Origin of the sequence: Arthrobacter sp. EpRS71, from assembly GCF_001512285.1 — a bacterium.
Taxonomy (GTDB): domain Bacteria; phylum Actinomycetota; class Actinomycetes; order Actinomycetales; family Micrococcaceae; genus Arthrobacter.
This window is the reverse complement of record NZ_LNUV01000006.1, coordinates 917,125-972,699: the sequence shown is the minus strand read 5'-3', so window position 1 is coordinate 972,699 and position 55,575 is coordinate 917,125. Positions and strand designations below refer to the sequence as shown.

The window sequence follows — 55,575 nt, the reverse complement described above, 5'->3', positions numbered from 1 at the left end:
CAGGACCCCAATGCCGTAACCCACCACCAAGGCGCCAATGGCAAAGGCCCGTCCCCGTTCACCGCGCTGCTGAATTTGGTTCAAGGCCACATGGCCTGCCCCAACAACGAATATCGCGATGACTGCCATGCCCGCGAAAAACAGCCCGACGAGGGCAAGCACAGCCATCGCAGCGGCAACGAGGGCCTGCCGGCTGATCGGCTGGGTGGATGCTTCAGTGTGGTTAGCCTGAACGATCTCCGTTGACATGTTCTCTCCCCCGGTTGTTGGTGACCTGAGTTTATCCACGCAGCACTCAAATCCAGGGCTGCCCCGCCTGCGGCGTCTGAAGTCGTTGTTGGCCCGCTATTCCGTGGTTGACCAACAACGGAATAGCGGGTTGGCAACGGATTTGGTGCGAATTACCTGTGTTTGAACTCCGGCTGGCGCTTCTCGCTGAACGCAGCCATTCCTTCCTTCTGGTCCTCCGTGGCAAAGAGCGAGTGGAACACACGGCGCTCAAAGACCACACCCTGTGACAGGCCCATCTCGAAGGCTGCGTTAACGGCCTCCTTGGCTACCATCGCGGCGGGTTTGGATTTGGAGGCAATGACTTCGGCGGCCTTGAGGGCTTCCTCGATCACCTCGGCCGCGGGAACAACGCGGGACACCAGGCCGGAGCGTTCGGCTTCGTCGGCATCCATGAAGCGCCCTGTGAGGACCATGTCCATGGCTTTCGCTTTGCCCACGGCCCGGGTGAGCCGCTGGGAGCCGCCCATTCCGGGGATCACTCCCAGGTTGATCTCGGGCTGGCCGAACTTGGCGTTGTCCCCCGCGATGATGAAGTCCGCCATCATGGCCAGCTCGCAGCCACCGCCCAAAGCGAACCCGGACACAGCAGCAACAACAGGGATGCGCAGGCGGGTAAGGTCCTCCCAACGCCGGAACCAGTCCGCCGCGTACATGTCCATGTAGCTGTTGGAGGACATTTCCTTGATGTCAGCGCCGGCAGCAAACGCCTTGGCCGATCCCGTGATCACCACCGCTCCAACGTCCGGGTCAGTGTCCATCCCAGTCACAGCGTCCACGAGCTCGTTCATGAGTGCAGTGTTCAAGGCATTCAGCGCCTCCGGCCGGTTCAGTGTCACCAAACCAACCCGGCCCCGACGCTCCACCACAATGTTCTGGTACTGCTCCGTCATGCTCTCCCTCTCAACGAACCCGCCAAACCTACCTACTCAAACCTCTCACACAGACTTGTCGCGGATCTCCGTGATGATCCCCGAGAAGTCCCTTCCGGCCCCGTCCCCGGCGGCAAAGGCGTCGTAGATTCGCGAAGCCAAGGGACCCATTTCCGCAGCAACCCCCGTGCTTTCCAGCGCGTTCAGGGCCAGACGCAGATCCTTGGCCATCAACGCACCGGCAAAGCCCGGCTGATAGTCGCGGTTAGCGGGGCTGGTGGGCACCGGTCCCGGTACGGGACAGTTGGTGGTCAGCGCCCAGCACTGGCCGGATGCGTTGGAGGCGACGTCGAACAGAGCCTGGTGCGTGAGGCCAAGCTTCTCGCCGAGCACGAAAGCTTCAGCAACGGCAATCATGGACACACCCAGGATCATGTTGTTGCAGACCTTCGCGGCCTGCCCTGCGCCATGGTCGCCGCAGTGGACAATCCGTTTGCCCATGAGCTCCAAAACGGGCTTCACCGTCTCGAAGTCCTCCGGCATAGCACCCACCATGAAGGTCAAGGTGCCTGCCTCGGCCCCCACCACTCCGCCGGACACGGGAGCGTCCACGGATCGGTGACCCGCCGCCACGGCCAGAGCTGCCGCCTCCCGGGCCTCGTCCACATTGATGGTTGAACAGTCCAGGAACAGCGTGTCCGGCTTCGCGATGGACAGCAGCCCCGGCCCATCCACGCCTTGGTAAGCGTCCAGAACATGCTTGCCGCTGGGCAGCATGGTCAGCACAACGGCCGCTTCCGCTGCAGCTTCGTGTGCCGTGGAAGCCATGGGAATGCCGTGAGCCACTGCGGCTTCAACTGCTGCGGGCACGGGGTCGTAGCCGATAACATCATGCCCGGCTTTGATCAGGTTGGCCGCCATGGGCCCACCCATATGGCCCAGGCCAAGGAAAGCGATGAGGCCGGTTGCTGCTGCGTTCTCTGTCATGATCGTCTCCTTGAGTTCGACTGGACTGGAGTGGCTGAAAGTCCAAGCTCCCGCTCGCCGAGCGGCGCAAAGTAGCCCTCGACGTCGGCCTCCCGTACTTCGGCGAGACTCGGCGGCTTCCAGTGCGGGTTGCGGTCCTTGTCCACCACTTGCGCGCGGATGCCCTCCCGGAAATCGGGCCCGGCCAGGCACCGCAGGCCCACGCGGTATTCCTGGTCCAGCGCCTCCTCCAAGGAGAGCCCGCGGACGCGTCGCAACGATTCCAACGTGACTTTGACCGACGTCGGTGATTTGGCCTCGATGGTGTCGGCCGCAGCAGCTGCGTCATCGCCCAAGACGCGAAGGCTCCGGACGATCTCCTCCGCGTCCTGCCGCGCATACGCGGCATCGATCCACGCGAGTTGCGCCGCCAGGGCCGAGTCCGGCGCGGCTTGGGCGAAGCGTTCGACGGCGGCCTCCGCCGTCGAACTCTCCAGCGCTTCCGCCAGCGCGGGGAGGCTTTCGGACGGAACGAAGTGGTCCGCGAGCCCCAGGAACAGGGCGTCCGCACCGGATAGGTGAGCCCCGGTCAGGGCTGCGTGCGTTCCTGCCTCCCCCGGTGAGCGGGACAACAGGAGCGTCCCGCCGACGTCGGGAACAAAACCGATGGTGGTTTCCGGCATTCCGGTCCGTGTCCGCTCGGTCACTATGCGGACGGAGCCGTGCGCCGAAACGCCCACGCCGCCACCCAGGACCAGCCCGTCCATGAACGCGACGTAAGGCTTGGGATAGTGCGAGATCAGCGCGTTAAGCCGGTATTCGTCGGCCCAGAATTCGGCTGTCTCGGTGCCGCCGTGAAGCATGTCCTTGTAGATGGCCACAATGTCGCCGCCTGCGCACAGCCCACGGTCGCCCGCGCCGCGCACCAAAACCGTGGCAACGGCGTCGTCGTCGGCCCAAGCGGCCAGCTGCCGGATCATGGCTTGAACCATTGCGTGATTCAGCGCATTGACTGCTTTCGGCCGGTTGAGCGTCACGATGCCGAGATGGCCGCGACGCTCGAAGAGAACGTCGTCTTCTGTTTCCGGAGCCCCCATCAGCTGCCTGCCGGCATGATGAAGCTGGCGCCCTGGCGAATACCGGAGGGCCACCGGGACGTCACGGTCTTGGTCTTGGTGTAGAAACGGAAGGCGTCGGCGCCGTGTTGGTTGAGGTCGCCGAAGCCGGACGCCTTCCAGCCGCCGAACGTGTAGTAGGCGATCGGCACGGGAATGGGCACGTTAATGCCCACCATGCCCACTTCGACACGGCTGGCGAAGTCGCGGGCGGAGTCGCCGTCGCGGGTGAAAATTGCGACGCCGTTGCCGAACTCGTGCTCGCTGCAGAGCCTGAGCGCTTCGTCATAGTCAGCCGCGCGCAGCACGCTGAGGACCGGCCCGAAGATCTCTTCCTTATAGATCTTCATGTCCTTGGTGACATGGTCGAAGAGGGTGGGGCCCACCCAGAAGCCGCCGTCGTAACCGTCCACGGTGAGGCCACGACCATCGGTGACCAGCGTCGCGCCCTCGTCCACGCCGGACTGGATGTAACCCTCGATCCTCTCCTTGGCAGAAGCAGCCACCACGGGGCCGAAGTCCGAATCCTTGTCCAGGCTGTGGCCCACCTTCAGGTCCTTGACGCGTTCGGTCAGTTTGGCCACCAGCGCGTCAGCAGTTTCCTGTCCCACCGGCACGGCAACGGAAATCGCCATGCAGCGTTCGCCGGCGGAACCGTACCCGGCACCTATCAGGGCGTCGGCTGCCATGTCCAGATCGGCGTCGGGCATGATCACCATGTGGTTCTTCGCGCCGCCGAAGCACTGCGCACGTTTGCCGTGCGCCGCGGCCGTTGCGTAGATGTACTGGGCGATGGGCGTGGAGCCCACGAATCCGATGGCCTTCACCCGCGGATCTTCGAGCAGCACATCCACGGCTTCCTTGTCCCCGTTGATCACATTGAACACGCCGTTGGGCACGCCCGCTTCGCTGTACAGCTCGGCCAGGCGCAGCGGAACGGAAGGGTCCCGCTCGGAGGGCTTGAGGATGAACGCGTTGCCGGCTGCGAGCGCCGGGCCGGACTTCCAGAGCGGAATCATGGCCGGGAAGTTGAAGGGCGTGATGCCTGCGACGACGCCCAGCGGCTGGCGGAGCGAATGGACATCGATCCCCTGGCCGGCGTTGTCCGAGAATTCGCCCTTGAGCAGGTGCGGCGCCCCGGCCGAGAATTCCACGACCTCGATGCCGCGCTGGATATCGCCCTTGGCATCGGCGAAGGTCTTGCCGTGTTCGGAGGACAGGAGCTTGGCGAGTTCATCCATGTTCTCGTTGACCAGATCCACGAACTTCAGCAGGATCCGTCCCCGGCGTTGCGGGTTCATGGCCGCCCATTCGAGCTGGCCCTTCTCCGCATTCGCGACGGCGTTGCGGACCTCGTCCGCGCTGGCCAGCGGAAGCCGGGCCTGGACTTCGCCGGTGCAGGGATCGTAGACATCGCTGAACCGGCCGGAGGTGCCGTCGATCCTCTGGCCGTCTACGTAGTGGGAAAGCTCGCGCACCATGGTGGAATGCTCCTTTGCATCGTGAATGACTGCCGTGCCGCCGGGTGCTGGGACCACTGCGGGGAACACGTGACCAACTGTGATCCAGGTCATCTCTGAATCCGAATATACTCGGACTTCCTACTAATTTCCAGAGGGGTACTTTCCTGCCCCCGGACCCCCGGCCGTCATGTCAGTCCGGGCCGGCCAGTGGCCGGTAACCTTGTGGAAATCAATGGCCCGCAGGAGCGGTGTCATGTCATAAGCCCTGATATTCAGGCTGAGCTTGGCGCCGTCCCCCGACTTCACCGTCAGGTACGGCTGCCCCTTCATGGTGTGGAAGCTGTAGTGGGTGATGTCGCTGTAGGGCACAAGGTGCTCTTTGCCGAACACGCTGCGGAAGGCCACCTCGTGGGCGCGCGGCGCCACGTAAAAGTTCCGATACATGAGCACGAAACCCAGGCCGCCCAGGAAGATGGCCACCGCAGCGATCCGGGCACCCACAGGGGAACGGTCGTAGGTGAACGAGACCAGGCTCATGAGAAGACCCACCACCAGGAAAAGCCAGCCCACTATCGGAACAACCTTGGGCATGCGGACCTGCTCCGGGTACTCCTTGGACCTGTTGGGGTGCTTCCGCGCCCACCAGGCAACCCCTCCAAGGAACACTGCGATGAACGCGGCGATGACGATCTTCAGGATGATCTCGGTTGACATGCCCTCAGCCTATAGTCGGCCCCGGCAGACTCTTGGGAAGCCCTTAGTGGACCTCTCGCATCTCCTTGTACGCCTCCAGCGCCTCCGCCCGGGTGGTCTTGAGGTCCACGATCTCCGCCGCGTACTCCGGTGTCCCGAACTCGGGAATCCAATGCGCGATGTACTTCCCCTGAGGATCGAACTTAACGCGCTGAGCCTCCGGATTAAAGATCCTGAAGAACGGCGAAGCATCCGCACCGGAGCCGGCCACCCACTGCCAGTTAGCGGGGTTCGATGCAGGATCCGCATCCACCAAGGTGTCCCAGAACCACTGCTCCCCCAGCTGCCAATGGATGCCGAGGTTCTTCACCAGGAAACTCGCGGCAACCATGCGGACACGGTTGTGCATCCACCCCGTGTGCCACAGCTGCCGCTGCCCGGCATCCACCATGGGGAACCCGGTGCGGCCCTGCTGCCAGGCCCGGAACTCCTCCGGCGCCGACTCGTGGCCGGAATGCTTGCCGTTGCCGCTGCTGCCAGGCCATGCCCAGGGGAAGCGATCAAACTCAGGGCGGAGGTTGGCCGTGGCTAACTCCGGGTTGTGGAAATACTGGTGCCAACAGAATTCACGCCATCCCAGCTCAGAAGCGTAGATCGAAGCGCTCTCAGATCGTTTGGAACCCAAAGCGTGCCACACCTCGAACGGGCTGAGCTCGCCCCAGCGAAGGTACGGCGAAAGGCAACTGCTTCCATCCGTATCCGGACGATTGCGGCCCTCGCTGTAATTGGACAGTCCGTCCGCCACGAACCCGGCCAGCCGCTTGTGCCCGGCGGCAGAGCCCGGCGTCCACATCTCGTCCAGTCCCCCGGACCAGTCCGGTTTAGTGGGCAGCAGGTGCCACGATTCCAGGTGGTCATACTCGGGCAGTTTCCCCGTGAAGCCGTGGCCGGCTTCCGGTACGGCCAGCGGCTCGCGGAAGTCCTGCGCAGAAACTGTCCGCCAGAAAGGGGTAAAAACTTTGTACTGGCCGCCCGTTTTGGTGGTGACTTCCCACGGCTCATGGAGAAGGGAGGCCTGAAAACTTGAGACATGAAGTCCGGCCTCGCCCGCCCAAGCCTTAATGCCGGCGTCGACCGTCCGCTCAGCGGAACCGTACCGCCGGTTCCAGTACAACCCGGCGGCGCCAATCGCCGTCGTGGTCTTCTGGACGACGTCAGCTGCCGGGCCCCGGCGGAGGAGCAACGGAACGCCGAGTTTGTCCAGGTCCTCACGGAGACGGGTCAGCGAATGGTGGAGCCACCACCGCGCGGCGCCGCCGTGCGGGCGGATGCCCGGCGACTCTTCGTCAAGGACGTAGAGGGCAACGGCCGCGCCGTCGTCGACGGCGGCACGCAGGGCCGGGTTATCGGCCACCCGCAGATCATCACGAAACCAAACGATGGACGGCTTCATCAATTCCTTTCACCAATACCTCCGGAAAAACTCCCGGAAACAGGAACAGCCCATGCCCCCTAAGAATCCTAGGGGCATGGGCTGAAAACTCGCTGGTATAAATCAGGCGATGGAAGCGACGGCTTGCTGACGGATCTCAGCCACGGGAAGATCAACGGCTGTTTCACTCCACATGGGAACACTGTTGACCACGTAGTCCCTCGCGGCCGGGCCAACCATGCTCATGCCGGAGTAAATTCTCCGGCCATTTTCCTTGATGGGTTTCAGGCCTTCGAGTTCCAGAGCGGTTTTGAAGGCGGAGTCGGGAATGGGGATTTTGCGTCCGAGAACGCACCAGCTGATGTACAGGCCGTAGAAAGTGTCAAAATCCAAGCCGTCCTCAGTGTCGTCCTCAAACACCACACAGTCGCGAATAAAGCTGCCAATTTGGGTGTCGGTCATTTCGGGGCCTCCGGCGTCGGAAGAAATATCGGGCCGCCGGTCTGCATCAGCGAATGTCCTGTTCCCTCACTATAGACCTGTTCCGGGTGCGCGGACGAGGAATCGAGATTAACTCCTGAAGAACTAGGCGTCAATCACCATGTCGGTCTTTGCGGTGGAACAGCAGGGAAGGAACTTACCGGCGTCAATCTCACGTGCACGGATGCCACCTTGATGGTTCATCTCAATGTCGCCGGACAGTTTGACCACTTTGCAGGAGCCACACATGCCCTCTTTGCAGTTGGCGCCGATCCTGACGCCGGCACGCTGGGCCGGGCCCAGGATGTGCTCGGACGGGTCCACGCGCACATTGATGCCTGTGCGCAGGAAGGACAGGGTGAGGCTGCCGGTTCCCACAGTCTCAAAGCTCGAGGCGTCAGGTATGGCAGCTTCCTGCTTCACGTCTGAACCGGCGTCGGACGCTTCGGCGGCCGGATCCGGCTCGGCGGATTCCAGTTCCAGGCCGGTCGCTTTCAGGGTTCCCTCGGCGTCGTAACCTGGCTCGTAGAGCCCAAACGCTGCGGGCTGGCTTTCGTAGTAGTCCTCGGCCGATTCCGCGATTTCCTCGGCAATCTCCTCCGCGATGTCCGCTGCGTGCGCCAGCTCCTCCTGGTATTCAAGGATGGTCTGGCGATCACCGGTGAAGAACTCCATATGGATGGAGGTATCGTCGACGCCCACCTTCCCCAGGAGCTCCGTGGCGGTGTTCAAGTAACCCTCGGGACCACACGCATAGACTTGGCGGCCGTTGGCATCCGGGGCCACCTGATCCAGCATTGCTGCCGTGAGCCTTCCGCTCAGTCCCTCCCAATCCGCGGGTTTGGCGCGGTCACCCAGGGAGTAGAAAACCTTGATGCGCGAGTCCACCGAGGCGATGTAGGCGAGCTCCTTGTTAAAGGCAAAACCCTCGTCCGCCGCCCCGTGATACAGCACCACCACATCGGCCTGCCCAGGGAGGGAATGGATGGTCCGCACCATGGACATGATGGGGGTGATGCCCGCCCCGGCAGCCAGCAGGAGGTACCGTGCCCGCCGGTCGGCGTCGGGCAGGTGGAAAGCACCTACGGGCCCCAGCATCTCCAGGACGGTGCCGGGCTTGATGTTCTCGTGCACCCACGGTGAAACCAGGCCCGTCGCATCGCGTTTGACGGTGATGTCGAATGTCCACGGCTTGGTGGGGGCGCTGGACAGCGAGTAGCTTCGGTCCGCCGGATCCTGGTCTTCCCCGTTCACAGGGAAGGCCACGTTCACGTACTGGCCGGCCCTGAACGCCAGGGGTGCACCATCGGAGCGACGGAACACGAAGGTCATCATGCCGCCCACTTCGGGAACAATTTCCACGCATTCGGCCATGAACTCCTGCGGGTGCCAGGGACCCAACGCACGGGCTGCGCTGGCGGGTCCCTCGCTGCTTCCCATTACCCTGTTCCACGGCATTTCAAGGCCGCGAATGCGATGTGGCTCCTGGACCAGCGTCTCAGTGAGGAGTTCGGTCATGCCAGGTGCTCCTGGACACGCTGTACGTACCAGTTGATGAAGGCCTCCACCTGGTACTCGCTCTTCATGTACGGGCCGGGCTCGTAGGCAGGGCTGCCGGCACCGGTCTGGCACAGCTCCACGAATGCTTTGTCCTGCAGGTTGGTCTGCTTCCAGGTGTAGGTGAGCTTCTCCAGGTCGTAGTCCACGCCTTCCACGGCGTCGTCAGCCACCAGCCAGGTGGTGCGCACCAGGGACTGGTGTTCGTTGATGGGGAACACTCCGAAAGTGATGACGTGGTCGCTCTGGAAGTGGAACCAGCTGTTGGGCTGCAGGTGCATGGAGCAGCGGCCCAACCGGAAGTCCCGCAGATCGCCGAGCAGCTTCTTGGAAAGCCGGCGTCCATCGGCCGAGAAGGATTCGCCTTCGCCGTCGAGCGATTCGCGGGAGATGCGGATTCCGGCGATCCGGGTGTCAAGCTCCTCCACCACTTCATAGGGCAGGCCGTAGCGGCGGCAGCGCTCCTCAAGAGAGGCCTGTGCTTCCTTGTTGCGGTCCCATACTTCCTCAAGATGGGCCGGGATGAGCCCTTCCGTCAGGCCCCAGGTGGGAAAGAGCGAACAGGCAAGTTCAGGGTGGCCGTCGCAGTGGTAGCACTCACGGTTGTTCTCCATGACGAGCTTCCAGTTGCCCTCTTCGATGATGTTCTGCTGGTAGGCAATCTTCGTCTTGGACAGGTCGTGGGGTGCCAGGTACGGCTCGAAGATCTTGGACGTTTCGTCAAAGTCTGCCGGCGGCTCGTCTGCGACGCACACGAAGATGAGCCCGGCCACCACGCGGCTGTTGGCGCGCTTGAGGCCGAAGCAGCTCTTGTCGAACTTCGTCTCGCCCGGCGCGGAGGCGTGGATCAGGTTTCCTTCCGGAGAGTACGTCCACGAGTGGTAGCCGCACACGAGGTTTCCTGTGGATCCGGCCGCTTCGGTCAGAACGCGTGCACCGCGGTGGCGGCAGACGTTGTGGAGGACGTTCACGCCGCCGTCGTCATTGCGCAGCACGATCAGGGAGTAGGGGCCGTAGTCAACAGTGATGTAGTCGCCCGGCTCCGGCAATTCGGCGATGCTTCCGGCAAAGATCCAGTGCTGGCCGAAGATGGCTTCCATGTCGATCTTGAAGATCGTGGCGTCGGTGTAGAAGGGGGCATCGAGGGAGAATCCCTTGCGCCGGAACTCGAACAACCTGCTGATTTCCTCCAGCTGCTCTGCAGGCAAGGATGAAGCGAGTTTTCCGCGTGAGTTGAGGGGCAAGACTGGAGCAGACATGTATTTCCTCCCAGGAGGCGTGGGTGTAAGTGTGTGTTTCATTGGGGAGCGCGGTGCATCATCGCAACCGGCGTTATCGAAGTCTTCGTAGTACGAGATTAGGGATGAATGACCTGCAACAAAAGCGCAATATTTTGGAGATAACCCTGCACATTCAGTGCATGATGGGTGCATGATCGATGCGAGGCTCATCACACTCCGGGTATTTGCCCGCTGCGGCACCATTGGCGCCACGGCGGAACTCACCGGATACTCCCCTTCCGCCGTCTCCGCACAGCTGCGGGAGCTCCAGAGAATGCTGGGAATGCAGCTGCTGACGAAGGACGGGCGCGGCGTGCGGCTGACCGCCACCGGCCGCTTTCTGGTGTCCGGCTCGGATGCCCTCATTGCCGAATGGGAGAGCCTGCGCGCAGCAGCCATGGAGGCCGGCGATCAGGTGCAGTCACGGTTTGGGCTCGGTGGATTCTCGACGGCGGCCGCCCAGTTGCTGGCGCCACTCGCCGCTACCCTGCGGTCCACCCGCCCCCTGCTGGAGGTGCAGGTGCTCGAGGCCAACCCGGCCCGTTGCTTTGACCTGCTGGTTGCCGAGAGAATTGACCTTGCGGTGATCGTTGCCATGCAGTCCGACACCCACGTTGAGGACGATCCCCGCTTCGAACAGACTGTTCTGCTGGACGACCCCCTGGACGTGATCATTCCCGGCACCCACAGACTGGCCTCGCAGGAAACGGTGACACTGGAAGAGCTCGCGGGAGAACCGTGGATCACCGAGGCCGCCGGGTCCACCTACCATTCCCTGTTCACAGCGGCATTCACGGCCGTAGGAGTGACACCGCGCATCGCCCACGAGGCCGTTGAATGGGAAACCCAAATCGCTTTCGTGGGCGCAGGGCTGGGCGTCGGACTGTTGCCGCGGTTAGCACCACTGCATAATGCCGAGAACGTGGTTCGCCTACGCATTACCGGCAAAGGGAGGCCGGCACGCCGTATTGTGGCGGCCGCGCGCAGGGGCAGCATCGCTTCGCCCTTGATCCAGGAGTCGCTCGCTATCCTGCAGGAGAGCGCACACCGGATCCTCACGGCCCGGCCGGAAGACGACCGCTGACAACGCAACCGACGTCGGCTGTTCAGGCCCAGACGTGGTAGCCCGTTGGCTTGTCGAACAGCTTCCTGGTGGAGAGTCCTTCCGCCGCTATCCAGAGCACGGAATCGTCGTCGGAGGCCTGCTCCACCACCCCGGTGACGACGTGGCGGTCCAACAACCACACCTCCACCGTATGGCCCACAAGTTGGGCCCAATCGTTCCGCAGGCCACGGCCGTTAACGGTTTTGACGAGAGCGAGATCGGTCATTGGCTGATGCCCACCATCGCTTCGCCCAGGCCACGGGAGACCTTCGCGATCACATCGGGGTCGTCGTAATAGGCAGTGGCCTTCACGACGGCGGCAGCGCGCTCTGCCGGGTTGCCGGACGTGAAGATCCCGGAACCGACGAACACGCCGTCCGCGCCGAGCTGCATCATCATCGCAGCATCAGCCGGGGTAGCAATACCGCCGGCGGTGAACAACACCACCGGGAGCTTACCCGTGGCGGCAACTTCCTTGACCAGCTCGTACGGGGTCTGCAACTCCTTGGCCGCAACATACAGCTCGTCCTCCGGAAGGGCGGACAGCTTGGCGATCTCCGAACGGATCTTGCGCATGTGGCCGGTGGCGTTGGAAACATCGCCGGTGCCGGCCTCGCCCTTGGAACGGATCATCGCCGCGCCCTCATTGATACGGCGCAGAGCCTCACCAAGGTTAGTGGCACCACACACGAACGGCACAGTGAAGTTCCACTTATCGATGTGGTTGATGTAGTCCGCCGGGGTCAGGACCTCGGACTCGTCAATGTAGTCCACACCGAGGGACTGCAGGACCTGGGCTTCGACAAAGTGGCCGATCCTAGCCTTGGCCATCACCGGGATGGACACGGCAGCGATGATCGCATCGATCATGTCCGGATCCGACATGCGGGACACGCCACCCTGGGCGCGGATATCGGCCGGGACACGCTCGAGCGCCATGACAGCGACGGCACCGGCATCCTCAGCGATGCGGGCCTGCTCGACGTTAACGACGTCCATGATGACGCCGCCCTTGAGCATCTCCGCCATGCCCCGCTTAACACGGCTGCTGCCGGTCAACGGTATGTGTTCAAAAAGGAGGGGTCTTGTAGGCACGTGATACTCCAGTGGCTGAAGGCTGTGATGGCATCACCTGGGACCGGAGCCAGACTCACAGAAGAGTCTGATATCCGAGTGATATATTAGTTGAAGTCTTCAGTATGCAATCACGGAAGCATGGAGTCAACAGCGGGACGGCCGCGCATCCTAGGCCGCGAAAAGCGCCTGACGCACAGCCTGCTCGAAGCCACTGACGTGCACGCGGGCCAGCTCGGCTGCCTTTTCCTCTTCGCCATCGATGACAGCCCTCAGCAAGTCAAGGTGCTCACGCACATGGTGCTCGAGGTCCGGCAATCGATCCAGGACCATGCACCAGATCCGGGTGGCCAGGTTGTCGTAGCGAATCAGAATGTCTTCGAGGTGCGGATTGGCGGCCGCCGCGTAGATTCCGCGGTGAACGCTGGCGTCGAGCCGCAGGGTCTCAACCACCGACGCCGCGTCAACGTCAAAGTCTTCCACCGCGCGCATCACTTCGCGCAGATGCTCCTTGGTGGCGGCGGAAGCAACCCGCGCCGCCCGGGCCGCGGCGAGGGGTTCCAGCTGCGCCCGAATTTCGGAGATAAAGGCCAGGTCGGTGACTTCAACGCGGGTGGCGAACGTTCCCCGCCTCGAGTAGGTAATGACCAGCCGATCCAGCTCCAGGCGTTTCAGTGCTTCACGCACCGGCGTGCGGCCGATCTGCAGGTCCTTGGCGAGTTGATCGTCGTTCAGGAGGTCGCCGGGCTTGATCTCCAGCATCAGGAGCCGGTCCCGGAGGCGCTCGTAAGCGAGATCGGCCAACGACTTCTTCGTGTCTTCGCCGGCGATTGCCAGAGTTCCAAAAGCCACAGCGCTCATCCCCTTCTTCACAACCAAAAAATCTATTGACCTGCCTGAGCCACCAGTATACGCTGAATCCCAATCCTAATATATCAGTTCAGGACCCAGGAATATATCTAAAGGAGGAGACATGACCCTCGTGGCAACAGACTCAACGGTAAGCACACTGCCGAAGCCCGACTTGCTCAAAGAAGAGCAAGCACAGAAGTTCGTACTCACATTGTCGTGCGTCGAACGCGCCGGGATTGTTCAGGCAGTCACCACCTTCCTTTACGAGCGCGGTTTCAATATTGAAGAGCACCAGCAGTTCGACGACGGCCTCCGCCAGACACTGCACCTGCGGACAGCTTTCTCCGGCCCGCTGTCCTACTCACCGGAGCGGCTCGAAGAGGAGTTCGGCGCGATTGCCGAACGCTTCGAGATGAAGTTCAGCTTCCATGACAAAACCAAGAAGCGGGTCCTGGTGATGGTGTCCAAGTTCGGGCACTGCCTCAACGACCTCATCTTCCGCTGGCGGGGCGGCAGCCTCGGCGGCGACCTCGTGGTGGTTGCCTCCAACCATGAGACGCACCGCGCCATGGCAGAAGCCGCCGGCCTGCCTTTCGTCTACATTCCCGTCACCCCGGACACCAAGGCAGATGCCGAGCAGCAGCTCTTGGACCTGGTGGAGGAGTACAACGTGGACCTCGTAGTGCTGGCACGCTACATGCAGGTACTCTCGGACGACTTGTGCCGGGCACTCGAAGGACGCGCCATCAACATCCACCACTCCTTCCTGCCGGGATTCAAGGGCGCCCGCCCCTACCACCAGGCCTATGACCGTGGCGTGAAACTGGTGGGTGCCACCGCCCACTACGTCACCGCGGACCTGGACGAGGGACCGATCATCGAGCAGGAAGTCATTCGCGTGGATCACAGCTACGGCCCCACCACCCTCTCAACCGTGGGCCAGGATGCCGAAGCCCTGGCGTTATCCCGCGCTGTCAGGTGGCACTGCGAGCACCGCGTGCTGCTGGACCAGACCAGCACAGTGGTTTTCCGCTAAACCCCGCACCAGAACACCAGCAGACTCACCCCCTTAACTTCAGCAGGAGAATTCCCCATGGCATCCACGCCTCGCATTGTCATCATCGGAGCTGGGATTGTTGGCACCAACCTCGCCGACGAACTGGTTACCCGCGGTTGGAACAACATCACCGTCCTGGACCAGGGCCCCCTGAACATGCCCGGTGGCTCAACGTCCCACGCACCGGGACTGGTTTTCCAGACCAACCCTTCCAAGTCCATGGCACTGTTTGCCAAGTACACGGTGGAAAAGCTCCTGTCCCTCACTGAGGATGGCCAGAGCTGCTTCAACCAGGTGGGTGGACTGGAGGTTGCCACCACGGAGACCCGCCTGGCTGACCTGAAGCGCAAGCTCGGCTACGCACAAGCGTGGGGCATCGACGGCAAGATCCTCTCCCGGGAGGAATGCAAGGAGCTCTACCCGCTGATCAATGAGGAAGACATCCTGGGTGGCCTGCACGTCCCCACCGATGGCCTGGCGCTTGCAGCCCGCGCCGTGCAGTTGCTGATCAAGCGCACCGAAGCCGCCGGCGTGAAGTACATCGGCAACACCGAGGTGACCGGCATTGAGCAGTCAAACCACCACGTGACCGGCGTCGAAACCGCCGACGGCGTGATCCCTGCAGACATTGTGGTTTCCTGTGCCGGATTCTGGGGCGCCAAGGTGGGCGAGCTGATCGGGATGTCCGTTCCGCTGCTCCCGCTGGCACACCAGTACGTCAAGACCACTCCGGTTCCCGCCCAGAAGGGCAAGAACGAGCTGCCCAACGGTGCCCAGCTGCCCATCCTGCGCCACCAGGACCAGGACCTCTACTACCGCGAGCACGGTGACCGTTACGGCATTGGCTCCTACGCTCACCGTCCCATGCCGGTGGACCTTGACGAACTGGGCAGCTACGAGCCCAGCAGCATCACCGAACACAACATGCCCTCACGCCTGGACTTCACGTTGGAAGACTTCCTCCCCGCGTGGGAAGCCACCAAGCAGATCCTGCCCGCCCTCCGCGAAAGCGAAATCGAGGATGGCTTCAACGGCATCTTCTCCTTCACCCCGGACGGCGGCTCACTGGTGGGCGAATCCAAGGAAGTGGACGGCTTCTTCGTGGCCGAGGCCGTGTGGGTTACCCACTCCGCCGGTATTGCCCGCGCCGTGGCCGAACTGCTGACCACCGGCAAGTCCCAGATTGATCTTGGCGACTGCGACATCCACCGCTTCGAAGAGGTCCAGCTGACCCCCGAATACGTCAGCGAAACCTCCCAGCAGAACTTCGTGGAAATCTACGACGTGATGCACCCGCTCCAGCCCAAGCTCTCTCCCCGTAACCTCCGGGTCAGCCCCTTCCATGCCCGCCACAAGCAGCTGGGCGGCTACTTCCTGGAAGGCGCCGGCTGGGAACGCCCCTACTGGTTCGAAGCCAACGCTGAACTCCTCAAGGAAATGCCGGATGACTGGCAGCCGCCGGCCCGTGACGCCTGGTCCGGAATGTTCAGCTCCCCCATCGCCGCAGCCGAGGCCTGGAAGACCCGTACGGCTGTTGCCATGTACGACATGACGCCGCTGAAGCGCCTCGAAGTCTCGGGCCCGGGTGCACTGAAGTTGCTGCAGGAACTGACCACCGGTGACATGTCCAAGAAGCCCGGCGCGGTGACCTACACGCTCCTCCTGGACGAGGCCGGTGGCATCCGAAGCGACATCACCGTGGCACGCCTCAGCGAAGACACCTTCCAGCTGGGCGCCAACGGCAACATTGATACCGCCTACTTTGAACGTGCCGCCCGGCAGCAAACCGCCAACGGCGACGCCGGCGACTGGGTCCAGGTCCGCGACACCACCGGCGGCACCTGCTGCATCGGTCTGTGGGGTCCGCTGGCCCGTGACCTCATCAGCACGGTCAGCAGCGACGACTTCAGCAATGACGGCCTGAAGTACTTCCGTTCCAAAAAGGTCACCATCGGAGGCGTCACCGTCACCGCCATGCGCTTGTCCTACGTGGGCGAACTCGGCTGGGAACTCTACACCAGCGCTGACAACGGCCAGCGCCTCTGGGACTCCCTGTGGAAGGCCGGCCAGCCTTTCGGCGTCATCGCCGCAGGCCGTGCTGCGTTCAGCTCGCTGCGACTCGAAAAGGGCTACCGTTCCTGGGGCACGGACATGACCACCGAGCACGATCCTTACGAGGCCGGCGTCGGGTTTGCCGTGAAAATGACCAAGGAGAACTTCGTCGGTAAGGCCGCTTTGGAAGGCCGGACCGAAGAAGGCTCCGCACGTCGCCTGCGCTGCTTGACGGTGGACGACGGCAGGAGCCTCGTGCTGGGCAAGGAACCGGTGTTCTACAAGGACCAGGCGGTTGGTTATGTCACCAGCGCCGCCTACGGCTATTCGGTCCGCAAACCGATCGCCTACGCTTACCTGCCCTCCGCCGTGTCACTGGGCGACTCCGTGGACATCGAGTACTTCGGACGCCGCATCCAGGCGACCGTCACCGAAGATCCGCTGTACGACCCCACCATGAGCCGGCTCCGGGGCTAATCCATGATCAGTTCAGAAACCATCAGTGATTACCTCTCCAGGCTTGCGTCACGTCAGCCCACTCCAGGTGGAGGCGCGGCCGCAGCCCTTCACGCCGCCCAGGGTGCCGCCTTGGTGGGCATGGTGGCCAGGTACACCACCGGCGCAAAATATGAGGAACATGCCGCATTGGTTACCCGGATCACCAGCGCCGCCGATCACCTGATCGTTGAGTCCTTGCGTCTCGCGGACGCCGATGAGCACGCGTTCCAGTCCGTCATTGACTCCTACAAGCTCCCGTCAGACTCCGACGAACTCAAGGCGACCAAAACAGCAGCCATCCAGGACGCCCTGGTCCAGGCAGCCCATACTCCCGCGCAGCTCATCAAGGTTGCCGGCGACGTGGTGGACCTTGCCACCGAGCTTTTTGAGGTGGCAAACCCCAACGTCATCAGCGACGTCGCCGCTGCCGCCGATGCAGCCCGCGCAGCGGCCACCACGGCCCGGGTCAACATCGACATCAACGTGGTCGCCCTCAAGCAGGGCGAAGCCCGTTCCCGCCTGGCGGAACAGACGGACGGGATTGAGGACAAAACGGTTCTCGCCGCCGATGCCTTGGTGAAGCGCGTCCGCGAAAGGATCCTGTCATGACCACCGAAATCCTTTCCGGCAAGCCCCTCGCCTCCCTCATCCAGCAGCGGGCTCATGAGGAGGCCGCCCGGCTGGATGAGGAGGGCATCCAGCCGGTCCTGGCTGTTGTTGTGGCAACGGACGATCAATCCACTCACTGGTATGTCCGGTCCATTGGGCGTGCCGCCGGGCGTGCAGGCATCGGCTGCAGGATCATCGATCTTGGCCACGACGCCACCGAGCAGGTCCTGGCCAGTGTGCTGGCGGATCTCAGCGCGGAACCAGCGGTTCACGGCATCATCCTGCAGACTCCCCTGCCGGCTGCCGTCCGCGCTGACCGGCTGGTTGGCCTCATCGCTCCGGAAAAGGACATCGACGGCGCCAATCCCCTCAGCCTCGGCCGCTTGGCTGTGGGGCAGCCCGCCTTCGCCCCCGCCACTGCGCAGGCCGTGGTGGAACTGTTGGACCACTTCCAGATCCCGGTCGCAGGACGCAACGTGGCCGTCGTCGGGCGTTCCGCCGTGGTGGGCAAGCCGCTGTCCCTGCTCCTCCTCGCGAGGGATGCCACTGTTACTGTCTGCCATTCCAAATCCGGACCGCTGGAACGCTACACCCGGCCGGCCGACGTCGTGGTGGTTGCCGCCGGGCGGACCGGGCTGCTGAAAGGCAGCCACGTCTCGCCGGAGGCGGTAGTGATCGACGTCGGCACGAACGTCCTGCCCGACGGCTCCCTGGTGGGTGACGTGGACGAAGCCAGCGTCACCGGCGTAGCGGCGGGGTTGAGTCCTGTCCCGGGAGGCGTAGGATCAGTGACCACTGCGCTCCTGCTGCTGCACACCGTGGAAGCCGCCCGGCAGCAATCCCGAACCACGCTGCTCGCTGCTTCCACTTCCCGGATCTGAAGGGGTTCCCATGCATGCCAAAGCTCCACGCGAGAACATTGACGAGTCAAAGCTGACCGTTACCAAACCCAAGACCAAGGCCGTAGGCATCCCCGCTGTTGCCAATGCCCTGAAAATATCGCTGGAACAGATGGGACCGCTGCGAAGCGTCCAAACCCTTTTGGCCGTGAATCAGCTGGACGGGTTCGACTGCATGGGATGCGCCTGGCCCGAGCATGAAAAGCGTAATGCGGCAGAGTTCTGCGAGAACGGCGCCAAGGCAGTGGCTGAGGAAGGCACGCGTCGCCGCGTCACGCCGGAGTTCTTCGCCCACCACTCCATTGCCGAACTCAAGACCCGCGATGACTTCTGGCTGGGCCAGCAAGGCCGCATCACGCACCCGATGTTCCTCGATGAAGGCGCTTCCCACTACAGGGCTATTGACTGGGACGAGGCCTACGACCTCATGGCCGAGGAACTGCGGGGCATGGAACACCCCGATCAAGCGGTTTTCTACACCTCCGGCCGCACCTCCAATGAAGCAGCGTTCGTCTACCAGCTCTTGGTTCGCGGCCTGGGTACCAACAACCTCCCGGACTGTTCCAACATGTGCCACGAATCCTCCGGCTCAGCGCTGGTGGAAACCATTGGCATCGGCAAAGGTTCCGTGAGCCTGACCGACCTGGAAACGGCATCGCTGATTTTCGTGGCCGGCCAGAACCCCGGCACCAACCACCCGCGCATGCTCAGCGCCCTGGAAAAGGCGAAGAAGAACGGCGCGATCATCGTGTCCGTCAACCCTCTCCCCGAGGCCGGGCTCCTGCACTTCGAAAACCCGCAGCATGTGGCGGGCATGATCCAAGGGACCCAACTGACGGACGATTTCCTGCAGATCCGTGCCGGCGGGGACCAGGCTCTCTTCCAAGGCCTGGGCAAATACCTGTTGGAAGCCGAAGCAGCCGGGCGGAACACCCCGGGCCTGCAAACTGTGCTGGACCATGACTTCATCAACAACCACACCGTGGGTATTGATGACTACCTGCGCTACCTGGAGAAGGTGGAGTGGGATGACATTGTGGAGGCAACGGGTCTGACCTTGGAGCAGATCCACTCGACGGGTGAGCGGCTGCTCGCCTCCAGTGCCACCATCGTGTGCTGGGCCATGGGACTGACCCAACACAAGCATTCCGTACCCACCCTCCGCGACGTGGTCAATGTTCTGCTGCTGCAAGGCAACATTGGCAAGCCCGGCGCCGGCGTCTGCCCTGTGCGTGGTCACTCGAACGTCCAGGGCGACCGCACCATGGGTATCTTCGAAAAGATGCCGGAGACGTTCCATGACCGGTTGGACCAGGAATTCGAGTTCCGTTCTCCCCGCGAGCACGGCTATGACACCGTGGCCGCCATCCGCGCCATGCGGGACGGGAAAGTCCGGTTCTTCATGGGCATGGGCGGCAACTTCGTCCGGGCCGCCCCTGACTCCGACGTGACCGAACAGGCCCTGGCCAACACCCGGTTGAGCGTCCAGATCTCCACCAAACTGAACCACTCGCACCTGTCCACTGGGCGCCGGGCGCTGATCCTGCCCACCCTCGGACGCACCGAGAAGGACACCCAGCGCACAGGCGACCAACGGGTCACCGTGGAAGACTCCATGAGCGCCGTCCACGCATCACGGGGACGCCTCAAACCCGCCAGCGAACACCTCCACTCCGAAGTGGCGATCGTCTGCAACCTCGCAGACAGGCTGTTCAAGGAGGGCCACCAACGCCTGCCCAACACGCCCCAGGCTGCCTGGCTCGCCATGAGGGACGACTACACCCTGATCCGGAAACATATTGAGGCCGTCTTCGATGGTTTTGAGGACTTCGAAGCACGCATCCAGCATCCGGGCGGGTTCGTGCTGCCCCACCCGCCGCGCGATGCCAGGAAGTTCCACACGGCGTCCGGGAAAGCACACTTCACGGGCAACGAACTCGAGTTCATCAAGATCCCGCCCGGCCGCCTGGTCCTGCAAACCCTCCGCTCACACGACCAGTACAACACCACCATCTACGGCAAGGACGACCGCTACCGCGGCATCCATGGTGGCCGGCGCGTGGTGCTCATCAACGCTGACGACATCACCGAGCTGGGATTTTCCGACGGCGACATGGTCCACCTGATTTCCGAGTTCCAAGGCGTTGATCGCAAGGCTGAGAACTTCCGCATCGTCTCATATTCGACCCCCAAGGGGTGCGCCGCCGCGTACTACCCGGAAACCAACGTCCTGGTGCCGTTGGACTCCGTGGCCGATACCAGTGGAACGCCCACCTCGAAGTCGGTGATCATCCGGCTGGAGAAAGCCTAAGCCAAACAACAGAATTCCATGTGTCCCGTTTTTCACCCGTCAGTTTTTTACCCGTCAGTTTTTTACCCGTCAGTTTTTTACAAGTCCAGTGGTTCGTAATTGGTGCTTCGGTGCCTGAAACCTGGGGAGGTATTTCCTCATCGAAGCACCGCTTTCGGATCATTGGGCAGCATTTTCAGTAACAGCCAAAGAATAGGGAGTGACCATGTCAGGAAACAAAGCAGTCGCCTACAAGGAACCCGGTGTCGTTGAGATCATCGACACTGACTACCCAACGTTTGAGCTCAAAGACGGACCGGGCGTCAACCCTGCCAACGTCGGACGGAAGGTGCCGCATGGCGCGATCCTCCGGACGGTGACCACCAACATCTGCGGTTCGGACCAGCACATGGTCCGCGGCCGCACCACAGCCCCGAAGGACCTTGTCCTCGGCCACGAAATCACTGGCGAAGTGGTGGAGGTGGGACCCGACGTCGAGTTCATCAAAGTAGGTGACATCGTCTCGGTCCCGTTCAACATCTCCTGCGGACGCTGCCGGAATTGTAAAGAGCAGAAGACCGGTATTTGCCTCAACGTCAACCCGGACCGTCCCGGCAGCGCCTACGGCTACGTTGACATGGGTGGCTGGGTGGGCGGCCAGGCCGAGTTCGTGCTGGTCCCCTACGCTGACTGGAACCTGCTGCGCTTCCCGGACCGCGATCAGGCACTGGAAAAGATCATGGACTTGACCATGCTCTCGGACATTTTCCCCACCGGCTTCCACGGCGCCGTCACTGCCGGCGTGGGCGTGGGTTCCACGGTTTACGTCGCAGGTGCCGGGCCCGTGGGTCTCGCCGCCGCCGTGGGCGCACAGCTGCTTGGCGCCGCCGTCGTGATTGTGGGCGACATGAACGAGGACCGGCTGGCGCAGGCGCGTTCCTTCGGCTGCGAAACCGTCAACGTGTCCAACGGTGATCCCAAGGAACAGATCGCACAGATCCTGGGAGTTCCGGAAGTGGATTGCGGCGTGGACGCTGTTGGCTTCGAAGCCCGCGGTCACGGCAAGGATGCCTCCCACGAAGCACCTGCCACCGTGCTGAACTCCCTCATGGACATCACTGCCGCCGGCGGCTCCCTGGGTATCCCGGGTCTCTACGTCACCGGCGATCCGGGTGGAATCGACGAGGCCGCCAAGCACGGCTCCCTCTCGCTGTCCCTTGGCACCGGGTGGGCCAAGTCCCTGTCCTTCACCACCGGACAGTGCCCTGTGATGAAATACAACCGTCAGCTGATGATGGCCATCCTCCACGACAAGGTACAGATCGCCAAGGCCGTCAACGCCAAGGCCATCCCCCTCGAGGATGCTCCGCGCGGCTACGCCGAATTCGACGCCGGATCGGCAACAAAGTTCGTACTGAACCCCAACGGCTACGTTAAGGCCTAGTTCATTACACATAACTGATACCGGGGACTGCGCGGCAAGTAGTACGGGAAGGCCGTGCAGTCCCCGGTGTCTGCATCACACCTCACTTCAGGAAGCGGGCATCAATGCTTGCACAAGCAACGTGTACCGAGGCCCTCACCTGGGCCGATGCGCGGCAACTGGCTTACCACTGTGCCGCGCCGCTCCCGTCCTTGTCGGTCAGCCTCCGCGACGCAATCGGCGGCACCTTGACCAGCCCCGTCGTCGCGCAGCAGGATCTCCCCCACTATGCGTCATCAGCCATGGACGGCTGGGCTGTTAACACTTCTGGCGACGGACCATGGATCCTGACGGCGTCCGGCATGCCGCTCGCTGCGGGTCAAGCGAGCGTGATCGCCACCGGCGGGCTCGTTCCCAGCGGTGCCACGGCAGTCGTGCGCAAGGAAAGCGGGTTCGTCTCCGACGACGGGCACCTCTCGCTCAGGCACGATTCAAGGCCGGGCGAGACACTCCCCGGCCGCCACATTCGCCCGGCCGGAGAAGAAGCCACAGCCGGCGATGTCCTCATACCCGCCGGCACCCTCCTCAATCCGGCCCACATTGCCTTGGCCGCTGTGGCGGGCCACGACCACGTGCGGATACAGCGGAAGCCGCGGGTCGCCGTCGTACTTACCGGTTCGGAAGTAGTCACCTCGGGTGAGCCTGCGCCCGGACAGGTCCGCGACGCCTTCGGTCCCCAACTGGATACCGTCGTGTCGCAACTCGGCGGGGCGCCCGGCGGACAACTCAGGATCGGCGACTCGTATGACGAGTGGATGGCGGCGTTAGGCGGCGCTCCTGGAGGCTCACTTCCCGACGCCGACCGGCCCGACGTCATCGTTACCACCGGCGGAACCGGGAAATCCGGCACGGACCACTTCCGCGATGCCGTTGCCGCTCTGGGCGGCAGGCTCCTCCTCGACGGGGTGGCCATGCGCCCGGGCCATCCGGCAGTGCTGGCAGAACTTCCTGATGGCCGTTTCATCGTGGGACTGCCAGGGAATCCGCTGGCCGCCATGATGGCGCTCATGACCCTGGGAGAGCCCCTCCTGGCCGCCCTGGGAAACAGGCCGCTCCAAGAGGCCCGCCTCCTGACGTCCGGGGCCGACATTGATCCCGACCCCGGGCGTACACGGCTCATGCCCTGTGCCTTGATCCACGACCTCGTGTTTCCGGCGTCCCACACGGGTCCGGGCATGATGCGCGGGCTTGCTTGGGCAAATGGTTACATGGCTGTGCCTCCTGAAGGTGTGGCAGCCGGCGCGCCCGTTCCCGTGCTGCCGCTGCCGTGGGGGTAAACCATGCCAGTCCGCCTGAGGTGAAAGGGGCCGCGCGAAAGTCCGTCTAGGATGAGGGGCAGACGAGCGTGCAGGCCGGACTCGCTACCCAGTCAGGGCGGCCTGCCTGGACAACGACACGAGGCATCATGGCCGCACGGAATAACCCGGACATCGATAAGGACGCGGACGCCCAAGGCGGCGGCGTCCAATCAGTGGACCGTGCGCTCCAGATCCTTGAGATCCTTGCCCGCGAAGGCGACGCCGGAGTGAGTGAAATCGCCGAAGAAATGGGCATCCACAAATCCACCGTGTCCAGGCTGGTGGGCTCCTTGGTCAACCGCGACATCGTCCGGCAAAACAGTGAGCGCGGCAAGTACCAGCTGGGCTTTGGGATCCTCCGCCTCGCATCGTCCATACCTGGCAGGCTCAGTGTGGTGCATGAGGCTCGTGAAGTTCTTGAAACATTGGCAGCCGAGTACAAAGAAACCGTCAACCTGGCCGTCCTGCGGTCCAACTACGCCGTCAACGTGGACCAGGCGATGGGGCCCTCAACGCTGGCCACCTACGACTGGGTGGGGAGTTTGACGCCGCTGCACGCCACCTCCAGCGGCAAGGTCCTCCTTGCCGCTTTGACCGCCGATGAAAGAACCCAGGTCTTCAAGGCAGTGGGTTTGCCTGCCCGCACGCCACGGACAGTGACAAACCGCGGGGAGCTGGAAAAGCAACTGCTTGACGTGGCCCGCAACGGCTACGCCACCGTCCACGAAGAGTTTGAAATCGGCCTCACAGCCGTTGCTGTGCCCATCTACAACCACGCGGGCAGCGTTATTGCCGCCGTCAGCATTTCCGGCCCGGCGTTCCGCTTTTCACCCGAGGAACAGCCAGGGCTCATCGATGGCCTACGGGAGGCCGGGCTGAGCATCAGTGCCCGCATGGGTTACAGGCAGCGGTAGCTACCGCTCCCTCACCATCGGGAGGGCATTCGCTGTCTTCTGCCGCCTCTTCATGGACGCGCTATGCGCAACCCGCTCCATGATACGCAACGTTTCACTTTCAGCCAATTGATATATCAATCTGCTGTTAAAGAGCATAAATCCCTTGACTTTGGATGTGACGGAGCGCACTCTGTTGCATAGCGCGGATGTTGTTGATTCCTGCGGAACACGCCTTCAGAGCACACACCGACGATTCGACCACCCCGTCCAACGAACCAGAAGAGGTGCATCATCCCTACCGCCTGCCCGCTCCGTGACCGCGCACCATTCACCAAGGCCTCGTAGAAATGCAGGCTCATGACACGCCGAGCAAAGGACCCGCTCATGGCTACACACAGTGACACAAAACCGCTGACACCCGAGGAGTTACCTGCCAACGATCCCGCGGCAGGCACCCCGGCTGCAGCCAGCCCAACCAACCCCGCCCGCGCGGAGAACCCTGAAGCAGTCATCAGGGTCTCCCCCGACGACACCAACCTGGCAGCCCTCAACGCCGAGGGTGGAGGCGCAGAGCCCCTTTCCGATTCTGTAGAACACGAACAGATCATGGAAGAACTGCGCCACGCCAAGACCGAGCAGGCCGTATCGGCCCGCCGGAACCGCAAACTTACCCTCGACAAAGTCACCTTCGGGATCACGGGCGCCATCGCCGTCGCCTTCGTGGTCTGGGGCTTTGTGGGACGCGACAGCCTCTCCGATACTTCCAAAGGTGCCCTGAACTGGGTCATGGAGTACACCGGCTGGCTCTTCATGGTCCTCGCCTCATTGTTCGTCGTTTTCGTCCTGTGGCTTGCCCTCGGCAAATTCGGCAACATCCCACTGGGCAAGGACGGCGAGAAGCCAGAGTTCCGGACTGTCTCCTGGGTGGCCATGATGTTCGCCGCCGGCATGGGCATTGGCCTCATGTTCTACGGCGTGGCCGAACCTCTTTACCACTACATCTCGCCGCCGCCGGGAACAGTGGATGGCCGCACACCGGCAGCCATCCAGACTGCCATGGCCACGTCCATCTTCCACTGGACCCTGCACCCCTGGGCCATGTACGCAGTAGTCGGCATCGCCATGGCCTACGGCACCTACCGTCTGGGCCGGAAGCAACTGGTTTCCGCGGCCTTCACCTCACTCTTTGGCATCCGCATGGTGGAAGGGCCGCTGGGCAAGTTCATCAACATCCTGGCCATCTTCGCCACGCTCTTCGGAACCGCCGCCTCGCTGGGCCTCGGTGCCCTGCAGATCGGCAGCGGCATGACGTCCAACGGGTGGCTGGGTGAGATCGGCACTCCCGTGCTGGTGGTCATCGTAGCGATCCTGACCTTCTGCTTCGTGGCATCAGCTGTTTCCGGCATCAGCCGCGGCATCCAGTGGCTGTCCAACATCAACATGGTGTTGGCAGTTGTCCTGGCCCTCATTGTGTTCGTAGCTGGCCCCACCCTGTTCATCCTCAACCTGATCCCCTCGGCCGTGGGTGACTACGCCCGTGATGTGGCGGAAATGGCCTCACGAACCGAAGCCGTGGGAGATGACTCCCTGCGCAGCTGGATGACCAGCTGGACGATCTTCTACTGGGCTTGGTGGATCTCCTGGACGCCCTTCGTAGGAATGTTCATCGCCCGCATCAGCCGTGGCCGCACCATCCGCCAGTTCGTCACCGGCGTGCTTCTGGTGCCCAGCGTGGTCAGCGTGATCTGGTTCGGCATCTTCGGCGGCGCTGCATTCCACGTTCAGCAAGAAGCGGACAAAGCCGGAACTCCAGGGCTTGTGACCATGGTGGACGGCGCACCCTCCATCAACTTCGATGGCGCCCTCTTCGACCTCATAAAGAACCTGGGCATGCCTGGCTGGGCTACCGCAGCCGTCATTGTGCTTGCCATGGTCCTGGTGGCGATCTTCTTCGTCACCGGTGCCGACGCAGCCTCCATCGTGATGGGATCCCTCAGCTCCAACGGCGCGGAGCACCCGCGTCGAGGAGTGGTCATTTTCTGGGGAAGCCTCACCGGCGCAGTGGCAGCTGTCATGCTGCTTGCCGGCGGCGACAAACCATCGGAAGCGTTGTCCGGCCTGCAACGAGTGACAATCGTGGCTGCCCTGCCCTTTGTGATCGTCATGCTGCTGCTCTGTTTCGCCTTGGTCAAGGACCTTCGCCGGGATCCCCTGCAATTGCACAAACGCTTGGCCACCTCAGTGGTGGAACGGGCCATTCGCACAGGCGTTGAGCAACACGGCGGCGTTCAGTTCGACCTCGTCACCCGGCACGACTGCGCTGAAAAGTGCACGGATTCCGATTGCGCCGGGGCAACACCCACCGGAACCATCCCTCTGGTGGGCAAACCCCAGCTGGAATCCGACGACAAATAGCCCGGCTTTCGCCAACACCCGTTTACTCATCAGGAAGGTCCACCATGCCCACTTCGTCTGCCCAAGATGTGACCCTTACCTTGGACTCATCCAAGCCCGTGACCGTCCGGATTGAGGTTGACCACTGCCCCTGCGGATCGGACCACAACAGGGCCGGTTCCTACGTCGACAGCGACTTCGGCCGCTAACAGCACCACACAACACAGCAGGCGCCGGATTCCGGCGCCTGCTGTGTTGTGTCTACTGCTGTGTTGTTGCTACTGCCAAAGCCGAGGGCTTATTTGGGCATCAGCACCGAGTCGATCAGGTAAACCGTGGCGTTGGCGGTCTTTACGCCACCGCAGATCACGTTGGAAGCTCCGTCAACCGTGAGGGCATCCTTGGTGCCGGCAACCGTCACTTCGCCACCCTGGACAGTCTTGTGGGTGCCGACGATCTGGTCCGGGGTCAGCTGACCGGGGACTACGTGGTAGGTGAGAATTTTGCTCAGCAGGGCATCGTCCGTCTTGAGCGTCTCGATTGTTGCGGGGTCGATCTTCGCGAAAGCGTCGTCAACCGGTGCGAAGACCGTGAATTCGCTGCCGTTCAGGGTGGAAACAAGGTCAACCTTGGGGTTGAGCTTGCCGGAAACAGCGGCGGTCAGGGTCTTGAGCAGCGGGTTGTTCGATGCTGCCACGGCTACCGGATCCAGCGCCATGCCGGCTACCGAACCGGCACCGTCAGGAACCTGTGCGGCGTAACCGGCGCAGCCGGGGCCCACGAGGTTAGCGGCCGGATCCATGGCTGCGCTGCTCATGGGGGAGGAGGACGGCGACGGTGCCGCCATGGAGGTTTCCGGAGCAGCTGAGGAAGCTGCCGGGGTGCTGGTGGTGCTTGAACCACCACAGGCCGTAAGTCCGAGAAGGGCGGCTGCAGTGAGGCCAACGAAGGCGAGGGCGGGGCGCTTTGTGGACAACATGTCATTCTCCTTGTTTTTGGAACCAGGGCGTTGGATCCATTGGGTGGCGGGACACGGGCTGCGGGTGCTGCTTTTGCTTCACCTGCGGTTTGTGTCTCACCAGCTATTCGGAGGCTGGGACGGGGTGGATGGGTCCGGATTGAAAAAGTTTTTTAAACCCGGGAATCCCTGGCAGTACGCTCCGAACCGTTGCCTGCGTCCAGCCCCGATGACAGGATGGCCGCATGGCTATCGAGGTCCGCCCCGCAACGGTGTTCGATGACGTGAAGACCATGGTGGGGCCCAAGAATCCCGATTCCAACGTGTGCTGGTGCCTGAGTTACAGGATTCCGTCCAAGCTGAACCAGGAGCTCCAACAACAGGAACGCGGAAAGTTCGTGAAGAAGCTGGTGGCCGAGGACCCTCCGCCGGGCGTTTTAGCCTACGATGGCGACGACGTGGTGGGGTGGGCAGCGGTTCACCCTCGCGCGGACACCACGTTCGCAAAGAACCGCAAGATTCCTCAGGTGGATGAGAGCAACGTCTGGTCGGTCTGGTGCATCCGGGTGCGGCCCGGGCATCGCGGGAAGGGTATCTCCCACGAACTCCTGCGCGGGGCCATCGACTTCGCGAAGAGCCACGGAGCGCCCGCCATTGAGGGGTATCCCGTGGACAATAAGGGCGCCAAAGTGGACCTGACCATGGCGTACGTTGGCACCCGCAGATTGTTCGAGAAGGCGGGCTTCACGAAGGTGACCGGGACGACGTCGGTCCTCAATGGTTTCCCGAGAGTGCTGATGCGCCTGGACCTCCGCTCCCCCAACTAGGTAGCAGCTCAGGTCGTTCTCAGCGCTGGGAACGACCTGATCTGCGACTCAGTTGGGTTGGGGGCCTTGTAACCGCGCCGTCATTCGGTGCGCTTCCTCGAGCAGCATCTTGCCGAGGAACTCCTGGCGGTCCGGGCGGAATCTGGGTTCAATTCCCGTCAGGGAGAGAGCCCACGCGGGCCGTCCCTGTTGGTCGAAGACGGCGGCGCCCATCCCCCAGCTGCCCTCAAGGATCAGCCCGGGATTGACGGAGTATCCAGTGAGCCGGGTCTGTTCCAGATTTCCCCGCACCACCTCTGCGGGATGACCCACGGCGAACTCCCCGGCATGCGCTGGCCAGTCCTCCAACAGGAGTTCCCGTTCTTCGGGAGGCAGGAAAGCCATGATGGCTGTTCCGGCAGATGCCACTCCCAACGGGAAACGCACGCCTTCATGCAGCACGAAGGACCGCACCGGAAACGAGCCTTCCTCGCGCAGAACGCACACTGTCTCGTTGCCACGGCGGATGGAGAAGAATGCACTCTCCCCCGTTTCGGCTGCCAACCTGCGCAGCGAAGGCCTGGCGATGTCCTCCATGGGGAACCGTGCAGCAGCCACCGAGCCCAGCAGGAAGATTTCCGGTCCCAAGACCCACTTCCCGGAGGCGGAGTCATGTTCCAGCAAACCCTCCGCAGCCAGAGACGTCAGCAGCCGGTGCACCGTGGGCCGGGTCAGGCCGGACTCCCGCACCAAACCCGCCAGAGAGGTTCCTTCGGGCTTGCGTCCCACCAGCCGAAGCAGCAGGGCCACCCGGCCTACCACTTGCGCTCCCTGAACAACCACAGCATCCTCCAGCAAAGATTTCATCCACAATATGGACAGCTCTCATCCTACCGTCCACACCCTGAGTAGCTAGACCTCCCGGCCGTTGACTGCCTCACCAGACGAAACCTAGGCTCGACCTCAAGAGACAACGCAGTCCACAAAGTGGATACAGACTCAAAGAGGAGCACAGCATGGCCAAGATCCAACACAGCGCAGCCCAAGCGCTCCATGACCTGATGGCCGACGGCCTCACCATCGCCGTCGGCGGTTTTGGCCTGAGCGGCATCCCCGCAGACCTCATAGACGCCGTCCGGGAATCGGGCGCCAAGGACCTCACCATCGTGTCCAACAACATGGGCGTGGACGGCAAGGGTCTTGGCGTCCTGATTGAGGCGGGTCAGGTTCGCAAGGTCATCGCTTCCTACGTGGGCGAGAACAAGCTCTTCGCCGAGCAGTACCTCGCCGGCCAGTTGGAGGTCGAGTTCACGCCGCAGGGCACGCTCGCCGAACGTCTCCGGGCCGGCGGCGCCGGCATCCCCGCGTTCTACACCCGCACGGGGGTGGGCACGTTGGTTGCCGAAGGCAAGCCGCTGGAAGAGTTCGACGGCGTGACGTACGTCCGCGAGCGCGCCATCACCGCCGACGTCGCCCTGGTCCATGCCCACACCGCCGATACCGACGGCAACCTGATCTACCGCTACACGGCCCGGAACTTCAACCCGGTGGTGGCTACTGCAGGCGCAGTAACCATCGCCGAGGCCGAGGTCATTGTGCAGCCGGGCGAGCTGGATCCCAACCACATCGTCACCCCTGGCGTGTACGTGCAGCGGCTGGTTCAGGCGACGGACCGGGTCAAGGATATCGAACAGCGCACAGTCCGGCAGCGCGCTGAAGCACGGCGCCCCGAAGCACTCACGGTCTAACGAACAAGGAGCACATCACCATGGCATGGACACGTGACACCATGGCCGCCATCGCGGCCGAAGAACTCAACGACGGCGACTACGTCAACCTCGGCATCGGCATCCCCACGCTGGTGGCCAACAACCTGCCCGACGGCGTGCGGGTGGTCCTCCAGAGCGAGAATGGCCTGCTCGGAATGGGCCCGTTCCCCTATGAGGGCGAGGAAGACGCGGACCTTATCAACGCAGGCAAGCAGACCGTTACCATCACTCCCGGCGGGAGCATTTTCGACTCCGCTACCTCATTCGGCATGATCCGCGGCGGGCATGTGAAAGTGGCCATCCTGGGTGCCATGCAGGTGTCCGGCTCCGGGGACCTGGCCAATTGGACCATCCCCGGCAAGATGGTCAAGGGCATGGGTGGGGCCATGGATTTGGTGGCCGGGACACCGCGGGTGGTGGTCCTCACCGAGCACAACGCCAAGGATGGTTCGGCGAAGATCGTCACCGAATGCACGCTCCCGCTCACGGGGCTCAAGTGCGTTGACCGGATCATCACGGACCTGGCGGTTTTCGACATCGAAGAAACGCACGACGGCGGCACGCGGCTGCTACTGACCCGCCTCGCCCCGGGCGCCACGGTGGAAGAGATCCGCAGCAAGACCGAGGCTGAGTTTGCGGTGGCGCTTGCCTCTGAAGAACCCACCGAGGAACACACGTTTGAAGGAGCACACGCATGAGCCTGAAGGATCAGTTCGGCAAAGACATCCTGCTCACGGGGTGGGGCCACAGCAAGTTCGGGAAGCTCACTGATGACACCCTGGAGTCGTTGATCGTCCAGGTGGCCGGCGAAGCCATCAAGAACTCCGGGCTGGACCCCAAGGACATTGACGAGATTTACCTGGGGCAGTTCAACTCCGGCATGCAGCCGCTGGGCTTCACGTCGTCCTTGGCGCTCCAGCTCTCCGCGGACCTTGCCAACGTTCCCGCAACGCGCACTGAGAATGCCTGCGCTTCGGGGTCTGCGGCTTTCCAGCAGGGCGTCAAAGCCGTCCTCGCCGGAACCGCCCGGAATGTCCTGGTGATCGGGGCGGAGAAAATGACCGACGCCGGCGCGGACGTCGTGGGCGCGGCCCTCCTCGGTGCTTCGTACGAGATGGCCGGCAAGGCGTCCTCCACCGGGTTCACCGGCCTGTTCGCAGAGGTAGCCAAGCACTACGGGAAGCGATATGGCGCGGCAATCAGCGGCCCGGGTTTTGAGGGCGGCCTCGGCGATGTCTTGGGTTCCATCGCTGCCAAGAACCACCGCAACGGCATGGACAACCCGTACGCCCAGATGCATCGGGATTTCGGCGTGGAGTTCTGCCGCACCATCTCTGAGAAGAATCCCATGGTGGCCGATCCCCTGCGCCGCACTGACTGTTCGCCGGTCTCCGACGGTGCTGCCGCCGTCGTGCTTTCCACGTCCGCTACCGGAGGCGCAACCGCGCCCGTGCGCCTGGCTGGTTTCGGACACGCCAACGATTTCTTCCCGGCGGAGAAACGCGACCCCACAGAGTTTGCGGCCACCCGGGCATCGTGGGAGCGCGCCCTGGGCATGGCGGGCGTCGGCATCGAGGGCCTGGACTTCGCCGAGGTGCACGACTGCTTCACCATCGCCGAGCTCATCATGTACGAAGCCATGGGCCTCACTCCCCGCGGCGAAGGTGCGCGAGCCATCCAGGAGGGGTGGGTCTATAAGGACGGCAAGCTTCCCGTCAACGTCTCCGGCGGACTCAAGGCGAAGGGCCACCCCGTGGGCGCCACTGGTGTGTCTCAGCACGTCATCGCCGCGATGCAGCTCAGCGGGACCGCGGGCGACATGCAGTTGCCCGCGGCCCGCCGTGGCGCGGTTCAGAACATGGGCGGCGTGGGCATCGCCAACTACGTGAGCGTGCTGGAAGCGCTGTAGCACCCAAGTAGGTAGCAGATCAGGTCGTTCCCAGCGCTGAGAACGACCTGAACTGCGACCTAGTTGGGATTAGCGGGACCGGATCAGGGCCGCGATCTCCGTGAATCCGAGCCGCTCCGCGTTCTGCAGGGCGGTTCGGCCTTGGGGGTCGCGGATGTCCGGGTTGGCTCCGGCCGCGAGCAGTTGCCGGACCACGTCCTGCTGCTTGGGTCCGCCGTTATTGAGCAGGATGGCTTCCTGCATGGCGGTCCAGCCCAGGTTGTTGACGTGGTCCACGGGCACACCAGCTGCGATCAGAATCCGAACAGTTTCCGTATGCCCATGCTCGCTCGCCGGGATCAGGGCCGTGCCGCCGTACCGGTTGATGCTGCGCACGTCCGCCCCGGCCGCCAACGTCAACTGCAGGACCTCGTTGAAGCCCTCGGCGCCGGCGTAAAGGAATGCCGAGTCCTGGATGTCGTCCTTGGCGTTCACGTTGCCTCCCGCCGCGATCAGCTCACGTACCTTCGCAGCGTCGTTGGCCTTCGCGGCGAGGATCAGGAGTCGGTCGGTTTCGATTTGGGCCTCCGGTGAGAGTTTGGGCGGCGCTGTGACTGTGGGCGGCGCTGTGACTTTGGACGGTACAGCCGACGACGACGGGACGGGACTGGCGGTCGACGCTGCGCCTGAGGTGGGGGCTGATTGAGTCGAAGCCGGGCTGGAAGGCGCGCAGCCGGCCACGAACCCGGCGATAAGAATTGCCGATCCCAGGGCCAAACCGCGCGCGTTCCGCATGTTCACAGGCTACTTCGCTGCCACGGCCAAGGCATCGGCACCGGCGGTTGCGCAGGCCTCATCAAGTGCGCCGTCGGGTGCACCGCCCACGCCGATCCCGGCAACGGAAACGCCGTTGACCTTCAGCGGGACGCCGCCGGCCAGGAACAAGGTGCCCGGGAGGTCGGCGATGGAGGGACCGTTGCCGTTGATGCGCTTGGCGAGCTCGCTGGTGGGGGCGCCGAATGCAGCTGCCGTGTAGGCCTTCTGCTTGGCGGCTTCGATGGTGTGCTCTGCGGCGTTGTCCCCGCGGAGGAGTGCCTGGACGGTGCCGAAACGGTCAACCAGTGCCACGGTGACGAACGGCAGCTTGTCCGCTTGGCATTTGGCGAGCGCAGCGTTGACGGCTGCGCTGGAGGCGCCCACGGAGATGCGGTTCTGCGCTACAACGTTCTCCGGTGCCGGCTGAACTTCTGCGGCGACTTTCACGGGTGCGGCCGGCGCGGCTGCGGGCGACACTGCGTTTGCCACGGCAGTTACACCGCCGGTGAGCAACAATGCTCCGGCAGCGGCGGCGGCGATCATCTTGTTGGACTTCTTCACAGGGTTCTCCTCGTAGTTAGCTTCGGGTACGTCTCCATGCTTTCGCGAACCGTCCCATGCCACATCGGCCGGGCGCCGTTCCCAGGCTCAGCCTTTCCGTCACCGGTATCAGCCAAAAGGTGGAGAGACCAATGACTGCGCGGGATCTAGCATGGAAAGAACGCCTTCCACCGATACCCGGAACGGGAACCACCCATGGCAACTGCTCAACTACGGCAAAAACCCAGCAACCAGCCCAGCACCCGGCTCGATGGCCGTATTGATGCCGTGGTGCACGCAGGCTTTGCCGTCCTCATGGTGTCCTCCGCAGTCCGGTACGTCATGCGCCACTCCCCCGCGGACAACGTGTGGACCGTTGCTTTGGCCGGGGCCGTGTGCGCGCTGTATGCGGTGACAGCGGTGCTGGCTCACCGCCAACCACCGGGCCAGCGCGCACACCAGCTCTGGATTCCGTGGATGGTGGCTTTGGTGGCAGCGTGGGCCGCGTTGGTGGTGGTCGCCCCGAGCTTCGCTTGGTGTTCCTTCGCCATTTTCTTCCTCACGCGCACGGCGTTCCGCGGGTGGGCCGGTTACGTGGCGGGAGGCGCGACGGCGGCCGCTACCGCCGTCGGGCTCTTCCGGATGAGCGGCTGGACGGACGTCGCCATGCTGCTGGGCCCGCTGGCTGCGGGCGCGCTTCTGACCCTGATTTACGACAAGATTGAGCGCGACGCGGCACTGCAGCGCAAACTTTTCGACGACGTCACTCAAGCCCAGGAGCAACTCGCGGCGAAGCAACGTGAGGCGGGAATTGCCACCGAACGCGAGCGCGTCTCACGCGAAATCCACGACACCGTCACCCAGGGCCTTGCCAGCAGCTTGCTCCTCCTCGAGGCGGCCCAGCGCTCCTGGCCAGCCGACACCGCCCACAACGACGTACGCAAGGCAACAGATTTGCTCCGGCGAAACCTTGCCGACACCCGCAGCCTGGTGCACGAACTCTCCGCGCCAGGCCTTGAGACGGGGCCGCTCCCCGAGGCACTGGAACACGCGGCGCGGCAGTACTTTGAGACCGTCAGCGTCCACGTCACGGGCGAGCCTCAGGTCCTTCCTTCCGAGGTGCGGCACGCCCTGCTCCGCGTCACCCAGAGCGCCGTGGCCAACATCAAACTGCATGCCCGCGCGGACCACGCCAGCGTGACACTGGGGTTCCTCCCGGACGCGGTCACCTTGGACGTGTTCGACGACGGCCGCGGCTTTGATCCTGCAGCGGTACCTCCGGCGTCGGCTCACGGAGGATACGGCCTCCGCGCCATGCGGCAGCGGGTTGAACAGTTGGGCGGAGAATTGTCTGTGGAGAGCTCGCCCGGTGAAGGAACCATCATCGCGGCGCAGTTCCCGCTGGCCGGGATTGCCGATCCGGGAAACGCCCTGAAGGAGGCCCTGTGAACACCATCTCCGTGGTCCTCGTCGATGACCATACCGTGGTCCGGAGCGGACTCAAGGCACTGTTGGGCACCCAAGCTGACATCGCCGTCGTCGGGGAAGCGTCCTCCGGTGAGGAAGCCCTGAAAGCTGTTCAGGAGCATTCGCCCGCTGTAGTCCTCATGGATTTGGCGATGGGCGCCGGAATGGATGGGATCGAAGCCATCAAGCAACTCCGTCAGCGGAACCCGAAGCAAGCCGTCATCGTCTTCACCACCTACGATTCCGACGCCGACATTGTGCGCGCCGTGGACGCCGGAGCCATGGGTTATCTACTCAAGGACGCCGCCCCGGAAGAGATCTTCGCAGCAGTTCGGGGCGCGGTGCAGGGGAAAAGCGTGATGAGCGCGCCAGTGGCGTCGCGGCTGTTCCAACAACTGCGGAATCCGGACGAGATCCTCACCCCCCGCGAAGCCGAACTGCTCAGCCTCCTGACCGAGGGCCTCAGCAACCGGGACCTTGGAAAACGGCTCTTCATTTCCGAAGCTACCGTCAAAACACACCTCGCCCACATCTACGCGAAACTCGGCGTCGAAACCCGTGCCGCAGCAATTGCCACAGCTATCCGGCGCGAGGGGATGCGGTAAAGGCACGTGGTTGGTTACGCTGAGCCGTATGCACGACGCCGCGGATCGCAAAATGTTCAAAAGCCCGGGAACTGCTTTGCTGGTCCGGGGAGCCCTATCCATAGTTTTTGGCCTGTTGATCTTTGTTCTGCCAAGCGCCACCGCTTTAGTGGTGGTTGTCATGTTCGGTGTTTTCGCGATCATTGACGGCATTACCAGCGTGGCCCACTATTTCTACGACCCCGCCGGCCGTTCCCGCTGGACCATAGCGGGTGGGCTCATCTCCATCGCGGCAGGCATTGTTGCAATTGCTTTGCCGGGAATTATGGCGGCCGCAATCGGTGTGCTGATCGGATTGTGGGCCTTGGTCCTGGGCCTTTCCCAAATCATCCTGTCACTTGCTGCGAGGACCTTCGTCCGGAGCTGGGGCATCTGGCTCCTGACAGGCCTGATCACCACGGTGTTCGGGATTGTGGTGCTGGTGAACCCGGGCCTGGGCCTCCTGGGCCTGGTATGGATGCTGGCCGGATTCGCGATAGTGACCGGTTTGCTCCTCATCGCCTCGGGCATCGGGCTCCGCAAGCTGGCATCGTCCTCAGCGCTGTACGTCCGCTAGTTCGTCAAGGTAAAAACCCGTCATGGGATGCGCTCAGCCCCAAGTTCGGTAAGTTAGAGGCTGTGAAGATAGCTACCTGGAATGTGAACTCCCTCCGCGCCCGTGCCGACCGCGTTGAAGCCTGGCTTGAGCGCAGCGACTGTGATGTCCTGGCCATCCAGGAGACCAAGTGCAAGGACGAGAACTTCCCGTGGGAGCTCTTTGAGCGCATGGGTTACGAGGTTGCGCACTTCGGTGTGAGCCAGTGGAACGGCGTAGCCATCGCTTCGCGCGTGGGCTTGGAGGATGTGCAGCGCACCTTCCTGGACCAGCCGGCATTCGGCAAGGCCGGCAAGGACCCTGCCCAGGAAGCCCGCGCCATTGCCGCCACCTGCGGCGGCATCCGCATCTGGAGCCTCTACGTTCCCAACGGCCGCTCGCTGGACGACGAGCACATGCCGTACAAGATCAAATGGCTGGACGTCCTGCAGGGCCACGCAGCCGAGTGGGTCAAGGCTGATCCGAAGGCCCAGATCGCCCTCATGGGTGACTGGAACATCGCCCCGTTCGACGACGACGTCTGGGACATCGAACTGTTCCGCACCAACAACTACACCCACGTCAGCGAACCCGAGCGCGCCGCCTTCCATGCGTTTGAGGCCGCCGGGTTCACCGACGTCGTCCGTCCCTACACCCCGGGCCCCGGCGTCTACACCTACTGGGACTACACACAACTGCGCTTCCCCAAGAAAGAAGGAATGCGCATCGACTTCTGCCTGGCATCCCCGGAACTTGCCTCACGGGTCACGGGTGCCTCCATTGACCGCGAGGAACGCAAAGGCAAAGGCGCTTCGGACCATGCTCCGGTCATTGTGGAGCTCGCAGACTAAGTAAAGGCTCACTGACGAAAGGGCGGTTGATATGACTGGAAACCTGTACCGGGGCCAGGCAGGTCTGCCGTTCTCTTCGTCGCTGCGCATTTACGAGCCCCTTGAGGCGTTCCCGCCCGAGCAGCAGCGCCAGCTCGTGGCGGAGGGCACCAGGAACGGTTCCCGGGCCGCCGTCGAAAATGCGGAGCTCCAAGCATCCCTGGGACGCATTACGCGTTCCGGCGGCGACCCTTTTCCCACCGGCCACACGGACCTGGTCCGCATGACGCGCGTGCCCACCGGACGGCACGCTGCGGCGTCGGAAACAGAAGACCACGACGCCGGACGGCTGCTTTACTGCCCCAGCCAACTGGTGATCAGGGCCGGCTTGGCCGCCAATGCGCTCATGGACGGCGTGCACAGCCCGCTGGCAGATCTCCTCATTCCGGTCTCGCAGCGGGACAAGCACCAGGCCAGGATTGATCGCATCAACGCCGGGGAGGCCGCAAAACGGGTACACACCCGCGCCTCGACGTGGGGCATACCGTTCAGCTGGTTCTCGCTCTTCAGTGAGTCGGACCGAAAGGACGTGGTGGAGGCCGAGGGGCGCATTCTGACCGTCCGGGTGTGGACACCGCTCACGGAAGCCTTGGACCGGGCCCGGTTTGCCGTGGCCCATTTGGCGTTGGCTGCGCCGGATTTGGACATGCTGGATGACCTGACACAGCTCACGGAATGGTTGGAACTTTTCCACGTCCAGTCCATGGTGGAGCTGGACTATGGGGCTGTGGCTGACAAGGTGTACCCGGACGAGTCCCCCATGGATGTCCGGCTCGGCATTGAATGCCTGGCTGAAGGTGACATGACCGGAGCGGCCGCTGCCTACCGCAGGCTCGCATCGCGGTGGATCCCCATCCGGCAGCTGGCCCGCGCTTCCTAGTTTCGGGTGGGCGGGGCCGTTGTCTCGCGCACAATCAGTTTGTGGGGGGCCACTTCTGAATGGACCGCCCCCGGGTTGCCGTCCAACTCATCCAGCAGCATCTTGGTGGCTAGCTCTGCCTGGTTGTCGGGTCTCTGCCCCACGGTGGTGAGCCCCAGCGAGGACGAGAAGTCGTGATCGTCGATCCCGATGACTGAAAGGTCCTGCGGCACTCTGACGCCATGCCGTCCGGCCTCGAAAATGACGCCCATCGCCATCTCGTCCGAAGAGCAGAAGATGGCGGTCGGTTTGCGGCCGGGCTGGCTCCAGAGCCGGTTGAACGCCTGCTGACCGCTGGCCACCGTGAAATCGCCCCACTGGTCCCATTCGGGCCGGACTTCCAGGCCGGCGTCGGTCATGACTTCCTGGAACGCGCGGATACGCACGCGAGGGACGTCGAAGTTCAGGTCCGTTTCGTCGTCACCATGGAGCAGCGCAATGTCTTGGTGGCCCAGGTCCAGCAGATGCCGCACTGCGGTGGACGCGGCGTCGTAATCATTGATGCCGATATACGCGCAATCCTCAACGTGACCGCCCACCACCACCAGCGGGATGTCGATCTTGTGGAGGTGTTCCAGCTCTTCCTCGGTCAAAGACATACAGAGAACCAGGAGTGCATCGATCTGCTTGTAGACCATGGTTGAACTGAAAAGGCGTTCACGGTTACTGCCATGACCGCCCAGGTTGAACAGGGAGAGGTTGTACTTGCGTGAGTGGAGCTCCCGGTCCGCGCCCTCAATGGCCTTTGAGAAGAACCAGCGGCTGACGAACGGGGCCAGCACGCCGATGGTGCGTGTACGGCCGGTCGCCAAGCCGGACGCCGACGACGACGCAACGTAGCCCAGGGAACTGGCCACCTCGAGGATCTTTTCCCGGGTGGCGGGAGACACCCGGGGCAATCCCCGGACGGCTCGTGAGACGGTGGCCGTGGAGACTCCAGCGGCTGCCGCAACGTCCTCAATGCTGACGCCGGTATGGCCACCGCGTTGGGATCTACCCGTTGTTTTTGACACAGGCTCCCCTCTCCGGCCGCCGTTGCTCCGCCTTCACCTTAAGTGTGGAGCCTTGGTTTGATGCCCTCGGTTACGCAGCCACGTAATGCGCTGCGCAACCGAGGGCGCCTCTTTAGCCCTTAAGACCGCCGGACAGCAAGCCGCGCACAAAGTAGCGCTGCAATCCGAAGAACACCAGAAGCGGAACAATGATGGACACGAATGCCGCCGCCGGGTTCAGGTAGTCCCTTGCACCGCGGGTACCGGAAATCTCCGCCAAACGCTGCGTAATCGGGGCTACGTCCGCCGTTCCACCGGAGAACACCAAGGCCACCAACAGGTCATTCCAAACCCACAGGAACTGGAAGATCGCCAGCGAGGCGAGTGCCGGAACCGAGAGCGGCAGGATGATCCGCCAGAAGATGGTGCTGTGCCCGGCGCCATCCACTCGTGCCGCCTCAATGACTTCACCGGGTATCTCGGAGATGAAGTTGTGGAGCAGGAAGATGCCCAGCGGAAGGCCGAACATGGTGTGGGCAATCCACAGCTGGGCGTACGAACCCGCCGGGAGCTGAAGCGTCTGCGTGAAGAACTGCAGCAACGGGATGAGTGCCATCTGGAGCGGAATGATCTGCAGGGCAAAGACGAAAATGAAGAGTCCGTCGCGGCCCTTGAACTTCCCCCACGCAAAAACGTACGCAGCCATGGACGCCAGGACCAGCACGAAGATGGTGACCGGAATGACGATCGCAATGGAGTTGACGAAGTACTGCGAGAGGTTAGCGGACTGCGACCCCGCGGGGGTGAGGACATCCGCGTAGTTCTTGAACGTGAACTGCCAGTCGGTGAATGCATTCCACCAACCGTCGGAGCGAGGGCCCACTTGCTTCGCCGCGGGCCGGAACGAGGTAACAAAGAGGCCGAACGTCGGGACGGACCATACGACGGCGATGATGATCGCTGCCGCTGTTGCCCACTTGGACGTGAGCTTGGTCTTCACCCGCCGCATCATCGGCTGGGCGTCCTCGGTGGGATCGGATCCAGGACGCGGCCGGGCGGCGCCCTTCGAGGCCTCTTTCGGGGCTGGCGTGGCTGTCAATGGATCTCCCTTTGCTTACGAAGGACTCGTGCGTTGTACACAACGATCGGCAGCACCATCAGGAACAGGATCAAGGCCAAAGCCGCACCGCGCCCCGGCTCACCGGCCCGGAAGGCCTGCGTGTACATTTCGTTGGCAACTACCGAAGTGTCGTAGTTTCCAGCGGTCATGGTTCTCACGATGTCGAACACCTTCAGCGTGGCGATGGTGATGGTGGTCAGCACCACCACCAGCGCCCCACGGATCCCGGGAACAGTGACGTTGCGGAACTGCTGCCATGCGTTGGCACCATCCAGGCGGGCGGCTTCAATGAGTTCCACCGGCACGCCCTTGATGGCCGCCGACAGGATCACCATGGCAAAGCCCGTCTGGATCCAGACCATCACAATGATGAGGAAGATCGTGTTTTCCGGGGCATCCAGCAGGAACTGCTTGGGATCCATTCCGAGGGCGACCCTGAAGAAGTTGATGACGCCGGTCTGCTCGATGTTGGGACCGCGGTAGTCGTAGACGAGCTTCCAAATGATGCCGGCGCCCACAAACGAGATGGCCATCGGCATGAAGACGAGCGACTTGAGTACTTTCTCGCCCCGGGCCTTATCGATGAACACCGCGTAGGCAAGACCGAAGCTGGTGGACAGCAAGGGCACCAGGACTGTCCAGATGACGGTGTTCCGCAGCGTGGTCAGGGCCTCGGGCTGCGTGAACATCCAGACGAAGTTATCGAACCCATTGGCATTTCCACCTGCATCGGTGAAAGCGAGCATTGACGTGCGGATGGCCGGATAGACCAGACCCACGAGCATGAGGATCGCGGCAGGAGCAAGGAAGCCTGCCACAGTGACTTTGTCTTTGACTGATTTAGGTGCCCTGTCCACCAGCAACATGATGAGGCCGATGACCGCGGCAAAAATTGCCAGGGCTATCACTACTTGTAGGAGTTTTTCTCCAATAAATTCCATACCCAACCTCCGGGGCGTGAGTGAATCACTAAGTTCCGGGAAAAGCACTGCCTCCCCGGCTGGGGGTTCCAGTCAGGGGAGGCAGCACTTTGGGAGTTAGCTCTTAGGCCAGCTGGATTCGATGCTGTTGGCAACATCCTGGGAGGACGTGCCGTTGATCCACTGCACGATTCCCTTCCAGAAGGAGTTGGAGCCAACCGCACTCGGCATGAGGTCCGAACCGTCGAAGCGGAACACTGTTTCCTTGTCCTGGAGGATCTGGACGGTCAGCTTGTCCAGGTCAGACTGTGCGTTGTTGGGGTCCAGGCCCTTGTTGGCACTGACCACGCCGCCAAGCTTCACGCGGTTGTTGGCGAAGTCGGCGCTGGCCAGGTATGCCAGGAACGACTGAACTTCAGCGGTGTCCTTGTAAGCACCAACCATCTCGCCGCCACCGGTGACTGCCTTGCCCTTGCTTTCGTCGATCGGCGGGGTGATGAAGGCCCAGACGTCGCCGTCTTCAGCCACGTTGGTTCCTGCAGGCCAGTTGGCTGCCTGGAAGTTGGCCTGGTGGTGCATGGCGCAGGTGCCGTCGAGGACGGGCTGGCCGGCCTGGGCGAAACCGGTGCTGAGGATCGAGCGAACGTCACCGAAGCCGCCGTTCACCATGTCCGGGTTGAGCAGGATGTCGCCGGCCTTGTTGAAGGAGTCAACGATCTTGGGGTCGTTGAACGGAATCTCATGGGCCACCCACTGGTCATAGACCTCGGGGCCGTGGGCGCGGAGGACAACGTCTTCGATCCAGTCAGTGCCCGGCCAGCCGGTAGCTTCACCGGATTCGAAGCCGGCACACCAAGGCTTCATGTTCTTGTCATCCGCGGCGATCTTCTTGGACAGATCGATCATTTCGTCCCACGTCTTGGGGACTTCCCAGCCCTTGTCCTTGAAGGTCTTGGGCGCGTACCAAACAAAGCCCTTGACGTTGGCGAGCATCGGAGCGGCGTAGAACTTACCGTCCACTGTGCCGTACTTCTTCCAGTCCGGGGACCAGTTCTTGTCCACCAGATCGGAAACGGTTTGCGGTGCGGGCTTCAGGTAACCGGCCCGTGCCTGGGTGGCCAGAAGGCCGGGCTGCGGGAAGATGCCAACGTCCGGGGCGGTGCCGGACTGGGCACGCACGCCGATCTGGGTTTCGAATTCCTTGCTGCCCTCGTACTTGATGGTGATGCCGGTGCAGGATTCGAACTGCTTCCAGGATTCCTCGAGGTTGGTGGCCTCGATGTCTACGATCGTGGAGTAGACGGATACGGTTTTGCCGTCGTGCTTGCCATAGCTTTCGTAGGCGGAGCAATCATCCGAGCCGGCGGTGGATCCCCCGCCGCCGCTATCTCCGCTACAGGCGGAAAGGGTAAGTGCCAGAACACCGGCGGCTGCGACCGGTAGCAGGTACTTGGTTTTCTTCATGCTAAAGACTCCTCGCTGAGTACAAAGATTCGGCGGCGCAATTGATGTGGTGACGCTCACACTAACCACTCAGCTTGCCTAAGTGCAAGCGCTTACACCGAACGTAACCGCATCGATACCAAGCAGTCTGAGCTTCTTAGTGATGGGCGGGCCTCAGGACACCGCGCGATCGCTTGAGCCCCGGCTCAACAAGGCGCCATTTGTCGCGCTGATTTGATTGCCTACTATTGCCTATGGAAAAGTAGGAATCGTGGATGAACTTGAAGCACTGCAAACTATCGGCCGCCTGATCAAAGAAGAACGCTTGGCTCAAGGACTGAGCCAGGTTCAGTTGGCCAAGCAGGCTGGCACCGCCATCAAAACAGTCCGCACACTGGAATCCGGGACCCGCCGAACGCAGGAAATCAACCAGCGCAAGCTTGAGCACGCTTTGGGTTGGAGGGCAGGTTCGGTGTCGGAGGTCCTGAAAGGTAAGTCGAACTTCGCCCCGGAAATGATCACCCCTGACGACATGCGCTCCGGGGACGAATCACGGCAAGGACCTCCCCGCGTGACGGTTCCCATCGCCCCTATCGCCAGGGCCTCGCATCTGTCCGACGAAGAGCTCCTGGCCGAGCTCACTTACCGGATGATGCACCGCAACCGAGGCTGACCGGTCTCACTTCACTGACTGACGCCGCACCATTTCATTGATCCAGTCGGGTGCGAAGGGCGAGGTGCAGTTGGGCGGAGTGGGATAGTCCTTCAGCACTTCCAAGCGCTCCCCAATCTCCAAGGCCCTGGCCCGATGCTCCGGGAATTCGATCCCGATCTGCGCCAAACAGTGGTTCATGGCCCACTGAAGCCGGTCCGGGGCGTCCTTCATGTGGTTTTCAATAACGTCCAGCAAGTGCACGAGATCCAGGCCTTCGGGCTTCTTGACGACACGCTCGGAGGTCAGCGCCCAGCCGGCACTCGCCACCACGGGATCAGGATCGGAGAACCAAGCCAGCCGCAGGTCTTCGGAGTGCGGGCTCTTCTTGACGACGTAATTCACCAGCCAGTCCTGCACTTTGGGGGTCCGCGCCCCGCGCAACATGCCGTCCAGCTCATCCCGCCCAAACGCCTTGGGCCGGCAGATCAAGAGAGCCAACAACCTGGCCGCAGTATCGCCGGTGTCCCACAGCCCACGGGAGAGATCCTGCTGGGTCTTCAACCGCTTCGCGATGGCACGCAGCTTGCCGAGGTTTACCCCGTGGTCATCACCGTGTCTCTGGTTCACTTCGCGGGCACGGGGTTCTTCCAATGCAGCCAGTTCTGCCATGAGACCGGACACCGTCGCCTCAAGCGCAAGGTGTTCAGCCGCCGTCGTTTTAGCCAGTGTGGTTCCAGCCACCGCGGCCTCCTGTCCTTCGTTATGGGATTCAGGCTACCCGCTACAGAGAACGGAATGGCAGCCCCGGTGGCGCGGTAGTCCGCACTGCCGTGAGCTGCCATCCCGTTGTTTGCGGTAAAGGACGACTACTTCTCGCCCTTGAACATCCCTGCGATCTTCGAGCCCAGGCCCTTGACGTTCTCAGCTACGTCGCCGGCGATTTCTTTCGATTTCTCCGCGACGTCGCCCGCCAACTCCTTGGCATTTTCTCCGACGTCTCCCGAGAAGAATTCTTTGACGTTTTCGGCAGCCTCGCCAGCGAATTCCTTGACGTTCTCAGCGGCATCCCCAGCGAATTCCTTGACGTTCTCAACTGCCTCGCCTGCGAATTCCTTGGCATTCTCCAAGGCTTCGCCTGCGCCGTCCTTCGCGTTCCCTGCCGCGTCGTTTACCGCTTCGGCTCCTGTGGTCTCTTCACTCATAGTGCTCTCCTCTGTGACGGTGGATCTGGTTATCGGGTGGACGTGTCAGCGGACCCTCTCAGCCTTGGTAAATCTTGCCCGGGCGCCGGAAACCATATGCACCAACACTGGAGTCTTCTGCCCGATCACAAGGTCCAACGCTTCAACCAACTGAGAAACTTCTGCAGCAAGGACGTGCGGCGCCACACCATGCCGTGGCTGGATGCGAATACGCAACCCCGGCTGGCCTTTCACTTCAAGGGTGGCAACAGAAGCGCCGGCGAGGTCTGTCCTCTCGGACAAGGCGGCCCTGAGCGCCTGCTCGGCCACCCCACCGCCGATCCGGACTTCGCCGTCCACGGCGCTGTCGTCGTCGCTCGCCACCAGAAGGTTGGCCCGGCCTTTGCCCTGTTGGGACAACCAAGCGATCATCGCAATGATGACGGCCACCAAAACAACGCCGGCCACAATCCACAGCCAGCTCTCTTCGCGCCCGGGAAGGTGCGTCTGCCGGAAGGCATTTTCAGCGCCAGCCCACACCGAAGCCGACCAACCATGCCACCAGGTGGCCACTGCCGGCACGGTGGCCAACAGCACCAGAAGCAGTCCGACGGCCAGCAGTTTCGCACCAATAATGAAGAGCAGTATTCGGTTGAGGGCCCGTGGTGTTCCGTTCACGCTCCGATCACCCCCGACGACGCCACGTTGATCCTGACAGCGGGCATCGGCACCGGCGACATGTCCTCAAGTTCGGCCTGCACCGCCGCCAGGACGGATTCTTCACTGACACGGCTGCCTGAGGTGGGCCGCACATTAACCACCACCAATTGCCGCGAGACAACAACCATCACCTGTTCCTGGGTGACGTTCGCGGCCGTTCGCGCACGACGTGCCAGCGCCGAGGCCAGGACCTCGTCATCAACCACGACGGCGGTGCGCGGGTCCCGTAGCAAGTGGCGGGCACGCCTGCCCGGCAGGACAGCGTGCAGCAGGAAGAAAAGTCCCACCATGGCGATGACGGCGCCACTCGCGCCAAGCAACAGTGGTGAGATGCCCTCCGGAAGGGCGATGATGCGCTCCGCGGCCGTGGTGGGATCAATAATCCACGGCGGCTGCCCGATGGCGCGGACTCCTGCTTCGAGCAAGGCGTAGGCGCAAAGAACTATCACCAGGACGGCCGCGATCACGGACGCACCCGCGCGGGACGAATGCGTCTCACGGCGCAGGATACGGCTCATGCTCGGGTCTTCCCCGGCCACCGGGCTGCTTCCGGCGTTCGAGGTCACTGCGTTCACTTGCTGTGTTTCCTGATCCTGGGTCACTGGACGCGGCCTCCCTCAGTGACGTGCGCTCCGCTGATCCTGATGTCCACCCTGCTGAGCTGGGATCCACTGAGCTGGGTCACGGTTTCAAGAACGAAGGCCTTGGCCGCCACTGCGCGATCCCAGATGGAGCCCCCGAAGCCTTGCACCCGCTGCGGATCACGCAGCACCTCGGTCAAAGACGGGACGCTGATAGGTGCCACGATGGACAAAGCCAACAGGCCGTCGTCGTCCGCCCAATCAGCGCGGATGTCGCTGGCGTCAACACCGAGCGCCTGCGATGCGGCGGCCCGGGCCAACGATGTCAATGCCTGGGTACTGATCCGGTTATGGCCGGCCAGGCTGGTGGTGTACTCCACAGCCTCAGCCACGCTCATGACGAAGAGCGCCGGCCCGTAATGGCGTCCAGCACACTGCGAAGATCCAGCTTGCCCTCAGCAGCGCGGCCAAGCAGTGCGCCTATGCCCATGAACAGCAGGGATATCAGGAAGCCCCAGAGGCCAAACGAGAAGGACATGAAAGCCACGAAAGCGCCGATAGCGATTCCCACCACGGTCATGCTCATTGAAGTGCCTCCCTTTCCACTACTACTGCCTTGCTTCCGGCGGGTTTGGCCGGCGGTGCAATGAAGACATCCGTAATTTCGATATTGACCTCAATCACTTGAAGACCAACCAGTTCCTCCACGGCGCGGTAAACAGCAGCCCGGACCTGGTTGGCGACCCCGTGCAGGGGATGCCCGTAGAGCGCAACCAAGGTGATGTCCACTGCCACTTGGGTCTCCCCGACCTCGGCACGGACGCCTGCTGCATGGTCCGAGCTGCCGACGGCGTCGCGGATAGCACCCAGCGCACGGGACGGAGCGGAACCCAAGGAGTAGACGCCGGGCACTGTGCGGGCAGCGATGCCCGCAACTTTGGCGACGGCCGCCTCGGAGATGATGGTGCGTCCGATACCAGGGATTTCGTCCCCGGGCACGGGATCAAGCTGCACATTCTGGTCTTCCATGGAGCACTCCCCTTCTCTTGAGTACCACCCTAGCGTCTAGCTCCGACGCTTTGGGCGAAGCGTCGGAGGGAAGGGAACGCGCCCGGCGTCGGCTACTTGCAGTTCTTCTCGGTCCAGTCCTGGATGGGCTTCATAAGTTCCTCGAACTGCCCGTCGCCGTATTTGCTGAAGTCCGAGCCGGCGGACTCCGTGAAGGTGCGGAGTTTCTCGAACGCAGGCTTCAGTTCTGCGGGCACTTTGCCCTCCATCTGGGACAACTCCTGCTTTGCCTTGTCGATGTCTTCAGCTTTTCCGCCCGCCATTGCCGCCAGCGGAAGGATGGTGACGCTCAGCATGGTGGCGCTCACCGAAAGACACGCCTCGGACATGGAGGTGAACTCGCCGTAGACACCGCCGGTTCCCGTGGATGCAGCGGGGTCTGCGCTTGAGCCGGCGCTTGCGGACACCTGCGCGGCGGGCGCCTCAGAGGCCTGCGCCGCAGTGGGCGTCGTCTCCGCGACAGGCGCCGGAGAAGAGCAGGCACTAAGGGTCACCATGCCCGTGAGCATTGCCGCCACAAGCAGACGCCCGGATGTGGACAAGCGTTGGCGTTCGAACGTAAACATATTTCCCCCAATAAGATGCGTGCGATGACAAGCCGGCGAGGCAAGAATACGTCGGAGACGTTGCGGAGGCCATAGGCAAGTTATCCACAAGCGCGAATTTCCGGCTGGGAGGCGCCTGTCCGCCCCGCCTAGGCTGGCGCACACATCACCCAAAACCGCTGCTGGGGAGCCCCGTCATGCCACGCCAAACGTTCTTGTCCTTACCTGTTGTTCGCGCCCGGCTGGCGGTGGCGGCTCTTGCAGTCGCGATGCTTCTCAGCGGCTGCCAAGGCGGCTCGGCACCGAGCAGCCCCGCCTCCCAAACAGGCTCGACGACGGCGACACCCACCTTGAGCGCTGCCACTCCCCTTGCTCCGTCAGGGAGCACGGCCACTGCGTCAGTGCCTGCCGTGTACAAACCCGCCGATGCACAAGGGAAGGCGCAGAACGTGCCCGTTCCCGTGATGCCGGAGCTGGCGAAGGAGAACTCAAAGGCCGGGCTGGAGGCGTTTATTGGGTACTGGTACGCGACATACTCTTACGCCATAGAGACAGGCGATCTAGCCCTGTGGAAGCTACTTACCAACGCAGAGATACCAGTTGCCATTGCGCATGAAGAGTCCGTGAACCTCAATTACATTGACGGTAGATGGATAGCCGGCGGTAAACTCACGACCCCAGTAATAGAAGTCATATGGAACAGCCCTGCGACTGGCACCTATTCAGCTAAGGTGCAAGTGATTCAGGAAGCAATCCAATACTTCGATGCTGGCGGCACCAAGGGCCAGAAAGACTCCGCCGCAACGAATACCGCCGACGCCGTCTTCGCTAAGTACACGGATGGCGCTTGGCGGGTCACCGACTATGGATCGATCGTAGGTTAGCCATGCGGATATTCGTTTCCCGTGTCGGCCTCTTGATTCTCGTCGTGTTGCTGTTCATGTCCTCGCCCGTTGCCGCCCACGCCGACGAGTCACGCGTGACCGCGGACAGGCGTGAACGGCAGATAGAAGTCGGGGCCACGTTCATATTCAATCCCCTGACCGGTAAGGCTGAGCCAACAACTGGGTCCTTAGCAACAGCAGCTGACGACCCGAATCAGTACATGGCCGATACCCACTGCCGGGCCGACGGACCCGACACCAAGGACCCCGGCTGCGACGCCCTCGAATGCCCCGCCACCACAACCGGCGGCGACGAAGGCACACCAGTCATTTGGAAAGAAGCCCCCAAAGCAATCACCAACCCCGGCTGGACAGACTGGATCCCAGTCAGCGGACCCACCTGCCTCTACGACCCCCAACCCGAAAACGTCCTGGCCAACATCGCCGCCCGAATCCTCAACGACTTCCGACAACTACCCATCAACCCCGGAACCCTCGAAGCCCAACCCTTCCCCCACACCCTCAAAGGCGGACCCACCAACTTCTACACCACCACCAACGAACAAACCTTCGACCTCACCATCCTCGGCCAAAAAGTCCACCTCACCGCCACACCCACCAACTACAGCTACAGCTTCGGAGACGGCACCACCCTCGGCCCAACACCCGCCGCCGGCTACCCCATCCCCGAAACCGAATGGCTCACCAACCAAACCCGCACCAGCCACATCTACACCAACACCGGCAACTACCCAGCAACCATCACCACCAGCTTCACCGGCACCTACTCCGTCAACAACGGCCCACCACTACCCATCAACGGCACCCTCGACATCACCACACCCACCAAAACCATCCACGTCTGGAAAACAGAAAAAGCACTCGTCGCCGACACCTGCCAAGAAAACCCCAACTCCTGGGGCTGCCCCGGCACGGATCCCGGCTAGGCCCAGTCCTCACACGTCTACATGCCAACTCCATCAGCCAGACACGGATGAAGCCCTTGAACAGACCATCTCCAGTGGCTGTGACCCCCAGGTAAGGCAGCCGCCCCTCGGAATTTGCTGGCCCCACACATCAGCGGTGATCTGTCATCGGGGTAGTTCACCCCATCGCGAATGCCTCAGCCGTGCGCGAGGATACGCAAACAAGGTTCGGCGAAACCGGACGGTCAACTACATCCCCGATAAAGGAGCAAAACCATGAAACTCGCCTCAAAGATCGCAAGTGCCGGCGCTCTGCTTGGCTTCGCAGCAACGTCACTGCTGGCGGGGGCACCTGCGGCTACCGCCTCGGGTACGGGCAAAGCCTGCCCGGCAAACCGTGTGTGCCTCTACTTCAACAGCAACTTTGAAGGGGCACGGGCCGACTTCGTCTACAGTGATGCCAGCCTGAGCAACGAACTCTTCACCGATGGCCCAGTTGGCGCGAACGGCTGGGGAGTTCAAGTCAACAACAATGCCGCGTCACTCATCAACAACACCCCAGGCGGAGCCAACATCTACGACGGAGCCAACTGCACTGGCGAGGCATGGGCTACTTACGGGGGAGAACGCGTCAATTTGGCTTCAATGGGTATGAAGAACCGGGTGACCTCAATTCAGATAGATGGCGCATGCATCAACCGGGATCAATCCTGGGCATAGTGGCCTGGTTGGGACGTGGCGGGCTGTCGGAACTGAGCCCGCCATACCCTCGCTTCGACACGGCACCGACGATCATGATCGCCCTTGGTCCTGAGCATGACTTGCTTGGCCACCAACTACAGCTGAGCCCCGGGAATCGTCGCGCCAACCGCATTAAAGAAGAAAAGCACCAGTTCCGAAGAACTGATGCTTCCCAGTGGTGGCTCCGACCGGCGTCGATCCGGTGACCTTTCGATTTTCAGTCGAACGCTCTACCAACTGAGCTACAGAGCCTAGGTGACATGTCACCTTGAGAACCGAATTTCTTCGGCGCTCAGAGCGACCCTGACGGGACTTGAACCCGCGACCTCCGCCGTGACAGGGCGGCGCGCTAACCAACTGCGCTACAGGGCCTTGCGTTTGCAGTATCTCTACCGCGTTTTTTTCAAGGCTTCTAGCTTACCAGACTTTTTTCATCCGGTTTACCACTTCCTTGCGTACCCCCAACGGGATTCGAACCCGTGCCGCCGCCGTGAAAGGGCGGTGTCCTAGGCCGCTAGACGATGGGGGCCTGAACTCAATTCGGATTTCGCAAAGAAAAGGGACGCTTTACGCGTTCTTTCCGTGTCTCGCTCGTCCGAACTGGACTCTAAAACTTTAGAGCATAGATGGCGATATTCCCAAATCGAGGTTTGCGCAGTGTCCCGGACCACAAATCCGGTCACCGCCGAGGGGCGGGATCTCAAGGGAAAGAAGCACCCAAAGGGTCGGGAGCTCACCCCTCGGCGGACGCCCCGGCGGCTGCAGCCCAACATTGGCAGGATCTTGTCCTGACGCGTCCGAAAACCGCCAGCCGCCCCCGCTGCATGCCGGATACATTTGCCCTATGACAACCACCACCCCGGCCGAACCCGGCCAGCCTTCCCCGGGCTCGACCCCGCGCATCACCCCCGCGCCGGGCGCAGCCATCAGCAAACTCGGCATCGCGGCCGTCATCATCACAGTGGTCCTGTGGGCGTCGGCCTTCGTGGGCATCCGGGCAGTCGGCCCCAGCTTCTCCCCCGGTTCCTTGACGCTGGGACGGTTGGCGGTTGCCGCCGTCGTCCTTGGAATCGTGGTGCTGCCGACTTTGAAGGTCTGGCCGAGCGGCCGGGAATGGTTGCCAATCGTTGCTTACGGGGTGATGTGGTTCGGCGGTTATAACGTGGCGCTGAACGCCGCGGAACACATGCTCGACGCCGGCACCAGCGCCATGCTGATCAACGTCTCACCCATCCTCATCGCCATTCTTGCCGGCATCTTCCTCAAGGAGGGCTTCCCGCGCTGGCTGTTGATCGGCAGCGGCGTGGCCTTCTGCGGCGTCGCCATGATTGCGCTGGGTTCAGGACAGCGCTCGACGGCGGACGTCGCCGGTGCGCTGTTGTGCTTGCTTGCCGCTGTACTCGCCTCGGTGAGCGCGATCCTGCAGAAGCCCGTGCTCCGGAAGTTCACGGCAGGACAGGCGACGTGGTTCGGGATCATGGTGGGTGCCATCTGCTGCCTGCCGTGGACAGGTCAGCTGATTGCCGAGGTCCAAGCGGCACCGCTCCCCGCGACGCTGGGCCTGGTGTATTTGGGCATCTTCCCCACAGCCATAGCGTTCACCACATGGGCGTACGCGCTATCCCTGATCTCGGCCGGAAAGCTGGCCGCCACCACGTACCTCGTCCCGGGCACCACCATTTTGATTTCGTGGGCGGTACTCCAAGAGATCCCCACCATTTGGGGATTGATCGGCGGCATAGTCTGCCTCATCGGCGTCGGATTGACGCGGCGGCAAACCAGACAGCCCCGACAGCCCCGCAGCTAGCGGGCCATACCCATCAGAAGTTCGCGGTGCGTGGGCGGGTTGGCACCTGGGCGGCCAACGGCAATGGAAGCAGCCATGGAGGCAATGGTTCCGATCCGCTCCAGCACGGTTGGGGCCATCCCGTCGCTGCCGCGCAGTAGCAGTCCCATGATGAGCGCCGCCGTGTAGGAGTCGCCGGCGCCGATGGTGTCCGCCACCGTGGCCGGGACGGCCGGGACGTTGAGCTGTATGTGCCGGGTGGCCATGAGCGAGCCATTGACCCCTTGGGTCACCACGGCGAGCCCCGTACCAAGGGCCAGGAGGTGGTTCGCGGTGTCCTCAAGCGCCTTGCCGGGGTAGAGCCAACGGGCGTCGGTGCCGCTGAGTTTGACGACGTCCGTCAGGGGCACGATTTCCTCGAACAGTGAGAGCGCCTCGTGGTGACTTCCCAGGAGGTCGGGCCGGATGTTGGGGTCGTAGGTGACCATGCATCCGCCTTGGGCCTGCTCCAGCAAGCTCCGGACCACGCTTGCGCCGGGTTCCAGGAACGTGGCGATGGACCCTGTGTGCAGGATTCTGGGCGCGTAGGGCAAAGCCAGTGGAGCCAGCGCCCAGTCGATATCGAAGGTGTAATCCGCGGAGCCATCGGCGGTTATCCGGGCTGTCGCCGTCGCGGTCTTCCCTGCGGACATGGATCCGGGCAACAACACCACACCCGCTTTTTGCAGGTGCGCAGCGATGGCATCACCCCGCGCGTCGCGGCCAATGGCTGTCAGCAGGCCCGTTTTCACGTCCAACAGTCCAAGGCCATAGGAAACATTCGCCGGCGAACCGCCGGGGTACTCCTTCTGCCCGTCCGTCGACTGGACGATGTCGATCAAGGCCTCACCCACAACAACGACGTCGAGGGGCTCAGGTGTGAGGGAAGCGGTGCCGGTCATGCGGTTCCTGTGTCTGTCGAAAGGAGGATTGAGTTCAGTATCTCCCATCACGCACGGAGCCATTGCTGCGTTGGCGGACTAAAGTCGAATCATGCCCGCGAATCTTCCTCCCGGCCTGCCCATAGTTCCCGACGGCGAGCGCCCCTCCTCACCGCTCCGGGACTCGCCGCTCCGGGAACGGAACACAGTGCACAGTCCTGTCGAAAAAGTACACAGTCCTGTCGAAAACAGGCCTGGTGATGAAGGCCATTTTTCGGGTCCTTTTGAGATGTCGCCCGAGGACTTTGAGGAAGCCGTCAGCGACGCCCTGCAGCTGATTCCGCCCAAAGCGGCCAGTGCCATGGACAACGTGGCGATCTTCATTGAGGACGACTACACGCCGCAGCCCGGCGAAGATCCAGACACCGTGTTGTTGGGCCTCTACGAGGGCGTTCCGTTGACTGAACGCGACTCCTGGTGGGAGGCAGGCTCCCTCCCGGACCGGATCACCATCTTCCGTCAACCCATCCTGAACATCTGCAGCACCCGCCAGGAGGTTATTGATGAGGTGGCCATCACCGTGGTGCATGAGATAGCTCACCATTTCGGGATAGATGACGACCGCCTGCATGAGCTCGGCTGGGGCTAGCCTTAGAGGCATGGGGCACGACCACAACCACTCCCACGGAGTCACAGCAACCGGCAAGCATCGGAAGCGGCTTATCGCCGTCCTGGCCATCACCTTAGGGGTGGTGGGCATCCAGGTGGTTGGCGCCGTCGTGTCCGGTTCCTTGGCCTTGCTGGCCGATGCGGGCCACATGCTCTCCGACGCCGCTGGTGTCTTCATAGCCCTCATGGCGGCGTGGATCGCTACCCGTCCGGCGAGCGACCAGCGGACCTATGGATACCAGCGGGCCGAGGTCTTGGCTGCTCTGGCCAACGCTCTGATCCTCATAGTCATCGCCGTGGTGATCATGATCGAAGCCATCCGGCGCTTCGGCGAGACCACGGAAATCCATACGGACGTCATGCTGTGGGCCGCCATTTTGGGTGCGGTGGCAAACCTCGTCTCACTACTGATCCTGCAGGGGGCACAGAAGGAAAGCCTCAACGTCCGCGGCGCCTATCTGGAGGTCCTCGGCGACCTCCTTGGCTCCATCGCGGTCATCGTGGCGGCCGTGGTGATCATGACCACCGGATTCAGTGCTGCTGACCCGCTGGCATCGGTGCTCATTGCCCTGATGATCATTCCGCGGGCCTGGCATCTATTGCGTGACGTGGTGGACGTACTCCTGGAAGCCACCCCCAAGGGCGTGGACGTGAACATGATCCGCGAGCACATCCTGGCTGTCGACGGTGTAGTAGACGCACACGACATCCACATCTGGACCATCACCTCCGGGGTGCCCGTGTTCTCCGCCCACGTGGTGGTGGAAGATGACGTCCTCAACGCCACGGGGGCGGACAGCATCCTCGATCAACTGGGATCTTGCCTGGGCCGGCACTTCGACACCGAGCACTGCACTTTCCAGTTGGAGCCTGTGAGCCACTCCGAGCACGAATCACACCAGCACGCCTGATCTCCGTCAGGGTTGAGGGTTTTCCATACCAACGGTCCCCCGCTGCTTCTTGTCCATGGACGAAACGGGCTCCGACTCAGGCAGCGCCGAGCATGGGCCCGAACTTGTGGCGGTCAGCCAACCGGGGATCGTCCCGGTCCGGAACAACCAGCACAGGGCCCTTGGCGTGGTGCAGGACTCCGTCCGATGTTGAACCCAACAGCATTCCGGCGAATCCACCGCGGCCCCGTGTGCCCAGAACTACCAATTCGACGCTGCGGCTTGTTTCCACCAGAACATCAACCGGCGAGCCATCACGGAGATCCGTCTCAATGGTCAGTGAGGGGAAGTGGCTTCTGAGCCAAGCGACACCCGCATCAAGCTGGACCCTGATATCGGCAAACAGCGCATCCCGGTCCAGCGGAGCCGGAACCCACGCCAGGGAACCGCTGTATTGAGGAACAGCGCAGATAACGCGGAGCTTGGCCCCCATGCGCTGAGCTTGCTCGGCAGCCTCGAGCACGGCAACGCGAGCCTGTTCGGAGCCGTCTACGCCGACGACAACCACATTTTCCACGGTCCGCGGACCGGACTTGGCGTGCTCAGCCTTGACGTGTTTGTCCTCGGTGTTCTCGCCCAGCCGGTCGGCGCAATAGAGCGGTACCGTCACCGTGGGGCACTTGGCGTGCGCGGGCAAGGCACTGCTCACAGAGCCCAGCAGACGTCCGACGAACCCGCCGCGTCCCCTGCTGCCGAAGACCAGCAGCGCAGCCTCCTCGGAAAGATCCAACAGGACACCAGCAGCATCGCCGTTTTCCACGGATGCATCAACGTCGATGGCGTATCCGGAGACTTTGTCCAGGGCTTGGCGAACGATCGCATCCGCGCCCTCGCGGATGACGGAATCGTCAACTGTTGCGTAGCCACCGTCCAAGCCGGAGGCCGCGAAAATGGGCACGGAGTAAGCCGTGACAATATGCAGCGGAAGCTGACGGCGCTCCGCCTCCCGTGCAGCCCAGACCAAGGCGCACTGACCATGCTCTGAACCGTCCACTCCGACGACGATGCCACCTGGTTCCACAACCTGGTCCTGGCCGTCCTGTGGCTCTTCACTGTGTCTACCGTGCTGGTCCATGGGGGCCTGCCTCTCCACCTACTGCTTGATGTTCCGGCTATTCTGCCAGAGGTTCCCGGCGTAAAACTCTCTGACTGTTCCATTGTCAATGGCCGGGGCAGGAGAAACTCTGAAATTCCTGCTCCCAATGCTCACTATTCTCGGTCAGCAATGGCGAATCAAGACGAGATTGGGCTATGTGCATAACGGTCAGGGCTCGGTTCCAGGCCGTCGATATTGCGCTCCCGACGAACAGACAAAACGCGCCGCCGGAGAGGCTATCCATGGCCGAAAAAGTTCGGTAGTGTTCGAGTCACCGAATGGCCGGCGAGGGTGTTTCACAACACACGCCCCGGCCATTTATTTGCGGCCGCTTGGGGAACTCGGACGCGATCCCACGCGCTGCCATAAGGCACACACGTCAAGGAGGAACCAAGCAGTGTCACTCACGCCTGATTCCGCCACGGAACGCACCACCACCGTGGTCATCGGAGCC

Annotated in this window: 59 protein-coding genes and 3 tRNA genes (2 of these 62 cut by a window edge); 28 read left to right on the top strand and 34 right to left on the bottom strand. The window is 62.6% G+C overall.

The window, feature by feature from the left end; all coding sequences use genetic code 11:
* The 10 genes from AR689_RS14820 to AR689_RS14775 all read right to left on the bottom strand — a co-directional run.
* Positions 1-249 carry the 5' portion of a DUF4190 domain-containing protein gene (locus tag AR689_RS14820; protein WP_062071345.1) on the bottom strand. The gene continues 48 nt to the left of window position 1, outside the view, so 249 of the gene's 297 nt are visible here — the first part of the coding sequence; it begins with the start codon at positions 247-249; its stop codon lies beyond the left edge, outside the window.
* 152 nt (positions 250-401) lie between these two features.
* The gene (locus AR689_RS14815) at positions 402-1,181 is read right to left on the bottom strand and encodes an enoyl-CoA hydratase (RefSeq protein ID WP_062071344.1); all 780 of its coding nucleotides are present in this window, start codon (positions 1,179-1,181) and stop codon (positions 402-404) included.
* Positions 1,182-1,226: 45 nt separating this feature from the next.
* On the bottom strand, positions 1,227-2,147 hold the full coding sequence (gene mmsB, locus AR689_RS14810) for a 3-hydroxyisobutyrate dehydrogenase (protein ID WP_062071342.1): 921 nt from the start codon (positions 2,145-2,147) through the stop codon (positions 1,227-1,229).
* Positions 2,144-3,223: an enoyl-CoA hydratase/isomerase family protein gene (locus AR689_RS14805; RefSeq protein ID WP_062071341.1), complete on the bottom strand. Its 1,080-nt coding sequence runs from the start codon at positions 3,221-3,223 to the stop codon at positions 2,144-2,146. Before AR689_RS14805 ends, mmsB begins: the two co-directional genes overlap by 4 nt.
* Positions 3,223-4,722, bottom strand: coding sequence for a CoA-acylating methylmalonate-semialdehyde dehydrogenase (locus AR689_RS14800; RefSeq protein ID WP_062073818.1), 1,500 nt, complete (start codon positions 4,720-4,722; stop codon positions 3,223-3,225). Before AR689_RS14800 ends, AR689_RS14805 begins: the two co-directional genes overlap by 1 nt.
* Positions 4,723-4,845: 123 nt before the next feature.
* Positions 4,846-5,418 carry a hypothetical protein gene (locus tag AR689_RS14795; protein ID WP_231745537.1) on the bottom strand — a complete coding sequence of 191 codons (573 nt, stop codon included), beginning with the start codon at positions 5,416-5,418 and terminating at the stop codon, positions 4,846-4,848.
* Between the two features lie 43 nt (positions 5,419-5,461).
* Positions 5,462-6,850: a cryptochrome/photolyase family protein gene (locus AR689_RS14790; protein ID WP_062071340.1), complete on the bottom strand. Its 1,389-nt coding sequence runs from the start codon at positions 6,848-6,850 to the stop codon at positions 5,462-5,464.
* Between the two features lie 102 nt (positions 6,851-6,952).
* Complete coding sequence (locus AR689_RS14785; RefSeq protein WP_062071338.1) at positions 6,953-7,291, bottom strand: hypothetical protein; 339 nt, start codon at positions 7,289-7,291, stop codon at positions 6,953-6,955.
* Between the two features lie 123 nt (positions 7,292-7,414).
* A complete protein-coding gene (locus AR689_RS14780) occupies positions 7,415-8,827 on the bottom strand; it encodes a ferredoxin reductase (RefSeq protein WP_062071336.1) in 1,413 nt (470 codons plus the stop codon).
* A complete protein-coding gene (locus tag AR689_RS14775; protein WP_062071335.1) occupies positions 8,824-10,125 on the bottom strand; it encodes an aromatic ring-hydroxylating oxygenase subunit alpha in 1,302 nt (433 codons plus the stop codon). Before AR689_RS14775 ends, AR689_RS14780 begins: the two co-directional genes overlap by 4 nt.
* A gap of 172 nt (positions 10,126-10,297) precedes the next feature.
* On the opposite strand from AR689_RS14775, the gene AR689_RS14770 reads away from it, so the two are divergent.
* Entirely contained in the window at positions 10,298-11,230 is a 933-nt protein-coding gene (locus tag AR689_RS14770) for a LysR family transcriptional regulator (protein ID WP_062071333.1), read from the top strand.
* 22 nt (positions 11,231-11,252) lie between these two features.
* Here AR689_RS14770 and AR689_RS14765 read toward each other — a convergent pair whose 3' ends face one another.
* The 3 genes from AR689_RS14765 to AR689_RS14755 all read right to left on the bottom strand — a co-directional run bounded on the left by AR689_RS14765 (position 11,253) and on the right by AR689_RS14755 (position 13,177).
* On the bottom strand, positions 11,253-11,477 hold the full coding sequence (locus AR689_RS14765; protein WP_062071332.1) for a hypothetical protein: 225 nt from the start codon (positions 11,475-11,477) through the stop codon (positions 11,253-11,255).
* The gene (pdxS, locus tag AR689_RS14760; protein WP_062071330.1) at positions 11,474-12,346 is read right to left on the bottom strand and encodes a pyridoxal 5'-phosphate synthase lyase subunit PdxS; all 873 of its coding nucleotides are present in this window, start codon (positions 12,344-12,346) and stop codon (positions 11,474-11,476) included. The genes AR689_RS14765 and pdxS overlap by 4 nt, the downstream gene beginning before the upstream one ends.
* Before the next feature lie 150 nt (positions 12,347-12,496).
* Positions 12,497-13,177 carry a GntR family transcriptional regulator gene (locus tag AR689_RS14755; RefSeq protein WP_082698164.1) on the bottom strand — a complete coding sequence of 227 codons (681 nt, stop codon included), beginning with the start codon at positions 13,175-13,177 and terminating at the stop codon, positions 12,497-12,499.
* A gap of 121 nt (positions 13,178-13,298) precedes the next feature.
* On the opposite strand from AR689_RS14755, the gene purU reads away from it, so the two are divergent.
* The 10 genes from purU to AR689_RS23360 all read left to right on the top strand — a co-directional run bounded on the left by purU (position 13,299) and on the right by AR689_RS23360 (position 26,862).
* Complete coding sequence (gene purU / locus AR689_RS14750; protein WP_062071328.1) at positions 13,299-14,213, top strand: formyltetrahydrofolate deformylase; 915 nt, start codon at positions 13,299-13,301, stop codon at positions 14,211-14,213.
* Between the two features lie 57 nt (positions 14,214-14,270).
* Entirely contained in the window at positions 14,271-16,763 is a 2,493-nt protein-coding gene (locus tag AR689_RS14745) for a GcvT family protein (RefSeq protein WP_062071326.1), read from the top strand.
* 3 nt (positions 16,764-16,766) lie between these two features.
* The gene (locus tag AR689_RS14740; protein ID WP_062071324.1) at positions 16,767-17,393 is read left to right on the top strand and encodes a cyclodeaminase/cyclohydrolase family protein; all 627 of its coding nucleotides are present in this window, start codon (positions 16,767-16,769) and stop codon (positions 17,391-17,393) included.
* Entirely contained in the window at positions 17,390-18,274 is an 885-nt protein-coding gene (locus tag AR689_RS14735) for a bifunctional 5,10-methylenetetrahydrofolate dehydrogenase/5,10-methenyltetrahydrofolate cyclohydrolase (protein WP_062071323.1), read from the top strand. The genes AR689_RS14740 and AR689_RS14735 overlap by 4 nt, the downstream gene beginning before the upstream one ends.
* A gap of 10 nt (positions 18,275-18,284) precedes the next feature.
* Positions 18,285-20,603: an FdhF/YdeP family oxidoreductase gene (locus tag AR689_RS14730; RefSeq protein WP_062071321.1), complete on the top strand. Its 2,319-nt coding sequence runs from the start codon at positions 18,285-18,287 to the stop codon at positions 20,601-20,603.
* 205 nt (positions 20,604-20,808) lie between these two features.
* Positions 20,809-22,026, top strand: coding sequence for a formaldehyde dehydrogenase, glutathione-independent (fdhA, locus tag AR689_RS14725; protein WP_062073816.1), 1,218 nt, complete (start codon positions 20,809-20,811; stop codon positions 22,024-22,026).
* Between the two features lie 104 nt (positions 22,027-22,130).
* A complete protein-coding gene (locus AR689_RS14720; protein WP_062071319.1) occupies positions 22,131-23,342 on the top strand; it encodes a molybdopterin molybdotransferase MoeA in 1,212 nt (403 codons plus the stop codon).
* A gap of 128 nt (positions 23,343-23,470) precedes the next feature.
* Complete coding sequence (locus AR689_RS14715; protein WP_062071317.1) at positions 23,471-24,277, top strand: IclR family transcriptional regulator; 807 nt, start codon at positions 23,471-23,473, stop codon at positions 24,275-24,277.
* A gap of 366 nt (positions 24,278-24,643) precedes the next feature.
* A complete protein-coding gene (locus tag AR689_RS14710; RefSeq protein WP_231745536.1) occupies positions 24,644-26,674 on the top strand; it encodes a BCCT family transporter in 2,031 nt (676 codons plus the stop codon).
* A 44-nt stretch (positions 26,675-26,718) separates the two neighbouring features.
* Positions 26,719-26,862: a hypothetical protein gene (locus AR689_RS23360; protein ID WP_197412891.1), complete on the top strand. Its 144-nt coding sequence runs from the start codon at positions 26,719-26,721 to the stop codon at positions 26,860-26,862.
* Between the two features lie 89 nt (positions 26,863-26,951).
* On the opposite strand, the gene AR689_RS14705 is transcribed toward AR689_RS23360, so the two are convergent.
* Positions 26,952-27,632 (bottom strand): fasciclin domain-containing protein, encoded by a 681-nt coding sequence (locus AR689_RS14705; protein WP_062071313.1) that lies wholly within the window; start codon positions 27,630-27,632, stop codon positions 26,952-26,954.
* 224 nt (positions 27,633-27,856) lie between these two features.
* Here AR689_RS14705 and AR689_RS14700 point away from each other — a divergent pair, with 224 nt between their 5' ends.
* The gene (locus AR689_RS14700) at positions 27,857-28,438 is read left to right on the top strand and encodes a GNAT family N-acetyltransferase (protein WP_062071311.1); all 582 of its coding nucleotides are present in this window, start codon (positions 27,857-27,859) and stop codon (positions 28,436-28,438) included.
* A 48-nt stretch (positions 28,439-28,486) separates the two neighbouring features.
* On the opposite strand, the gene AR689_RS14695 is transcribed toward AR689_RS14700, so the two are convergent.
* Entirely contained in the window at positions 28,487-29,284 is a 798-nt protein-coding gene (locus tag AR689_RS14695; RefSeq protein ID WP_062071309.1) for an IclR family transcriptional regulator, read from the bottom strand.
* Between the two features lie 149 nt (positions 29,285-29,433).
* On the opposite strand from AR689_RS14695, the gene AR689_RS14690 reads away from it, so the two are divergent.
* From AR689_RS14690 to AR689_RS14680, 3 genes are read left to right on the top strand one after another with little or no spacing between them, the layout of a single operon-like run.
* Entirely contained in the window at positions 29,434-30,165 is a 732-nt protein-coding gene (locus AR689_RS14690) for a CoA transferase subunit A (RefSeq protein WP_062071307.1), read from the top strand.
* Positions 30,166-30,185: 20 nt separating this feature from the next.
* The gene (locus tag AR689_RS14685; RefSeq protein WP_062071305.1) at positions 30,186-30,884 is read left to right on the top strand and encodes a CoA transferase subunit B; all 699 of its coding nucleotides are present in this window, start codon (positions 30,186-30,188) and stop codon (positions 30,882-30,884) included.
* Positions 30,881-32,095 carry an acetyl-CoA acetyltransferase gene (locus AR689_RS14680; RefSeq protein WP_062071303.1) on the top strand — a complete coding sequence of 405 codons (1,215 nt, stop codon included), beginning with the start codon at positions 30,881-30,883 and terminating at the stop codon, positions 32,093-32,095. The genes AR689_RS14685 and AR689_RS14680 overlap by 4 nt, the downstream gene beginning before the upstream one ends.
* A gap of 69 nt (positions 32,096-32,164) precedes the next feature.
* On the opposite strand, the gene AR689_RS14675 is transcribed toward AR689_RS14680, so the two are convergent.
* Together AR689_RS14675 and AR689_RS14670 are read right to left on the bottom strand one after the other, a co-directional pair.
* Positions 32,165-32,869: an ankyrin repeat domain-containing protein gene (locus tag AR689_RS14675; protein ID WP_062073815.1), complete on the bottom strand. Its 705-nt coding sequence runs from the start codon at positions 32,867-32,869 to the stop codon at positions 32,165-32,167.
* A 9-nt stretch (positions 32,870-32,878) separates the two neighbouring features.
* Positions 32,879-33,451, bottom strand: a complete 573-nt coding sequence (locus AR689_RS14670; protein ID WP_197412890.1) for a GlcG/HbpS family heme-binding protein — start codon at positions 33,449-33,451, stop codon at positions 32,879-32,881.
* Between the two features lie 195 nt (positions 33,452-33,646).
* Between AR689_RS14670 and AR689_RS14665 the strand changes: the two genes are divergently transcribed.
* The 5 genes from AR689_RS14665 to AR689_RS14645 all read left to right on the top strand — a co-directional run bounded on the left by AR689_RS14665 (position 33,647) and on the right by AR689_RS14645 (position 37,885).
* Positions 33,647-34,879: a sensor histidine kinase gene (locus AR689_RS14665; protein ID WP_062071301.1), complete on the top strand. Its 1,233-nt coding sequence runs from the start codon at positions 33,647-33,649 to the stop codon at positions 34,877-34,879.
* Positions 34,876-35,502: a response regulator gene (locus AR689_RS14660; RefSeq protein WP_062071299.1), complete on the top strand. Its 627-nt coding sequence runs from the start codon at positions 34,876-34,878 to the stop codon at positions 35,500-35,502. The genes AR689_RS14665 and AR689_RS14660 overlap by 4 nt, the downstream gene beginning before the upstream one ends.
* A gap of 10 nt (positions 35,503-35,512) precedes the next feature.
* A complete protein-coding gene (locus tag AR689_RS14655) occupies positions 35,513-36,097 on the top strand; it encodes an HdeD family acid-resistance protein (protein ID WP_231745535.1) in 585 nt (194 codons plus the stop codon).
* A gap of 62 nt (positions 36,098-36,159) precedes the next feature.
* On the top strand, positions 36,160-36,966 hold the full coding sequence (locus AR689_RS14650; RefSeq protein ID WP_062071296.1) for an exodeoxyribonuclease III: 807 nt from the start codon (positions 36,160-36,162) through the stop codon (positions 36,964-36,966).
* Positions 36,967-36,997: 31 nt separating this feature from the next.
* A complete protein-coding gene (locus tag AR689_RS14645; RefSeq protein ID WP_062071294.1) occupies positions 36,998-37,885 on the top strand; it encodes a DUF8083 family protein in 888 nt (295 codons plus the stop codon).
* Here AR689_RS14645 and AR689_RS14640 read toward each other — a convergent pair.
* The 4 genes from AR689_RS14640 to AR689_RS14625 all read right to left on the bottom strand — a co-directional run bounded on the left by AR689_RS14640 (position 37,882) and on the right by AR689_RS14625 (position 42,420).
* Positions 37,882-38,937: a LacI family DNA-binding transcriptional regulator gene (locus AR689_RS14640; protein WP_062071292.1), complete on the bottom strand. Its 1,056-nt coding sequence runs from the start codon at positions 38,935-38,937 to the stop codon at positions 37,882-37,884. The genes AR689_RS14645 and AR689_RS14640 overlap by 4 nt on opposite strands.
* A gap of 112 nt (positions 38,938-39,049) precedes the next feature.
* Positions 39,050-40,015: a carbohydrate ABC transporter permease gene (locus AR689_RS14635; protein WP_062071289.1), complete on the bottom strand. Its 966-nt coding sequence runs from the start codon at positions 40,013-40,015 to the stop codon at positions 39,050-39,052.
* The gene (locus AR689_RS14630; RefSeq protein WP_062071287.1) at positions 40,012-40,977 is read right to left on the bottom strand and encodes a carbohydrate ABC transporter permease; all 966 of its coding nucleotides are present in this window, start codon (positions 40,975-40,977) and stop codon (positions 40,012-40,014) included. The genes AR689_RS14635 and AR689_RS14630 overlap by 4 nt, the downstream gene beginning before the upstream one ends.
* A 96-nt stretch (positions 40,978-41,073) precedes the next feature.
* On the bottom strand, positions 41,074-42,420 hold the full coding sequence (locus tag AR689_RS14625) for an ABC transporter substrate-binding protein (protein WP_062071286.1): 1,347 nt from the start codon (positions 42,418-42,420) through the stop codon (positions 41,074-41,076).
* Positions 42,421-42,670: 250 nt separating this feature from the next.
* On the opposite strand from AR689_RS14625, the gene AR689_RS14620 reads away from it, so the two are divergent.
* Complete coding sequence (locus AR689_RS14620) at positions 42,671-43,072, top strand: helix-turn-helix domain-containing protein (protein ID WP_062071284.1); 402 nt, start codon at positions 42,671-42,673, stop codon at positions 43,070-43,072.
* A gap of 6 nt (positions 43,073-43,078) precedes the next feature.
* Here the strand turns inward: AR689_RS14620 and AR689_RS14615 are convergent, their stop codons facing one another.
* From AR689_RS14615 to AR689_RS14580, 8 genes are all read right to left on the bottom strand, one after another.
* Entirely contained in the window at positions 43,079-43,795 is a 717-nt protein-coding gene (locus tag AR689_RS14615) for a DNA alkylation repair protein (RefSeq protein ID WP_062071283.1), read from the bottom strand.
* A gap of 125 nt (positions 43,796-43,920) precedes the next feature.
* Complete coding sequence (locus AR689_RS14610; protein ID WP_062071281.1) at positions 43,921-44,256, bottom strand: hypothetical protein; 336 nt, start codon at positions 44,254-44,256, stop codon at positions 43,921-43,923.
* Positions 44,257-44,301: 45 nt separating this feature from the next.
* On the bottom strand, positions 44,302-44,913 hold the full coding sequence (locus tag AR689_RS14605) for a hypothetical protein (RefSeq protein WP_062071279.1): 612 nt from the start codon (positions 44,911-44,913) through the stop codon (positions 44,302-44,304).
* Positions 44,910-45,557: a DUF6286 domain-containing protein gene (locus AR689_RS14600; protein ID WP_062071277.1), complete on the bottom strand. Its 648-nt coding sequence runs from the start codon at positions 45,555-45,557 to the stop codon at positions 44,910-44,912. Before AR689_RS14600 ends, AR689_RS14605 begins: the two co-directional genes overlap by 4 nt.
* Positions 45,554-45,934, bottom strand: a complete 381-nt coding sequence (locus tag AR689_RS14595; RefSeq protein ID WP_062071275.1) for a hypothetical protein — start codon at positions 45,932-45,934, stop codon at positions 45,554-45,556. The genes AR689_RS14600 and AR689_RS14595 overlap by 4 nt, the downstream gene beginning before the upstream one ends.
* Entirely contained in the window at positions 45,931-46,122 is a 192-nt protein-coding gene (locus AR689_RS14590) for a DUF2273 domain-containing protein (RefSeq protein ID WP_018779541.1), read from the bottom strand. The genes AR689_RS14595 and AR689_RS14590 overlap by 4 nt, the downstream gene beginning before the upstream one ends.
* Positions 46,119-46,565 carry an Asp23/Gls24 family envelope stress response protein gene (locus AR689_RS14585; RefSeq protein WP_062071273.1) on the bottom strand — a complete coding sequence of 149 codons (447 nt, stop codon included), beginning with the start codon at positions 46,563-46,565 and terminating at the stop codon, positions 46,119-46,121. The genes AR689_RS14590 and AR689_RS14585 overlap by 4 nt, the downstream gene beginning before the upstream one ends.
* 92 nt (positions 46,566-46,657) lie before the next feature.
* Positions 46,658-47,170, bottom strand: a complete 513-nt coding sequence (locus AR689_RS14580) for a hypothetical protein (protein WP_062071271.1) — start codon at positions 47,168-47,170, stop codon at positions 46,658-46,660.
* A gap of 176 nt (positions 47,171-47,346) precedes the next feature.
* Here AR689_RS14580 and AR689_RS23100 point away from each other — a divergent pair, with 176 nt between their 5' ends.
* The 3 genes from AR689_RS23100 (at position 47,347) to AR689_RS14565 (ending at position 49,679) form a co-directional block, all read left to right on the top strand.
* The gene (locus tag AR689_RS23100; protein ID WP_062071269.1) at positions 47,347-48,033 is read left to right on the top strand and encodes a DUF6318 family protein; all 687 of its coding nucleotides are present in this window, start codon (positions 47,347-47,349) and stop codon (positions 48,031-48,033) included.
* Between the two features lie 2 nt (positions 48,034-48,035).
* A complete protein-coding gene (locus tag AR689_RS14570) occupies positions 48,036-48,980 on the top strand; it encodes a hypothetical protein (protein WP_231745533.1) in 945 nt (314 codons plus the stop codon).
* Between the two features lie 255 nt (positions 48,981-49,235).
* On the top strand, positions 49,236-49,679 hold the full coding sequence (locus AR689_RS14565) for a peptidase inhibitor family I36 protein (protein WP_062071268.1): 444 nt from the start codon (positions 49,236-49,238) through the stop codon (positions 49,677-49,679).
* A gap of 197 nt (positions 49,680-49,876) precedes the next feature.
* Here AR689_RS14565 and AR689_RS14560 read toward each other — a convergent pair.
* The 3 genes from AR689_RS14560 to AR689_RS14550 all read right to left on the bottom strand — a co-directional run bounded on the left by AR689_RS14560 (position 49,877) and on the right by AR689_RS14550 (position 50,229).
* Positions 49,877-49,952 (bottom strand) — tRNA-Phe (locus AR689_RS14560).
* A 46-nt stretch (positions 49,953-49,998) separates the two neighbouring features.
* Positions 49,999-50,072, bottom strand: a tRNA-Asp gene (locus AR689_RS14555).
* Positions 50,073-50,156: 84 nt separating this feature from the next.
* A tRNA-Glu gene (locus tag AR689_RS14550) sits at positions 50,157-50,229 on the bottom strand.
* 315 nt (positions 50,230-50,544) lie between these two features.
* On the opposite strand from AR689_RS14550, the gene AR689_RS14545 reads away from it, so the two are divergent.
* On the top strand, positions 50,545-51,507 hold the full coding sequence (locus AR689_RS14545; RefSeq protein WP_062071266.1) for a DMT family transporter: 963 nt from the start codon (positions 50,545-50,547) through the stop codon (positions 51,505-51,507).
* Here the strand turns inward: AR689_RS14545 and AR689_RS14540 are convergent.
* Complete coding sequence (locus AR689_RS14540) at positions 51,504-52,427, bottom strand: PfkB family carbohydrate kinase (RefSeq protein WP_062071265.1); 924 nt, start codon at positions 52,425-52,427, stop codon at positions 51,504-51,506. The two genes, AR689_RS14545 and AR689_RS14540, sit on opposite strands and share 4 nt — an antisense overlap.
* A 91-nt stretch (positions 52,428-52,518) precedes the next feature.
* On the opposite strand from AR689_RS14540, the gene AR689_RS14535 reads away from it, so the two are divergent.
* Positions 52,519-53,055 (top strand): metallopeptidase family protein, encoded by a 537-nt coding sequence (locus AR689_RS14535; RefSeq protein WP_062071264.1) that lies wholly within the window; start codon positions 52,519-52,521, stop codon positions 53,053-53,055.
* Positions 53,056-53,065: 10 nt separating this feature from the next.
* Positions 53,066-53,986, top strand: a complete 921-nt coding sequence (locus AR689_RS14530) for a cation diffusion facilitator family transporter (protein ID WP_062071262.1) — start codon at positions 53,066-53,068, stop codon at positions 53,984-53,986.
* 76 nt (positions 53,987-54,062) lie between these two features.
* On the opposite strand, the gene AR689_RS14525 is transcribed toward AR689_RS14530, so the two are convergent.
* On the bottom strand, positions 54,063-55,100 hold the full coding sequence (locus tag AR689_RS14525) for a universal stress protein (RefSeq protein ID WP_062071261.1): 1,038 nt from the start codon (positions 55,098-55,100) through the stop codon (positions 54,063-54,065).
* A gap of 418 nt (positions 55,101-55,518) precedes the next feature.
* Between AR689_RS14525 and AR689_RS14520 the strand changes: the two genes are divergently transcribed.
* A protein-coding gene (locus AR689_RS14520; RefSeq protein ID WP_062071259.1) for an NAD(P)/FAD-dependent oxidoreductase crosses the window boundary here: on the top strand, positions 55,519-55,575 show its 5' end (the start). Its footprint extends 636 nt past the window's final position; the window shows 57 of its 693 coding nt (coding positions 1-57); its start codon is at positions 55,519-55,521; its stop codon lies beyond the right edge, outside the window.

Bases quoted from the DNA above. Each gene is read 5' to 3' on its own strand.
- AR689_RS14610 (WP_062071281.1), bottom strand. From the start codon at position 44,256: ATGAGTGAAGAGACCACAGGAGCCGAAGCGGTAAACGACGCGGCAGGG.
- AR689_RS14540 (WP_062071265.1), bottom strand. From the start codon at position 52,427: ATGACCGGCACCGCTTCCCTCACACCTGAGCCCCTCGACGTCGTTGTT.
- AR689_RS14580 (WP_062071271.1), bottom strand. From the start codon at position 47,170: ATGTTTACGTTCGAACGCCAACGCTTGTCCACATCCGGGCGTCTGCTT.
- AR689_RS14545 (WP_062071266.1), top strand. From the start codon at position 50,545: ATGACAACCACCACCCCGGCCGAACCCGGCCAGCCTTCCCCGGGCTCG.
- AR689_RS14720 (WP_062071319.1), top strand. From the start codon at position 22,131: ATGCTTGCACAAGCAACGTGTACCGAGGCCCTCACCTGGGCCGATGCG.
- AR689_RS14645 (WP_062071294.1), top strand. From the start codon at position 36,998: ATGACTGGAAACCTGTACCGGGGCCAGGCAGGTCTGCCGTTCTCTTCG.
- AR689_RS14780 (WP_062071336.1), bottom strand. From the start codon at position 8,827: ATGACCGAACTCCTCACTGAGACGCTGGTCCAGGAGCCACATCGCATT.
- AR689_RS14705 (WP_062071313.1), bottom strand. From the start codon at position 27,632: ATGTTGTCCACAAAGCGCCCCGCCCTCGCCTTCGTTGGCCTCACTGCA.
- AR689_RS14805 (WP_062071341.1), bottom strand. From the start codon at position 3,223: ATGGGGGCTCCGGAAACAGAAGACGACGTTCTCTTCGAGCGTCGCGGC.
- AR689_RS14715 (WP_062071317.1), top strand. From the start codon at position 23,471: ATGGCCGCACGGAATAACCCGGACATCGATAAGGACGCGGACGCCCAA.
- AR689_RS14595 (WP_062071275.1), bottom strand. From the start codon at position 45,934: ATGAGCGTGGCTGAGGCTGTGGAGTACACCACCAGCCTGGCCGGCCAT.
- purU (WP_062071328.1), top strand. From the start codon at position 13,299: ATGACCCTCGTGGCAACAGACTCAACGGTAAGCACACTGCCGAAGCCC.
- AR689_RS14790 (WP_062071340.1), bottom strand. From the start codon at position 6,850: ATGAAGCCGTCCATCGTTTGGTTTCGTGATGATCTGCGGGTGGCCGAT.
- AR689_RS14795 (WP_231745537.1), bottom strand. From the start codon at position 5,418: ATGTCAACCGAGATCATCCTGAAGATCGTCATCGCCGCGTTCATCGCA.
- AR689_RS14680 (WP_062071303.1), top strand. From the start codon at position 30,881: ATGAGCCTGAAGGATCAGTTCGGCAAAGACATCCTGCTCACGGGGTGG.
- AR689_RS14530 (WP_062071262.1), top strand. From the start codon at position 53,066: ATGGGGCACGACCACAACCACTCCCACGGAGTCACAGCAACCGGCAAG.
- AR689_RS14590 (WP_018779541.1), bottom strand. From the start codon at position 46,122: ATGAGCATGACCGTGGTGGGAATCGCTATCGGCGCTTTCGTGGCTTTC.
- AR689_RS14690 (WP_062071307.1), top strand. From the start codon at position 29,434: ATGGCCAAGATCCAACACAGCGCAGCCCAAGCGCTCCATGACCTGATG.
- AR689_RS14695 (WP_062071309.1), bottom strand. From the start codon at position 29,284: ATGAAATCTTTGCTGGAGGATGCTGTGGTTGTTCAGGGAGCGCAAGTG.
- AR689_RS14800 (WP_062073818.1), bottom strand. From the start codon at position 4,722: ATGGTGCGCGAGCTTTCCCACTACGTAGACGGCCAGAGGATCGACGGC.
- AR689_RS14745 (WP_062071326.1), top strand. From the start codon at position 14,271: ATGGCATCCACGCCTCGCATTGTCATCATCGGAGCTGGGATTGTTGGC.
- AR689_RS14740 (WP_062071324.1), top strand. From the start codon at position 16,767: ATGATCAGTTCAGAAACCATCAGTGATTACCTCTCCAGGCTTGCGTCA.
- AR689_RS23360 (WP_197412891.1), top strand. From the start codon at position 26,719: ATGCCCACTTCGTCTGCCCAAGATGTGACCCTTACCTTGGACTCATCC.
- AR689_RS14535 (WP_062071264.1), top strand. From the start codon at position 52,519: ATGCCCGCGAATCTTCCTCCCGGCCTGCCCATAGTTCCCGACGGCGAG.
- AR689_RS14710 (WP_231745536.1), top strand. From the start codon at position 24,644: ATGGCTACACACAGTGACACAAAACCGCTGACACCCGAGGAGTTACCT.
- AR689_RS14625 (WP_062071286.1), bottom strand. From the start codon at position 42,420: ATGAAGAAAACCAAGTACCTGCTACCGGTCGCAGCCGCCGGTGTTCTG.
- AR689_RS14765 (WP_062071332.1), bottom strand. From the start codon at position 11,477: ATGACCGATCTCGCTCTCGTCAAAACCGTTAACGGCCGTGGCCTGCGG.
- AR689_RS14570 (WP_231745533.1), top strand. From the start codon at position 48,036: ATGCGGATATTCGTTTCCCGTGTCGGCCTCTTGATTCTCGTCGTGTTG.
- AR689_RS14585 (WP_062071273.1), bottom strand. From the start codon at position 46,565: ATGGAAGACCAGAATGTGCAGCTTGATCCCGTGCCCGGGGACGAAATC.
- AR689_RS23100 (WP_062071269.1), top strand. From the start codon at position 47,347: ATGCCACGCCAAACGTTCTTGTCCTTACCTGTTGTTCGCGCCCGGCTG.
- AR689_RS14770 (WP_062071333.1), top strand. From the start codon at position 10,298: ATGATCGATGCGAGGCTCATCACACTCCGGGTATTTGCCCGCTGCGGC.
- AR689_RS14525 (WP_062071261.1), bottom strand. From the start codon at position 55,100: ATGGACCAGCACGGTAGACACAGTGAAGAGCCACAGGACGGCCAGGAC.
- fdhA (WP_062073816.1), top strand. From the start codon at position 20,809: ATGTCAGGAAACAAAGCAGTCGCCTACAAGGAACCCGGTGTCGTTGAG.
- AR689_RS14815 (WP_062071344.1), bottom strand. From the start codon at position 1,181: ATGACGGAGCAGTACCAGAACATTGTGGTGGAGCGTCGGGGCCGGGTT.
- AR689_RS14675 (WP_062073815.1), bottom strand. From the start codon at position 32,869: ATGCGGAACGCGCGCGGTTTGGCCCTGGGATCGGCAATTCTTATCGCC.
- AR689_RS14775 (WP_062071335.1), bottom strand. From the start codon at position 10,125: ATGTCTGCTCCAGTCTTGCCCCTCAACTCACGCGGAAAACTCGCTTCA.
- mmsB (WP_062071342.1), bottom strand. From the start codon at position 2,147: ATGACAGAGAACGCAGCAGCAACCGGCCTCATCGCTTTCCTTGGCCTG.
- AR689_RS14685 (WP_062071305.1), top strand. From the start codon at position 30,186: ATGGCATGGACACGTGACACCATGGCCGCCATCGCGGCCGAAGAACTC.
- AR689_RS14785 (WP_062071338.1), bottom strand. From the start codon at position 7,291: ATGACCGACACCCAAATTGGCAGCTTTATTCGCGACTGTGTGGTGTTT.
- AR689_RS14665 (WP_062071301.1), top strand. From the start codon at position 33,647: ATGGCAACTGCTCAACTACGGCAAAAACCCAGCAACCAGCCCAGCACC.
- AR689_RS14565 (WP_062071268.1), top strand. From the start codon at position 49,236: ATGAAACTCGCCTCAAAGATCGCAAGTGCCGGCGCTCTGCTTGGCTTC.
- AR689_RS14735 (WP_062071323.1), top strand. From the start codon at position 17,390: ATGACCACCGAAATCCTTTCCGGCAAGCCCCTCGCCTCCCTCATCCAG.
- AR689_RS14630 (WP_062071287.1), bottom strand. From the start codon at position 40,977: ATGGAATTTATTGGAGAAAAACTCCTACAAGTAGTGATAGCCCTGGCA.
- AR689_RS14700 (WP_062071311.1), top strand. From the start codon at position 27,857: ATGGCTATCGAGGTCCGCCCCGCAACGGTGTTCGATGACGTGAAGACC.
- AR689_RS14730 (WP_062071321.1), top strand. From the start codon at position 18,285: ATGCATGCCAAAGCTCCACGCGAGAACATTGACGAGTCAAAGCTGACC.